Source organism: Rodentibacter pneumotropicus DSM 21403 (assembly GCF_000379905.1).
GTDB classification, from domain to species: Bacteria; Pseudomonadota; Gammaproteobacteria; order Enterobacterales; family Pasteurellaceae; genus Rodentibacter; species Rodentibacter pneumotropicus.
Genome location: NZ_KB904046.1, coordinates 1 through 54,837, shown reverse-complemented (window position 1 = coordinate 54,837; position 54,837 = coordinate 1). Strand labels below are relative to the sequence as shown.

Below are 54,837 nucleotides of genomic sequence, written 5' to 3'. Positions count from 1 at the left end.
TTCAATCGCTCAATAAACTGCTTCGCTATAATAAAACACTACTTAAAGTAATATGACCTAAAGTAATATGAATTTCTAGTTTCAGCACCTATTAAGACTTCAAAATTAAAATATTTTTAATAAGTCAATCAACAAGTGCCCACACAGATTGTCTGATTCGTTGTTAAAGAGCAAAAAATAACGACGCACTGCTAATCTTAAAGGTTCACAACAGTGCGTCGTTGTGTGCCGTGCATTATAGGGATTTTTTTACACCACGCAAGTGATTTTTATAAAAAAATTTAAAAAAATGAGCTTTTGGTTAAATATCGCTCTAATTGGATAAATTTCAGTCTGCTCTTTAATGATTTTCTAAGATAGAAACTGTAAAATTCGAGCAGTGTTACAAAAGGAGAACTCAATGAACAACACTTTTATCGGCTTAGGCGTAGCGGGCAATTTTGCAGGGCATTTGGAACAAGCTGGGGAGGCGGCAGATTTTTTGCAAGTAAAAACAGTAGAGGCTATGCAACCGAAAGCGATTTTCCCCTTTTATGTGCCAAGTGAAAATTTGGGTGAATATCAATTTCTGTCCACTTATCCCCTTTCATATTCAGAGATCCGTTTCCCGAATGATGCAGATAATTTACAAATTGAACCGGAAATTGCATTAATATGTGATATTCAATATTCTCACGGAAAAGTGACCGCACTTTTGCCAACCCATTTCGCAGCCTATAACGACTGCTCCATTCGCCGCCCAAATGCTCGCAAAATTTGTGAGAAAAAGAATTGGGGCGAAAAATCCAAAGGTATTTCGACAAATTGGTTGGCATTAGATCATTTCAACGAAGGCGGTGTATTGAATGATTTCCACATCGCCTGTTTCCACAAGCGCAATGGTATGATGAATGAGTATGGCATTGATAGCCCTGCGGTGGGGTATAATTATTTTCATCAAAAATTATTAGATTGGATTATCGATCGGATGAATAATCAGCCTGATGAAGGTCCGATGAATAATATTTCCGCCTTACTTGAAGCTGCGAATTATCCGAAACAAGCGATCATCAGCATTGGTGCAACACGTTACACCGATTTTGGTGAGCATCATTTTCTACAAATTGGTGATACCAGTATTGTCGCGGTGTATAACGCCAAGCGCTACACCCACAGTCAAATCGCTGAAATGGCAGAAAAAGAGCAGTTCGAGCATGATATTTCTGCATTGGTGCAAAAAGTGATCTAGCATTAAGTGCGGTTAAAAACAGCGAAAATTTTGACCGCACTTATTTTCGACGAAGGGAAACTTCCCCTCCATTGAAGGTACGCAGTTCATTTCCACATTGCACTTGCAAATACCCTCTCTCATCAATGCCCCGCTCAATACCGGGGACGATACCCTGCTCAGTGATCACATTCACCGCTTGGTGTGAAAATGCATTGTGTTTCTGCCACGCCCGTTGAAATTCCTCATCAATCCCTTCTTTTTCAAAGCGTGTTAAGCGTATATAAAGATGTTGGATTAATTTAGGGAATAACGTCTGACGATCCACATTTGGATCGATTTCACACAATTGCGCGTAGGGTTGGTTAATGGCTGTTTTTTCCGGTAAGGACACATTAATTCCTACACCAATCACCAGGTTTAACCCATCGTTTTTTACATTCGCAATCTCAATTAAAATACCGCCCAGCTTTCGCCCATCAAATAAAATATCATTCGGCCATTTCACTTGCACGCCGAAGGCTTCTGCAATCGCCAAGCCAACCACCAAACTGAGCCCTTCAATGGATTTTCTCGGATCAAACGTCCAATAAAAACTAAATATCATTTGACCTGCAAAAGGTGACAACCACTGACGCCCCCGCCGTCCCCGACCACCGGTTTGATATTCCGCAAGGCAAAGATCGCCTTTTTGAAGACGGGCAATATTCTGCAAAATCCACTCATTTGTGGAAGTAATGACTGGATAATAATGCACACTATAAGGTGAAAGTGCGGTTGATATTTGGTGAAAATTTAATAAAGGTAATTGCGGTATGAGTTGATAATATGCGTTATTTTCTTCAATATTTAGCCCCAATGCCCGCAATTGCTGCACATCAAAAGCGATATTTTGTGAAAATTTCGCCAATTCTGACCGCACTTTAGGCATACAATCAGACAAACAGCTTAGCAATGCCAAATTCATACTTTTTCCCATCACGAAAACGTTTGCTGATCATAGCATAAAACCTAAAAATTTCATTTTCAAAATGGTACAAAATCTGTATAATCCCGCCGCAATATTTTTTAACATTCATTTTTAACGACGGAAATATTGCTATGCTTAGAATCAAAAAAGAAGCCCTCACTTTTGATGATGTTCTTCTTGTCCCGGCACATTCTACCGTGCTTCCAAACACCGCTAATCTTTCAACCCAACTCACTCAAACCATTCGCCTGAATATCCCTATGCTCTCTGCGGCAATGGACACGGTAACCGAAACCAAATTGGCAATTTCTCTTGCTCAAGAAGGCGGTATTGGTTTTATTCATAAAAATATGTCCATTGAACGCCAAGCAGATCGTGTGCGCAAGGTGAAAAAATTTGAAAGCGGTATCGTTTCAGAACCGGTCACAGTGTCCCCTACACTCACGCTTGCGGAACTGGCTGAACTCACCAAGAAAAACGGTTTTGCCGGTTATCCGGTGGTTGATGCAGAGAAAAATTTAGTCGGAATCATTACAGGGCGTGATACCCGTTTCATTTCAGATTTAAACAAAACAGTGGCGGATTTCATGACCCCTAAAGAGCGATTAGTCACTGTCAAAGAAGGGGCGACCCGTGAAGAAATTTTCCGCTTAATGCACGAAAATCGTGTGGAAAAAGTATTGGTGGTCAATGACAATTTCAAATTAAAAGGGATGATTACCCTAAAAGACTACCAAAAAGCCGAAAGTAAACCGAACGCCTGTAAAGATGAATTTGGGCGTTTGCGTGTGGGGGCGGCAGTGGGTGCTGGTCCAGGGAACGAAGAACGTATTGATGCTTTAGTCAAAGCCGGTGTCGATGTTTTACTTATTGACTCGTCGCATGGTCATTCCGAAGGTGTGCTACAACGTGTGCGTGAAACCCGCGCGAAATACCCTGACCTTCCTATCATAGCCGGTAATATTGCCACAGCTGAAGGTGCCATCGCATTGGCTGATGCAGGAGCAAGTGCCGTAAAAGTGGGGATCGGACCGGGTTCAATCTGTACTACACGTATCGTCACCGGTGTGGGCGTGCCACAAATCACCGCGATTGCTGATGCGGCGGAAGCCTTGAAAGATCGTGGCATTCCGGTTATTGCTGACGGCGGTATCCGTTTCTCTGGCGACATCGCCAAGGCACTCGCTGCCGGTGCAAATTGTGTCATGGTGGGTTCAATGTTTGCCGGTACGGAAGAAGCACCTGGTGAAATTGAGCTTTATCAAGGGCGTGCGTTTAAATCCTATCGCGGTATGGGCTCTTTGGGAGCAATGTCAAAAGGTTCATCAGATCGCTATTTCCAATCGGATAACGCCGCCGACAAACTCGTGCCGGAAGGTATTGAAGGACGTATCCCTTACAAAGGCTACTTAAAAGAAATCATCCACCAACAAATGGGCGGTTTGCGTTCCTGTATGGGTTTAACCGGTTGTGCCACCATTGACGAACTCCGCACCAAAGCGGAATTTGTACGAATCAGCGGTGCAGGTATTAAAGAAAGCCATGTTCACGATGTGACGATTACTAAAGAAGCCCCGAATTATCGGATGGGGTAATGAAAGAAAAGTGCTGTCGATTTTGACTTTTTCCACCTCAAAATAAAATTGTGCCCACAATGTGTGTGTGGACACAATTAGAAACAAGGGGAAAGTATACTTATCTGTGTACCGTCTTTTATATATCATCATGACACTGGTAAAACAATGAAAAAACCTCTAAAAAACATCATTTTCACAAGTGCCTCTGCTTTATTTAGTTTTTCAACTAATGCAGCTAATATATATTCTCCAGATGGCTACCAAGTGGTAATTGCAGGTCCAATTACTCAGGGTGACTTTGATAAAGTTCGCTATGTCAGTAGAAACTTTAATTATGGACAAGGCTTGTTTTTACTCAATAGTCAAGGCGGAGCAGCCTATGAAGGTATGTCTATCGGTGAGTACATTAATAAAAAAGGATTTGCAACGGCCGTTCTCCCTTATAGTGAATGCTATTCATCTTGTGCGATCATTTGGGCTGCTGGTGCCGAAAAATATGCACAATTACCAGGTTCTGTGATAGGATTTCACGCAATATATAATGGTTACACGGGTCAACAAACAGGGTTTGCAAACGCAAAGTTAGGTGCTGTTTTAGGTCGATGGGGATATTCTGATAATGCCATAGAATTTATGACAATTGCCTCACCTAGCCAATTTAGCTATTTAAATAGTAATACTGCGTATCAATATAACATTCAATATATTGATTTAAAATCTTTAAATCAGACCAGAGTTAGAGACATTCAAAATACGGATACTCAATATATTCAATCAGCTTACGATGTGGTAAAAGGATTCTACGATGCGTTATCTATTGCTGATGGTGATTTGGCTGTTGCCTATGTTATTCCAGCAAAACGTGGTAAAGGTCCATTTAACCAAACTAATATATATCGCTTTTACTCCTCACTAAAAGAACCCTTAAAAGTGCAAAAGATTACCCCTATAAATACTGAACAATATCAGGTAAATTACACATTTAGAGCGACAAAAACACAATGTAAAGCAACAGCATTAGTCACGTTAGAAAATCAAAATGGGTATTATCTAATAAAATCAATTAAAGCAAACTGTTAAATGTATTAACTTCAATTATATCCACATTATGGAAACAATTTCCTAACAACATAAAGGAACAACATGACAAACATTCACCACCATAAAATTCTCATCCTCGACTTCGGTTCACAATACACCCAACTGATTGCCCGCCGTGTGCGTGAAATTGGGGTTTACTGCGAACTTTGGGCGTGGGATGTCACGGAAGAACAAATCCGTGAGTTTAATCCAACCGGGATTATTCTTTCCGGCGGACCTGAAAGCACCACGGAAGCAAACAGTCCGCGTGCGCCGGAATATGTATTTAATGCAGGTGTGCCTGTGCTTGGCATTTGCTACGGTATGCAAACTATGGCAATGCAACTGGGCGGTTTAACGGAAACCTCCAATCACCGTGAATTTGGTTATGCCTCCGTTTCATTGGAAAATTCGACCGCACTTTTTGCGAACCTCAACGATGGCGATAATAAATTAGATGTTTGGATGAGTCATGGCGATAAAGTCACTCGTTTACCGGAAAACTTCCAAATCACCGGTACAACACCAACCTGCCCGATTGCAGCAATGTCTGATGAAAACCGCCACTTCTACGGCGTTCAATTCCACCCTGAAGTCACCCACACGAAAAGCGGTTTAGAATTATTGAAAAACTTTGTGGTGAATATCTGTGGTTGTGAAACCAAATGGACGGCAGAAAATATCATTGAAGATGCTGTAGCCCGTATTAAAGCACAAGTGGGCGATGATGAGGTGATTTTAGGTTTATCAGGTGGGGTAGATTCCTCTGTTGTCGCCTTATTATTACACCGCGCTATCGGCAAAAACTTACACTGCGTATTTGTAGATAACGGCTTGTTACGCTTAAATGAAGGCGATCAAGTAATGGAAATGTTCGGTAATAAATTTGGCTTAAATATCACCCGAGTGAATGCAGAAAATCGTTTCCTAAGCGAATTGGCAGGAGTGGATGAACCGGAAGCGAAGCGTAAAATCATCGGTAAAGTATTCGTCGATGTGTTTGATGATGAATCGAAAAAATTGCCAAATGTAAAATGGTTGGCACAAGGCACTATCTATCCTGATGTAATCGAATCTGCCGCCAGCAAAACAGGCAAAGCCCATGTAATCAAATCACACCATAATGTGGGTGGCTTGCCGGATTATATGAAACTCGGCTTGGTTGAGCCATTGCGTGAACTCTTCAAAGACGAAGTACGTAAAATCGGCTTGGCGCTAGGTTTACCGGCAGAAATGCTCAACCGCCATCCATTCCCGGGTCCGGGGTTAGGGGTGCGTGTGTTAGGCGAAGTGAAAAAAGAATACTGTGACCTACTCCGCCGTGCCGATGCGATCTTCATCGAAGAATTACATAAAGCAGATTGGTATTACAAAGTCAGCCAAGCCTTCACCGTATTCCTCCCAGTAAAATCCGTGGGTGTCATGGGTGACGGACGTAAATACGATTGGGTTGTTTCTCTCCGTGCGGTTGAAACGATTGACTTTATGACTGCACATTGGGCACATTTGCCATACGAGTTATTGGGCAAAATCTCTAACCGAATCATCAATGAAGTGAATGGTATCTCCCGCGTCGTATATGACGTAAGTGGAAAACCACCTGCAACGATTGAGTGGGAATAAAAATCCCGCTTTTCATAGCCTTTCAATCCATTTCAAAAATAGCTCAAAGCCCTGTAATATCAGGGCTTTTCTATTTCATAGTGTTTCATAATAGTTTATTTTTTGTCGAATAAAATGAAATTTGTCACCACAATAAATTAAACCGACATATTTTTAACCTAAAAAAACATTTCAATAAAATATGGATAAATAGGTAGTACAGCTTACTTATAATTCTGCTTTTGATATTGTAGCAAAACGGGAAATAAGTTTACGTAGAAAGGGATTCAAACTTAGGTTAATCTGACAGGCTCGAAATTTTAAACAAGATCTATCAGATTAATTTCAGATGTGTCTGATTATTTTAGTTCAGAAATAGATACTTACATAGCTACAAAGAAAGCTCAATCTTTTAAATAAAGATTGAGCTTTACAATATTTTATTAGTTATAAGAACTAATTACCATTGATACCCCATGCTTGCTGCTGCACCAGCATCACCGCGAGAATTGGTATTCACAGAGAATTTAATTCCCACTTTGCCGTTATCCGATAAGCGTGAGTAGCCTACAGAAATTGCACCTTCACCTTTATAGGTACCAACACCTGCAGACACCATTGATTTGCCCGGTAATGTTGCATGGTATAAACCACCTGTTGCAATCGCACCTGCAATACCTGCACGGAGGTTTTTATCCAGTCTGTTCATATCATTACGGATGTCCACTGTTTCACCTTTTAACTGGTTAACATTCACGGCATCCGTACCTTTCACACCAGGTGCAACGTCAGTTATACGTTTGCTACCAGCATCAATACCTTCTTGAGTAATGCTTGGACCATTTTTCACAGAAACACCACGATTGTTTACAACGGTATTACCAGCTCTTACAGAGCCATCGTTACCAAGATCAATATCTTTTGCAAGCTGAACTTCTAAAGTACCTTTACCATCGGCCTTAACATTGATGTTACCTTTTGCGGATTTGAAGTTTTCAGATTGTAATTTAGAAACCCCTTCACCTTTCACTGTAACTTTACTGTTAAGTTTGTTGTTATTCACTACTTCATTATTACCAGTGAACTTCAAGCCGTCATCAGTAGTAGCGATCTCGTGAGTTTTATTTGGATTATCTTTTTCCACATAAACCAAACGAGTTTCACCATCTTTCCCATCAACGCCAACTTTACCATCCTGACCTTTGATAGATACGCCATTTTTGCCGTCTTTACCATTTAAGCCAATTGAGCCGTCTTTTCCGTTGATAACTACTGCCGAACCATCTTTACCGTTGACACCGATGGAACCATCGGCACCATCTTTGCCATTTGCACCTTTTTCACCCACCGTGACTTTATTTGCCGTTAAGTCTTTCGCTAAGGCGACAACAACTTTGCCGTTTTCTTCATAAGTTTTGATGTTCACTGCATCGTATTCAGTATCAGCTTTCTGACCTTTACCGACTATTTCAAGTGTTTCACCAAGATTTTTATGAATACTCTGTCCGCTTTGACCTTTGAAGTTCAAGCCTTCTCTAGCCAGTTCTTGCTTAACGTTGTGTAATTGCGAACCGTTTACAGCATCCTTAGATGTTGAACTAATTTCACCATCAGCAACATTTACAACTTTGTTACCACCGTTATCTAGCCCTTTATTGGTTAATATCACATTGGTTTTACCATTGTCAGATGCTCTGATTGTGATACCACTATCATTCATCGTTGTGTTGCCTGTGGTTACAGAAGTGAAATCAACATTATCTTTGGTTTTCACAGTATATGTCGTGCTACCATCGGCATTTTTAGTTGGTACCACTTCGATATTTTTACCTGCATCAACTTTTGTCGTTGCTTGTGCAATACCATCTTTTAACTGCTTCACATTAACTGCATCAGTATCGTCTTCACCCGCTTTCACGTTAGTGATCTTGTTACCGTCAACACTTAAATTACCGCCAGAGATCGTTGTTCCACCTGCTTTGAACTCAATTTTTTGACCATCTTTATTCGAGATAGAATCAACATTTTTCAAGTCTTTAGCCAATTGAACCTCTAAGGTACCCTTGCCATCAGCTTTAACATTAATATTGCCCACTGCTGATTCAAAGTTATCAGATGCATTTTTATCAATACCTTCACCTTTGATGGTCACAACAGAATTTAATTTATTGTTATTAACGACTTCGTTATTACCGGTAAATCTTAAACCATCGTTAAGTGTTGCCACTTCTTCAGTTTCACCATTTGATTTTTTATAAACGATACGGGTTTTAGTTTTGCCATCTTTACCGTCGTTACCAGCAAGACCAGCTTGACCTTGAACAACAGTGATTGCACCTTTCGAACCATCTTTACCGTTAATACCAATAGTTCCGTCTTTCCCATTCAAGGATATACCATCTTTACCATCGGCCCCTTTTAAGCCAATAGAGCTATCTTTACCATTGATAGAAACTCCATCCTGACCATTTTCACCTTTAACAGTAATAACACCTGATTCTTGATCATTACCAATAGTGACATCTTTATTTAAGCCGACTTGTAACTTAGCTTTGCCATTTTCATTAACAACTTTAGTGATTACACTGCCATCACCTTTTACGGTTACTGTTTCACCAAGTTTTGCTTTAGCGTCATTACCATTTTCATCCGTTAAACCAAATCCGCCGCCTTTTGATGGATCAGTAATATTGTTAATGGATTCTTTTAAATCACCAACATTAACAGCATTGTTTAATGTATCACCTTTAGCATCTGTTAAAGATACTTTATTACCATTAGCATCTTTCAAACCACTATCAATATTAACAATCTGGTTTCCGCCATTGTTCAACCCCTTGTCTGTCACGCTAACAGTTTTATTTGCAGGAGCATCTTTTGGTGTAATGGTTAAACCTCTGCCATTGATAACAGATTTACTACCTGTCATTTCATCAATGAAGTGCGCACTTGTTAAATCTTGTAGCTCTTTAGCCATTTTAAGAATTAACTTACCACCTTCATTATCAACACGTAAGTTTTTATCTGTAACATTAGCATTCGCATTTAATTTCCCTAAGATCTCTAACTCTTCATTGAGTTTTTTAGCAATAGAGTCACCTTTGTCACCTTTGAATTTTAAACCATCGTTAAGTGTTGCCACTTCTTCGGTAATGGTTTTACTCGGATCTTGCGGATCTTTGGTTTCATAAACAATACGTGTTTTGCTTTCACCATCTTTTCCGTCAACACCCGCTTTTCCATCCGCACTTTTAATAGTTAGACCATTTGCACCATCTTTACCATTTAAGCCGATTGAGCCGTCTTTACCGTTGATAACTACTGATGAACCATCTTTGCCATTCACGCCGATAGTACCGTCAATGCCATCTTTACCGTTCTCGCCTTTTTGACCCACAGTCACTTTATCTGCTGTTAAATCTTTAGCTAAACCAATAACGATCTTGCCGTCTTTAGTCATGGTTTTGATATTTGTTGCATCATATTGGTCATCTGCTTGTGCGCCTTTACCCACAATCTCAAGTTTTTCACCTAAATTTTTGTGAATATCATCACCGGACTGCGCTCCAAAATCTAAGCCTTTAACAGTAAGGTTTTTCTGAATGTTATATAACTGAGAACCATTCACTGCATCAGTAGATGTTTCAGTTACATCGCCAGCTTTAATATTGGTAATCTTATTGTCATCAACACTTACATCACCACCAGAGATGGTTGTACCACCACTTTTATTTAACACAACACTTGATTGGCCATTTGTAATAGTCTCAATATCGTTAAGGTCTTTTGATAGTTGAACACTTAACTTACCATCTTTGCTGTTCACTCCGATGTTGTCTTTTGTTAGCTTAGCTTTATCCGCGCCACCAACGATTTCTAATTGTTCATTTAGCTTTTTAGCTATAACTGTAGTGTCATCACCTTTGAATTTTAAGCCATCGTTAAGCGTTGCCACTTCTTCGGTAATAGTTTTACTCGGGTCTTTTGGATCTTTGGTTTCATAAATAATACGTGTTTTACTTTCGCCATCTTTTCCATCAACACCCGCTTTTCCATCAGTACCTTTAATAGTTAAACCATTTGCCCCATCTTTACCATTTAAGCCGATTGAGCCGTCTTTACCATTGATAACTACTGATGAACCATCTTTGCCATTCACGCCGATAGTACCGTCAATGCCATCTTTACCGTTAGCACCTTTCTCGCCAACTGTGACTTTATTTGCTGTTAAATCTTTCGCTAAAGCGACAACAACTTTTCCATTTTCAGTGATGGTTTTAATGTTAGTTGCATCATACTCGGTATCTGCTTTTTCGCCTTTACCCACAATCTCAAGTTTTTCACCTAAGTTTTTATGGATAACCGAATCGTTACCTGTTGATTGAGTGCCAAAATCTAAGCCTTTAGTGTTGATTGCATTGGTTGCATTATAAAGTTGTGAACCATTTACAGCCTCTTTAGATGTTGCACTTACATCACCATCTTTAAGGTTCGTAATTTTATTACCATCAACACTTACATCTCCGCCCTTAATGGTTACAGCCGATTTGGTAGGATCATTATTATCTTTACCAGTAAAGACAATTGATGAGTTATTTCCACCAATCGAATTAATACCGCTAAGATTTTTAGCTAGACGAACGGTTAAGTTATTAGAGCCATCGGAAATAACCCCTATGTTATTCTCTTCCGAAAGTTCGTTTCTATCCGTAATCCCACCTACAATGTTTACTTGTTCATTTAAGTGTTTTTTGATGACATTTGTACTCGCAATTGCATCGCCATAGTATTTCATACCATCATCATGCGTTGCCACTTCATGTTCTTTGCCATCTTTATCTTTGTAAACAATACGGGTAATTCCATCTTTACCATCAACGCCAGCTTTGCCTTCTTTTACAGAAATATCAGCTGATACGCCATCACTGCCATCAGCACCTTTAGGGCCAGTTAAGCCAATGTGACCAACTCCATCTTTACCAGAGATAGAAATTGCATCTTTGCCATCTTTACCGCTGATTCCGACTTTACCATCTTCACCATTTTGTCCATTAGGACCCGTGATTGTCACACCATCCTTACCATCAGCACCATTTTTGCCGTTTACAACAATCTTATCTAAATTAGTTAGGTCTTTATTCAGCGCAAAGCTATAGGTTTGATTTTCATCAGTACCACTTTGAGTGACAGTTAAATTTTTACCTGCATCCAGATTAACTACTGCGCCAGGTTTTACAGTTTTCGCTACGGAACTACCGTTTACATTGCCGGTTGCATTTGCATTCCATCCGCTGTTGTTTACGATATCAATAACTTGATGAACTGTTGCTATGCCATTTTCACCGTCTTTACCATTCTTACCATCCATTGGGGTGGTTGGAGTTGCACCTAACTTAACCTCATATTTAACAATACCATCTTTATCTACAGATACAGCGGTATAGTTACCATCTGTAAAATTCAATCCTTTTGATAAAGTAACAGTTTGGTCATTTGTGCCATTTGCTTTATAGGTTAATGGCGCATCACCAAGATTTTGCTCTGCAACAGAAACCGTATAGGTTTTCTGACCTGTTGTTTGGTCTTCACTTGGTGTTACCGTAACATTCTTGCTACCGGATTGAACAATCGAACCTAAACCGGTAATCACTTTCTTACCGTCATTAGTAATATTTTTTAAATCTGATTTTGCAATATTTGTGATTTTAGCTTCACCCGCAACATCCTTACCATCACCATCAACATAGTTCATGGTTACTGTGCCTGTGTCATCTACTTTGTATTCACCTGGTTTGATATGGCGTTCTGCTGCTTTCACCGAATCCAACTGGCTTAAGTTAACTGCATCTGTAGGATTCGTACCATTGGCTACATTTTTAATTTGGTTTCCACCATTATTCAGCCCTGAGTTTGTTAAAGATACTGTTTTAGTTGTATCAGTCGGGTTAGTAATAGTAATACCGCTATTGTTTACAGTAGTATTGGCTACTTTTATAGAACCTCTATCAGTTAAGTTAATATCTTTGTTAAGCTTAACTTCTAACTTATTGCTACCATCTGCGACAACATTAATATTGCCTGCAGCAGATTCAAAGGTTTTAGCTGTGGTTTCATTAACACCTTCACCTTGTACTTTTACTAAAGTATTCAGTTTCTGTTTATTTTCAACAGACTCATTATTACCGGTGAATCTTAGTCCATCTTCTAATGTTGCAACAGTGTGATTAGTACCTTTATCATCTTTATAAATAATACGAGTCATACCATCTTTACCGTTCGCCCCATCAGTCCCATCAACACCAACAGCGCCCTTATCGCCTTTGATAGTTAAACCATTACGACCGTTTGTACCATTCAAGCCGATTGAACCGTCTTTACCATTAATAACCACAGCCGAACCGTCTTTACCATTGATGCCGATCTTACCATCGACACCATCTTTACCTGGTGTACCCGGTTCACCTTTTTCACCAATCGCAATATCATTTGATAAAGAATAAGTATAAGTTTGGTTATTAGGATCCGTCACATCTTGTTTAACTGTTAAGTTTTTGCCGGCATCGAAATTTACGACCGCACTTGGGGCTACTTTAGTTGCTACTGATGTACCATCCAGCTCACCTGTTGATTTTGTTGCGTTAGCTAACCAACCACTGTTGTTAATTGCCTCAACTACAGTTTTCACTGTTGCAACAGTGTTTTTACCATTTACGCCATCAATACCTGCTTTACCATCTGCTCCGGTTGTAATATTACCTACGTTTACATCGTATTGAATTTTACCATTTGCCCCTACTGTTGCGGTTGTGTAGTTACCATCTGTGAAATCTAAGCCTTGTGATACTTTAACTTTTTGTGAATTCGCACCGTTAGCTTTGTATGATAGCTCTGCGTCACCTAAGTTTTGAGCTACTGCACTAACAGTATAAGTTTTTTGGCCTGTTGTAGCATCAGTTGTATTGGTTACCACTACGTTAGTGCCGGCTTCAACAACTGTACCTAATCCGGTAATGACTTTCTTACCTTCATTAGTAATATTGGTTAGGCTTTTACCCGCGGCATTATCAATTTTGTCTTTTGTATCTTTCGTTAAATCAATAGTAACATTCGTACCTGCAGCGGTTGTTGATATGTATTTAGCACTATCTCCACCTACCACATTAAATTGCAAACCACCCGTTTTAGATAGCTTTTGTTCCTCAGTTGTACCTGAATTACTGCCTAATTTGATATTGTTATCACCAATTTTGTTTACTACATTAGATACCGTTTTTAACTGATCTTCCGTAGCAGCACGACCAGATACCGGAGTTGGGTTGGTTACATTCCAATCGGTATTGGTTAAGCCTGTAATGTGACCGTCTTTACCATTTAGGCTGATTGAATTATTACCGCTAATATTTACACTACCATCCGGTCTGAACTCAACTTTACCTGAGCTATTACCGTTAGTAATTGAAGTAATATTCGCTAAAGCACCCTCAACATCTACCTTAAATGTTTTAACATCATTCACATCACGGTACGATACTTTAGTATTTTTACCATCCTCCATATTAATTGTAGCTTTCGCTAAGTTTTTGATCTTAGTTTCACCACTATTATTAATATTGGAAAGATCTTGTTTGGCAATACCCGTGATTTTTGCAGTTTCATTTGTGACTACTTTTCCGTTACCATCGGTATAAGTCATTGTTACAGAACCATCATTCTGAACAGCATATTCACCTTTTGTAATATGTTTTTCATCACCTAAATTAGCAATATTCTTGTCACCATATTTAATACGATTACCATCGAGCTTAATAGTCGTGTTATTTGTTTGATCACCAAGTTTAATTTCTTTGGTATTAACGCTATTTAAACCTTTAAGATCTTTTGCTAATTTAATTGCCAAACTGCCTTGGACCGAACTTGAGCCTGCTGTTCCAACAACACCAATATTATTATCGGATAAATTATTTTCTGCTGCACCACCGGTTACATTTAATGTCTCTCCTAATTTACGATTTACAGTTACACCTGTATTATCTCCTCGGAAATTTAAACCTTTAGCAATTTCACTTGTATTTTTAGAAATATTTTGAGTGTTATTAGCAATATTATTGGCATTATTTGTAATATTTTGGTTCGTAGCAAAAAGTTGCGAACCATTTACCGCATCCTTACTATTTGCATTAATCGTGCCATTTGAAACATTGGTAATTTTTTTACTACCAGCATCAATACCATCTTTAGCGATTTTAGGTCCATCTTTAATTGTTAAACCTTTATCATCTAAAGTTGTGTTACCGCTTGTTACTTTTGTGAAAGTAACATTTTCTTTAGTAGCAACTGTTAAACTAGCATTATTTTGAGTAATATTAATGTTATTACCTGCAATGACTTTAACAGTATCACCCATTGCAATTTTTTGTTCTTTATTGCCGCTTACTTCACCTGAACCGGTCTTATCAGTTGTAATTTTCCAACCTTGTTCAATTCGTGATGCAACAGCATACAACTGAGAACCATTAATTGCGTCAGTCGAATTGGCCTCAATATGCCCTGCTGCTACATTTTTAATTTGACGCTCTTTACCTTTTCCACCAACGCTTACAAAGCGACCAGCATCCTGAACAGAGCCACTGAAGTTGTAAGTATGTCCACCAATCGTTTTACTTGCTACCGTCTCCGTTGCATGTGATCCCGTAGTTGTAGAATTATCACCAAGAATGACCGAACCGCTCGTACCCGCACTAATATTTGCACCAATAGCAATAGTATTAGCTCCGGTTACATTAGTATTACGTCCGATTGCAATTGAATCTTTCGCACTTGCTCCTGTACCGGTCATTTCACCCAATGCAATCGATCCTGTACCTTTAGCGCCTAAATTATCATAATTACTATTTGTTTCTTTCTGTTTATTTTTATCAGCATTAACACTTACGTAGTTAGTTTGTGCGAGTTCTACCGCTTTTTTTACATTATTCAGTTTCTGATTTTTAATATCAAACTCAGGCGCTTTATAAGTGTAGCGACCGGTAGCACTATCAATGCTATAACCAATATAACCGTCTCCAGCAATAGATTTTGCTAAATTATCATTAACTTCAGATAATTGTTTAACATTTACTGCATCAGTGTCTTCACGACCCGCTGCCAAGTTAACTAAACGACGCTCTGAACCTTTATTTGCGATAGCAACAACACCGTACTCGATATCAAAATTATCATTTGTATATTTTGCATTTTTGTTTTTAATGTCTTCTTGATTAACAACAGTACCGTTACCCAAAGACAACGAGTTCTTGGCATTAGATATTGCACTCTCACCAATACTCATCGCACCTTTTTTAGTCGCTTTTGAATCCTTACCGATAGTTATTACATTTTCATGTAACGCTTGGGCATTACTACCAAAAGCAATCGCATTAGCCTCGCTTGCATTAGCATTACTACCAAATGCGACAGCATCATTCTTACGTGCTTTAGCTTCTATACCGAATGCAATAGAATTGGTTTTAGCACCTAATGAATTGTAACCAAAAGCAATAGATGAATTACCTGTTGCTCTTGAACTTGTACCAAATGCGATCGCTTTTTCTGCACTCGAAGAACCGGGTTTAGTTACTTTTTCACCTAAGTAACTATCATGTTCTGAATAAAATTCACCGGTGCTGGCCAATGAGCCAAATGCAAAGGAATCATTACCATTTGTCTTCGCTCCTGAACCTATTGCCACAGAACGATCACCATTTGATTGAGTATTACTTAAACCATCATACTGGGTTCTGTTCACATCCCCACCTCCAGGTAAACCATCAAGAGTCTTAGGTGCTACGTTACCAATCGCAATAGATTGATTACCATTTGACGTCGCGGACGCCCCAAATGCAAAACTTGCATTCCCTTTTGCATAGGCGACAGAACCGATTGCTGCAGAATAGTCACCAATCGCAGCAGATTGACGCATCACTGCAAGAGAGTTAAAACCTTTTGCTCGAGCAGCAGTACCAATTGCCGTTGAACCTACATCCTCTGCATTTGAGAATGCACCAACAGCAGTAGCTAACCCGGCTTTTGCTTGAGAATAATCACCGATTGCAATACCACTTGAGACACCATCTTTTCTAACAGCATCACTCTTATTACCAATTGCGATACCAAATGCATATTCTCCCTCATTTGAATAACGACCGGACAAGTCGCCTTTTTTATCGGCATCGTGGTAAGACTTATTACCAGGGTTTTTATAATCGTATACCCTTGTATCAGAAGCCTTATCGGCAGGTTTAGCATTTGCACTAGGATTAGCTTGTCCCGATCTTGCTACGCCAGGAATCTCAACATACGCATTAGCTACAGTAGGTGTAACCACAAATGGCAGTGTAACTACAATTGTTTTGATTAAATTGGTACTCAATGAGTCAGGCTTAGTTGAAGTAGAAGAAGAGGAAATTGCCTTGACTTTAGAAAGTTCTGAGACCGCAACCCATGTTTGAGCCGCATGATTCCAAATGACTTTAAAAATCTTATTCATATATTTGTTTGTCCTTTAAATTCAGGGTTATCTTCAGGAATGGAACCATCTGTAAAATTTCCCTATACAGCGTAAATAATCGTGGTTTATCGCTCTCTCAGACATTGGTAACTATTGGACTTGAATAAGTTTGTCCATATGTTTATCTTAGTATATGTTTGGCTACCAATAGTATAGTAGAGCGAGTCCTTCAGACTAAAATATAAACCTCTAAAATTATTGTTCATCACTAACAGAAATTTTACCTGTCACGATGTTCATTTCTTAATTTGTTGGCTTTTAGTCGTAAGTTAAATGCTCAACTACGAGCAAATTTTCAGCCTAAAGCGTATAAACCGAGTAAAAATAGCTTTACCTTTGCTAAAAAATCATGCACAAAATGCCACACCGAATACCCTTTGATATAACGGCGCAGCAAACTCATCTCCAAAACAGTAAAGTTATATACGTTTACCCATTTCTAGATCGATTTTGTCGATATTTTTAGCCTGAGGTTTAGCCCACAAAATTTAGTTATCTTTTCACCACAATATTCCCATGGCTCTCCTCCCCCCTAAAAACATCGTTATCGTTTTAAATGGCTCGGCAATATCCACCGGATTTGGCTTCAAAATTACTATTTGTGATTGATAAAACTCCCAATGCAAGAGCAATAGCTATTTTTCATTAAATCTCCTAATGTAAGGTTATGAATCAACGAAAAATCATTGGTTGAGTTAAATTATAATATTACAACCTCAAGACAATCAACTATTTTTAAAAAATAATAAAAAATATCAATCATTGAGTAACTTGAAATCATATTGTCACAAAAAATGGAAATAATACTGATTTCATACAATGAGAGATAACATGGCAAGATTTACCGCAGCGGAAACAGATATCGCTATCGGCAAAAGGATTCAACTTCGCCGTAAGGAACTGGGCATCAGCGCTGAAGTATTAGCTGAAAAAATCGGCGTATCACAACAACAATTTTCCCGTTATGAACGAGGAGCAACCAAAATGAATGTGAATCATTTGGTGGATATAGCTATTATTTTAGATACCCCCATTGATTGGTTTTTCAGTGATAGCAAAACCTTCAACCTAGACAACAAACAGCTCTACGTTCCCATACATAATGATGCCTTACGTTTTCGTCTTGACTACCATTGGCAACAAATGAATAGTGAACAAAAACGAGCTTTGATCAACTGGCTTGATGCTATTTCCAGAGAACAATAAAACAAACGCTAAAAGTGCGCAGTACAATGATTTTCTACTCCCTGAATTTTGAAAGGATAGCAAAGCGAGTATTAAAGACCGTACGGCAGAAGAATAAATAGGAATTATAAAAAAAGTGCGGTTGATAACCCGCACTTTTTCTGAAAAAACACTAAAATAACTCTATCAACCACTTTCATCTAATTTCACACAACCCTGCTACGAATATTTCCATCAGCGACTTTTGTCGTGATCTCATCCCCGGGTTTAACGTCATTCATACTTGTGATTGCTTTTCCTTGCACTGTTGTTGCAATGGAATAACCGCGAGCCAAAACTTTCAACGGGCTCAATCCATCTAGTTTTCCACATAATGTCGCAAGCCTGTTTTGTCGCTCTGTTAATTGACGGTTTGCACTAAAATGTAATCGCCCTTGTAATTGCACTAATTGTTGTTGATGACGCTGGATACAGTAAGGTAAGGGATTTTGAGCCAAACGAAGGGAAAGTGCGGTCAATTTTTGCTGTATTTTTTCCAGCTGACGCAGCATCGCAAATTGTAAACGCTGTGCAAGTTGTTCATTCTTCGTTTGCTGAATATGCAATTGATTCTGTGGATGCTGATTTTGCAACCGAAATATAAGCTGTTTTAATCCTTGGCTTTTTTCGCTAAATAAGCGATCGAAAGCCATATCTAAACGCTGTTGCTGATGGCGGAGTTGTAGTAGTAGTTCCTCTTGGTTTCTGCTGACTAATTCTGCCGCTGCAGAAGGCGTAGGCGCTCGAAGATCAGCAACAAAATCCGCAATGGTGACATCCGTTTCATGGCCTACGGCACTAATAATCGGCAGCGTGGAGCAAAAAATTGCACGAGCAACAGATTCCTCGTTAAAACACCACAGGTCCTCTAACGAACCACCACCCCGCCCCACAATCAACACGTCCACTTCTTGCCGTGCATTTGCCAGTTCGATCATCTGTACAATCTCAGCCACAGCCTCTTTGCCTTGTACAGCCGTAGGATAAATCACCACTTTTAAACTTGGATCTCTACGTGCCAAAATATGCAAAATATCTTGCAATGCCGCACCGGTAGATGAAGTAATCACCCCCACGGCTTTACTAAAGTGCGGTAAATTTTTCTTGAGATTTTGGGCAAAGAGTCCCTCTGCTGCCAGCTTCATTTTCAGAGCTTCAAATTGCTGTTGCAACAGGCCTTCACCTGCCGGGTGCATAGAATCAATAATAATCTGATAATCACCACGCGGCTCGTATAAGCTCACATTAGCCCGCACCAATACCTGCATACCATTCTGCGGACGAAACGCCACACGCAAATTTTTCATCCGAAACATAGCACAACGCACCTGCGCATTTTCATCTTTTAAGGTGAGATACCAATGCCCCGATACCGGTTGGGTAAAATTAGAAATTTCCCCCATCAGCCAAATCTGGGAAAAATGGCTTTCCAACATTTGGCGTGTCGCATTGTTGAGTTGAGATACGGAATAAATATTCTCAGACATATTCATCTAACAACACCCAGCCATCGTCCAGCCAGTTACAAATTGAATCTAACAATAATTCCATCGCTGTTTCCGGATCTTCTGTTTCATTCGTTAAATCCATTAAAAATGCCCAATCTAAGGATTCACCATCTGCTAAGCGCTTCAAGACTTCCGTTTCAATCAAATTTAATTCGTCTAACCATTCACCATTAGCATAAATGCGAAGGGGATTTTCCGTATAAAGCAACTTGCAATTGTTATCCTGACAAAGTAACGCTCCCTCTTCTAAATCGGCACGCACCTCCTCCGGATCACTCATTTCTTCAGACACCAAGAGTTCATAACGGCGTGAGCTCACCGCTGTTGCCACCGCTTGTTTGAATAATTTATCAAAGGCTTCAGAATGGGCAAGTTTATCCAGTAGTTGTTGCTTCATCACCTGAATGTTTTCATCGGCAAGTTTTCCTGTACGCTGCGCTGATTGCGTCAAGCGAAGCGGTAAATCAAATTCGCTTAAATTCAAATCCGGATCTTGATGACAAAAACCTTTACTAATGCCATCAATTAAATGGGTCAAATTCGGATAACGCAAACCAAAAGAGAAGGTCAAACAATCCTCCTCCGCTACGCCATAATGCGCCATTCTTGCCGGTATATAAAGAATATCGCCCGGATTCATCACTTCATCAATCACCAAATCCCCCATATCGTCAAAAATACGAATAGGCTGATTCGGTTTAAATTCAGTGCTTGAATCACACCATTTTCCCAGTTGCCAACGGCGGCGACCATAGCCTTGCACCAGAAACACGTCATATTCGTCATAATGTTTGCCCACCGAGCCACCCTTTGGCGCATAAGACACCATAATGTCATCTCGTTGCCATTGGGGAATAAAGCCAAATTTGCTCCAAAGCTGCCCCAATTCCGGCGACCATTGTTCCAAATTTTGCACCAGCACCGACCATTTTTCCGGCAAATTTTTGAAATCTTTTTCCGTCAATGGGCTAAAAAACACCTTCCAATCATCACTTGAAAAGGTTTTCACCAAACGTGCCGTGGCATCTTCATTTTGCGCCAACTCAATAATATCTTGCGGTTCAAACTGTCCCACGATTTCAGGCAAACCGTTGCGGATAATCAGCGGCTTTTTCTGCCAATAATCCCGCAAGAAAATTTCAGGGGTAATATGCTCGGGTAAGCAAAAATCGGCTTGGGCAAGTGCGGTCATTTTTGGGCTCCTTTTTCTTTATTAGTTTGAGCGGCTTGTTCTGCTGCGCGTTTACGGCGGATTTCTTTCGGATCGGCCAATAACGGACGATAAATTTCAATCCGATCACCTTCTTTCAATATATCGGTTAATTTTGCCGGACGGCTAAAAATCCCGACTTTATTTTCACGCAAGTCAATGTCGGTAAATTGTTGCAAAATACCGGATTGTAAAATGGCAGTTTGCACCATCGTGCCTTCTTCTACCTGAAAAGTTTTTAAATAATAGCGTTCCGGCAAGGCATAGGCGATTTCAATATTAATCTGGCTCATCAATGATTTCTTCATCTAAAAATTTTTTGGGCTATTATAGCGGAAAAGACCGGTCACAAAAAACAACGTTTTTTGAATGTTGGCTTTGCCCCGATAGGGATGAACAAATGAGTAAGCGAGTTTGTGAATAATTTTAACGATAAAATAAGGGAATAAAATGAATTAGATATTTTTTGCCGTAGGTTCGGCATTTTTTGCAGGACTCACTGCTATTTTAGGCAAACTTGGCGTGGAAGGAATGAACAGCAATCTTGCTACTTTTATACGCACCATTGTAGTATTACTCGTCACCGCCGGTATTATTTCCGCCCGTAATGAACGGCAATTGCCACAACATATCGCCACAAAGCCTTTCACGTTCTTAGTGTTATCCGGTATCGCAACGGGGTTATCTTGGTTATGTTATTACCGTGCATTGCAACTCGCCCCCACCTCTTGGGTTGCATCTATCGATAAACTGAGTGTTGTCATCGCCATTATTTTAGGCGTTGTCATCTTAGGCGAACCCTTGAGTTTGAAACTCATCATAGGAGGCCTCTTGATTTTAGCGGGCGTCCTTGTACTGGCGTTATAGATTGAGAATTTACCTGCATTTCGCTACAATACACCACTATTTTTTAATCATTACACAATATGTCTGAAATAAAACTCATCGTCGGACTTGGCAATACCGGGGATAAATATGCCGAGACACGCCATAATGCTGGAGAATGGTTGGTAGAACGTTTAGCACATCGTTTCAATACCACACTTAATCCTGAAAACAAATTCTTCGGTAAAACTGCCCGCACTTTAGTCAATGGAAAAGAAGTCCGCTTGCTTGTACCCACTACCTTTATGAATTTGAGCGGTAAAGCAGTGGCTGCCTTGAGAGGATTTTATCGTATTCAACCGGAAGAAATACTGGTGATTCACGATGAACTGGATTTACCGCCCGGAGCCGCAAAACTTAAATTGGGCGGCGGACACGGTGGACATAACGGCTTGAAAGACATTGTGGCAAAACTGGGAAATAACAACAATTTCTACCGTTTACGCTTAGGCATCGGTCATCCGGGGCATCGGGATTTGGTTGCCGGTTATGTGCTTAACAAACCCTCACCGACCGATCGTCAAGCCCTTGAAAAAGCCCTTGATGAAGCCACAGATTGCGTGGAGATGATTTTTAAAGACGGCATGGTGAAAGCCACCAACCGTTTAAATAGTTTTAAAATTTAAAAGTGCGGTCATTTTCGCAACTTTTTTGATTCAATATAAGGAAAAATTATGGGATTCAAATGTGGTATCGTAGGTTTACCAAACGTCGGTAAATCGACCCTTTTTAACGCGCTCACCAAGGCCGGCATTGAGGCGGCAAATTATCCGTTCTGTACTATCGAACCTAACACCGGTGTTGTACCGATGCCGGATCCCCGCCTTGATGCCCTTGCGGAAATCGTTAAACCGGAACGTGTGCTTCCAACAACGATGGAATTTGTGGATATCGCAGGTTTAGTGGCGGGTGCCAGTAAAGGCGAAGGATTAGGCAATAAATTCTTAGCCAATATTCGTGAAACCGATGCTATCGGTCATGTTGTTCGCTGTTTTGAAAATGACGATATTGTTCACGTGGCGGGAAAAATCGATCCGTTAAATGATATTGAAACCATCAATACCGAGCTTGCTCTTGCCGATTTGGATAGTTGCGAGCGTGCCATTCAACGTTTACAAAAACGTGCCAAAGGTGGCGATAAAGAAGCGAAATTTGAACTTTCTGTCATGGAAAAAATCCTTCCTGTTCTTTCTGAAGCGGGAATGATTCGTTCTGTTCCCCTTGATAAAGAAGAACTCCATGCGATTAAAAGCTATAACTTCCTCACCCTAAAACCAACCATGTATATCGCCAACGTCAATGAAGACGGTTTTGAAAACAATCCGTATCTTGACAAAGTTCGTGAGTTTGCCGAAAAAGAAGGCTCGGTGGTTGTGCCTGTTTGTGCTGCCATTGAAGCAGAAATTGCGGAATTGGAAGATGAAGAAAAAACGGAATTTTTACAAGATTTGGGGATTGAAGAACCGGGCTTGAACCGAGTGATTCGTGCCGGATACGCCTTGTTAAATCTTCAAACTTACTTCACCGCAGGCGTAAAAGAAGTGCGAGCTTGGACGGTTTCCGTAGGCGCGACCGCACCAAAAGCCGCTGCCGTTATTCACACGGATTTCGAAAAAGGCTTTATCCGTGCCGAAGTTATCGCCTATGAAGATTTTATCCAATTCAAAGGGGAAAATGGCGCAAAAGAAGCGGGAAAATGGCGTTTAGAAGGGAAAGATTATATTGTGCAAGACGGCGATGTGATGCACTTCCGTTTCAATGTATAAACCTAATTCAATACGACCGCACGTTAAAGTGCGGTCTTTTTTATAAATTTTGAGGAATATTATGTCTATAAAATACCGCCCGGAAATTGATGGTTTACGTGCAATTGCTGTTATTTCCGTCATTATTTTCCACTTAAACGAAACTTGGCTTCCCGGTGGTTTTCTTGGAGTGGATATTTTCTTTGTCATTTCAGGTTTCTTAATTACCAGTATTATTCTAAGAGAAGCAGAAGAAAATCGCTTTACTTTCAAAAATTTTTACACTCGAAGAATTAAACGAATCTATCCAGCCTTTATCACTGTCATGGCATTGGTTTCTTTCGTTGCATCAGCTATTTTTATTTATAAAGATTTCAATCAATTAAGAAAAACCATTGAATTAGCGACTGTTTTTTCATCTAATTTCCATCTTGGATTGACACAAGGCTATTTTGATTTAAGCGCTAATGAAAATCCGGTATTACATATTTGGTCATTAGCAGTTGAAGAACAGTATTATTTAATCTTCCCACTATTACTCATTTTTCCCTATAAAAAGCTTAGAAATATAAAAGCTTTACTTTATATTACATTACTGCTATTTTTTATACTCACTTTAACATCATTTGTTCCACTTAATTTCTATAAGAATGCTTTATATCAACCGAACATTTACTATTTATCAACCCTACGTTTCCCAGAATTGTTAATTGGTTCAATTTTAGCCATTTATAATAAATTAACAAATCAGCAAAGCAACAAATCAGTAAGCAATATTATTGCTATTTCAAGTTCGATTTTATTATTTTCTTGTTTATTTTTAATACATAAAAATATGAACTTTATCCCAGGCATTACATTGCTTCTTCCTTGTTTATTATCTGCACTTATTATTTATAGCACGACACAGCAGAATATTATAAAAGCTTGCTTATCAAGTAAATCCTTTGTCTTTATTGGAAAAATATCTTATTCACTATATTTGTATCATTGGATATTTATTGCGTTTACCTATTACATTACAGGAGAACAAACATTAAACAATGCTCAAATCTTAGGGATTATAGTGCTTACCGTTATTTTTTCTATTGTAAGCTATTACATTATTGAGCAACCAATTAGAAAATCTAAACTCACATTTAAAAAAGCATTTTTCTATTTATATCTCACCCCATCTATTTTATTAATCGGATACAATATTTATGCAAAAGGGAAATTAAAGAATGAAAAAGAGCATATTGGACAAGATATTTCAAATGTTGATTTAGAAATAGATATACCGGCTAAAATATTAACAATTGGTGATTCCCATGCGGGACATCTTGACTATTTTCTTAAATATGTCGGAAAACAAGAAGGGTGGAAATCAGATATTTTAAATTTGGGACCAGAATGTCAGGTAATGGTCAATGAGGTTTCTCAAGTTATACCAGAATGTCAATCCCTGTGGGATAAGATAGCAAAATATGATGTCATATTTATTTCTGAATTCTATGATCTAAGAATGGTGGGGCAGCCCGTGCCACGGTTTGAAGCTCAATCTTATATTGTTCCTAATTTTCAACAGCGCTTTAAAAGTATGGTGAAAAAACTTTCGGAATCAAAACCAGTTTATGTGTTTGCAAACAACAGTTCTATTACTCGCCCTCCTATTCGCGGTTACTTATTGGAAAAATATGGTCTTGAAAAATATTTACAGCCTATTCATAGAATGGGCAATATTGACGCAAGTAATAAAATTATTCGTGATTTAGTTAAAGATATTCCGAATGTTTATTGGGTGGATGCCCAGCAATATTTGCCAAAAGATAGTGTTATGGCGGAAGGTAAATATCTCTATGGTGATCAAGATCACTTAACAAATTTTGGTGCCTACTACATGGGACGAGAGTTTAATAAACACCAAAGAATTTTCACGAGAGAGCAAGTAAAAAATTTATACAAATAGTCTGGAGCTATGAATCCTATTTATTCAGGAATAACACTATGTCAAACATCATCATTTTAGACGGTGGTATGGGGCGTGAGTTGGCGCGCCGTAAAGCGCCTTTTCAGCAGCCTGAATGGTCGGCACTTGCCCTCTATCAACAACCTAGTGCGGTTCAATCCGTGCATGAGGATTTTATAAAAAGCGGCGCACAAGTGATTACCACCAACAGTTACGCCGTTGTGCCCTTTCATATTGGAGAACAACGTTTTCAGGCTGATGGAAAAATGTTGGCGGATCTTGCCGGGCTTTTAGCCCAAAGTGCGGTTGAAAATTCGGGTGTTTCTCATGTAAAAATTGCCGGCTCGATTCCTCCATTATTCGGCTCTTACCGTTTCGATTTGTACCAGCCTCATCGGGTGCAAGAGGTGGCTCAACCGCTCATTGATGGGCTTTCGCCTTATGTGAATTTTTGGCTATGCGAAACCCAAAGTTCGGCGACCGAACCTCAAGCCATTAAACCTTTGCTACCAAAAGATGATCGCCCACTCTGGGTTTCTTTCACTTTACAAGACGATGAACCTACTGATGTTCCTCGCTTACGCTCCGGAGAAACCGTGCAAAGTGCGGTTGAAAAAATGATTGAATTAGGCGTAGAAGCCATTTTATTTAACTGCTGCCAACCGGAAGTGATTCAACAAGCGTTACTCGTCACACAGGATACGTTGAAAACCCATAATGCAACAAACATTCGTATCGGCGCTTATGCCAATGCCTTCCCACCACAACCTAAAGATGCCACAGCAAATGACGGGCTTGATGAAATCCGACAGGATCTCAATCCACAACAATATCTCCTCTGGACGGAAAAATGGGTTGAAAACGGTGCGACCATTATTGGCGGTTGCTGTGGCATTGGTCCCGAGCATATCCAGGCATTAGCGGAAAAATTTGGCTAGGCTTTTATCAATGAACCTCAACCATAAAATAAGATAAATTCAACAAATTATGCAAACGATCAACCAAATCAAAACGGCGATTGTCAATGATCCTCAAAATCAAGATTTCACCGCTCGCCATATCGAACCGCTTTTTGCTGCCCCTCGCATGGCACGTATTAACATTGTCGGTCAGGCTCCCGGTTTAAAAGCGGAACAAACCCGTCTTTATTGGAACGACAAAAGCGGGGATCGCTTACGTGAATGGCTGGGGGTTGATCGTGATATGTTCTACCATTCAGGGCTGTTTGCTGTGATCCCCATGGATTTTTATTATCCAGGAAAAGGCAAATCAGGCGATTTACCGCCACGCAAAGGCTTTGCGGAAAAATGGCATCCTCCAATTTTAGCCACGTTGCCAAATATCAAACTTACGATGTTGATCGGGCAATACGCACAAAAATATTATTTACCACAAAATACATTAAATGTGACGGAAACGGTGAAAAACTACCGTGAATTTCTACCGCACTTTTTTCCCTTAGTTCACCCTTCACCACGCAATCAACTTTGGCTACAAAAAAATCCTTGGTTTGAACAAGAGGTGATCCCAACATTACAACAATATGTGAAAACTATTTTATCCGTTTAATTTTTTATCATTTTTTAGGAAAGCATTATGTCAAATAAAAAAATCGGCTTACTCTCTCTGACAGCATTAGTATTGAGTTCAATGATTGGCTCGGGTATTTTCAGCCTGCCACAAAATATGGCGGAAGTAGCTGGGGCGGAAGCGCTCATTATTGGCTGGGCGATCACCGGTATCGGGATTATTTTCCTCGGACTCTCCTTCCTTTTCATTTCCCGGCTTCGCCCTGACTTAGACGGTGGCATTTACACCTATGCACGAGAAGGCTTTGGAGAACTCATAGGATTTATGTCTGCTTGGGGTTATTGGCTCTGCGCCACTATCGGTATTGTGGGTTATTTAGTGGTCGCCTTTGAAGGCATCGGTACTTTTACCGATAGCCAAAGTGCGGTCATTTTTGGACAAGGAAATACCATCGCTTCATTTATTGGATCTTCTATTGTTGTTTGGCTGGTGCATATTTTAATCGCCAAAGGAGTAAAAGAAGCGGCAACCGTGAACCTTATTGCCACCTTTATGAAAGTTTTTCCTCTGATCCTATTTATCTTACTCTCTCTTTGGTATTTCAACCCTGAAACATTTAGCCATGATGCGAAAGCAATCGTATTAAATAAAGGTATATCCGACCAAGTAAAAAACACCATGTTAATTACTCTTTGGGTCTTTACCGGTGTGGAAGGTGCTGCGGTATTATCCGCCCACGCGAAAAAACGTTCCGATGTCGGGCTTGCCACCGTATTAGGCATTTTGATTGCCCTTGCTCTTTATATCGCGATCACCGTGCTTTCATTAGGGATTTTACCCCGTGAAACCATTGCGATGATGCCGAATCCCTCCATGGCTAGACTACTCGAACATATGATTGGCGGCACAGGTAAAATCATTATTACCGCCTGTTTAATTGTGTCCGTTCTGGCTTCTTACATCAGCTGGACAATGTTCTCTGCCGAAGTACCTTATCGTGGTGCAAAAAATGGTGCTTTCCCCAAAATTTTAGACAAACTCAACAAAAACAATACGCCAATTAATTCACTTTGGTTTACCGGATTTATCGTACAACTTTGTTTGTTATTGGTTTTGCTGACCGGAAAAAGCTATAACACCTTATTATTAATTTCCACCTCAATGATTTTAGTGCCTTATTTTTTAATTGGTGCGTATTTATTGAAACTCTCTATTCAGCAAAATGCCCCTTGGTATGTTAAACTCACCGGCTTTATGGCATCTCTCTATGGCTTATGGATTTTATACGCCTCAGGACTGAATTATTTGCTGCTTTCCGTTCTGCTTTATGTACCGGGAATCGGGTTATTTTTATATTCTCGCTATCAACACCAAGGCGGAAAATTCAATCTAAACATATGGGAAAAATTAGTACTCATCATCATTGCATATCTCTTTATTCAAGCAGTTCATAGTGCTTTCACCCCTTTCTCGCTCTTGAGTGGGATTAGGTAATTCATCAAGTGCGGTCAAAAATCAGCATAATTTTAACCGCACTTTCATTCCAAAAAAGCAAACGTTTTCCTTTATAGCACTTTAGCGTATAATTCGCGCTTTCTTTTACATAAGGACCCAAAAATATGAATAATCAACTCCTCTACTCCGTTGAAGATAAACCGCCTTTCGGGTTGAGTTTATTGCTTGCCGCACAACATTTATTAGCGGCACTTGGGGGAATTATCGCCGTACCATTGGTGATCGGTAATGTTTTAAAATTACCCACCGCAGATACTATCACATTGGTGAATGCGGCATTGCTAATTTCCGGTGTGGTAACGGTGATTCAGTGTCGTGGGCTAGGTCCAATAGGTATTCGTTTACCCAGTGTGATGGGAACCAGTTTTACCTTTGTCGCCGCTGCACTGGCGATTGGTTTCAGTGATTACGGTGTCGCCGGGATTTTAGGTGCGTCTTTAGTCGGATCTTTCGTGATGATTATCGGCAGCTTTTTTATGCCCTATATTCGTAAACTTTTTCCACCCGTTGTGACCGGCACTGTCGTGATGATGATCGGCTTAAGTTTAATTCCTGTTGCAGTGGATTGGTTTGCCGGCGGTCAACGTGGCGATGCTCAGTATGCCACACCGGAAAATTTGATGATGGCAAGTTTTGTATTGGTTATTGTTGTCGCCTTGGTTCAATGGGGAAAAGGCATTTTCTCTGCCGCCGCTATTGTAATTGGGATGATGACCGGTTACGTTCTCTGTCTCATTTTAGGTTGGGTTAATTTTGACGGTGTGGCAAACGCCCAAACCTTCGCAGTTCCTCAACCGCTTCACTTTGGACTTGCGTTCCCCATTTCAGGTATTATCGGGATGTCCATTGCTTATTTGGTCACAATCGTTGAATCTAGCGGTAATTTCCTAGCACTGGGTAATGCCACCAATACTGAAATTACCGGTAAACATTTACGAGGCGGTGTACTGGCTGACGGTTTAGGTTCAGCATTAGCGGCGATTATGTCCACCACGCCCTTTTCTTCTTTCTCACAAAATATCGGTGTGATCTCTTTAACCGGAGTTGCCAGCCGTCATGTGGTCGCATTAACCGGCGTGCTATTGGCATTAGCAGGATTATTCCCTGTATTTGGCGCATTAATCGTCTCAATTCCATTACCTGTACTCGGCGGTGCGGGTTTAATGATGTTTGCCATGATTATTGCCGCTGGGATTCAGATGTTAGATAAAGTGGAACGCAGCAAACGCAACGGATTAATTATTGCTATTTCGATCGGTTGCGGCCTAGCCGTCACCACTCGTCCGGAACTACTTGATAAGCTCCCGCACTTTTTCAAAGAAGTACTAGGCTCAGGCATTACTGTGGGATCATTATTGGCATTGATATTAAATTTAATCTTGCCAGAAGATAAAGAAATCACAAAGGAATAATGAGAGAAAAAACACGCAATGATGCGTGTTTTTTGCTTTATACCACAGGTTTTCGGCGATAAAAAATCAAGCCCGGTAAAGCGAGCCCAAAAACCAATGCGCCTAAAATAAAGGCGGTGTTAATAAATGAGCTGATCATTTGCTCCAAAAGTTCATGAGAATAGCCATAGTGGTGAATTTGTACCATCGAAATCATCGCCCTATAAGCATACACGCCCGGAATCATGGGAATAATCGCTGCTACCGTAAAGGCCTTTGGATGCGCTAAGTAACGGTGCGATAAATGCACGCCAATAAAGCCAATAACACAAGAGGCAAAAAAGGTTGCAAATACAATAGGCACATCAATGTATAAAAGTAATGTGCGTGTTACGTGCCCTAATGCCCCTAAAACAGCACAGTATTTTAATGCCTTAGGCGGCACATTAAATGCTAAAGCAAAACCAACCGCCGGAATGGCGGCAAAAACCATATCATCAAGTAAACTAAATAGGAACATCATCATTAATGCCCCCATATAGTGATATGTAACACACTCAGTGCTAACACAATACCAAGACAAGCACCAAAAGTCAGAACAGTCGCAATTGTCCAACGACCTAAGCCCATATTGACATAGCCTTTTAAAATATCTGCCAATGAATTAATTAAGGGAAATCCAGGCACAAGTAACAACACACTGGACGCTAAGGCAATCTGAGGATCGTTTCCCCATTGATATTTCAAACTGACACCGGAAATGAGCGAAGCTACAAATGCCGTAATTGCGAAAACAATAATCGGATTATAATGATGTTTGGATAATTCTTGCCGAACAAACATCGCCACCGCAGAAGCCAAAAAAGTAATCAGACAGATCAGCCAATCGCCTCCCGATAAATGCGCAAAAGAAGCACAAGATAGTCCAATCATAAACACCACTAAACCACGATGATATTTTAAAGGATTTAAGTTATCCAGTTTCTTTTGTGCCAGCTCCAAATTATATAATTTATGCTCTACCGCAATCACGATACGCTGTACCTCAGTCACCATTTGCATATTGATGCCTTTATCGGTATTTTTTCGTACCGTGGTAATACAATGTTGGTTTGAAAGTGTTGTAATCACTACGGCATTTGCCGTAAGGGCACACTCTACACTTTCTACCCCAAGAGCAATCCCTAAACGTTGTGCCATTTGCACCACCACCGTACTTTCTGCCCCATGTTGTAACAACAATAATGCCGTTTGCACACAAGCACGCGTCACGCCCCGTTGATACGCTTGTTCCATCATCATACCTATACCTAAAATTAATTAGGCAAATTATAGATAGCTTGATAAAAAACGGTGCAAAAATAAACCGCACTTATGATCCAAATCAAAAGTGCGGTCAGTTTTTTGTTAGTTTTATTTAATTTTAGAGTTTAACAACTTTAGCCTGCTTAATCATATTATCTGCCACTTCTAAAATTGTTATTTGCAAGCCTTCTATTTCACAAACGGCTCCCTCATCGGGGATTTCTTCAAGATGTTCTAGAATCAATCCGTTGAAAGTGCGGGCATCTTCAGTATCCAATCCCCAGCCGAACAGTTTATTTAGATCCCGTAGGTTGGCCGAGCCATCAATAATGATTGAACCGTCAGATTGTGGAGCCACTTCCTCGTGAATACTCGGAGCGGTGGAAGTCGTAAAATCACCCACGATTTCTTCCAAAATATCTTCCAATGTCACTAATCCTTTAATATCGCCATATTCATCTACTACAAGCCCAATACGCTCTTTATTGGCACGGAAATTAGACAGCTGTGTTTTTAACGGTGTTCCTTCCGGAATGAAATATACTTCGTCCGCCGCACGAATAAGGGTCTCTTTAGTAAACTCATTTTTCTCAAGTAACAATCGAAAAGCCTCACGTACACGCAATATACCAAGTACATTTTTATCAAGGCTACCTTTATACAGCACTACTCGATTATGTGCGGCATGATTAAGCTGACGCATAATCGCTTTCCAGTCATCATCAATATCAATACCGCCAATTTCATTGCGTGGTACCATAATATCGTCCACAGTGACAGTTTCCATATCCAAAATAGAAAGCAGCATTTGTGGATGTTGTTCACCCGGTGTCGCTTCTCCTGCTTCACTCACGATACTACGTAATTCTTCACTACTAATCACCTGTTTTTGCATTTCCGGTTTTAATCCCATCATTTTCATTAACAGGGTAGTAAATAAATTCATAAACCATACTACCGGATAAAAAATCTTAATCAGTACATTCAAAACATGGCTGGATAAAAAAGCGACTTTTTCAGGATGAAGCGCAGCCACCGTTTTAGGGAAAATTTCAGAAAAGACAAGCATCACAAACGTCAGTAATCCCGTTGCAATTGCTACACCGGCATCACCATAAAGACGCATTCCAATCATCGTCGCGATTGCCGATGCACTAATGTTCACTAAATTATTGAAGATAAGAATAAAGCTCAGTAATGTGTCGGGCTTTTCTAACAATTTCTCTGCTTTTTGTGCGCCTTTATTACCTTGTTCGGCAAGATAACGCATTCGATATTTATTCAGAGAAAGTAAGCCGGTTTCGGAGCTTGAAAAGTAAGCGGATAAAACTAAACAGATAATGAGAGTAATAAATAACGTACTAAGGGGAATACTGTCCAAGGGAAAATCCTTTTGTTAGTTAAACGGGAGTTGAATAAAAATCCAACGATAAAGGCGAACCTCTGCTCGCCCTTATTGACTAAATTAACCGACTACCGAAGTAGGCAATTGTGAGCAAAATAATACCTGAAATAGCATAAAAAATCATCCTTTTTCCACGCCAGCCTAGACGCCAGTGTCCGAAAAGCGCTACACCAAAAACAACCCAAGCCAAGAATGAGAAAACGCCTTTATGGATATTTTCTGCGGTTAATGCATTTATAGAATGATAGATACCTGAAATTAATGTCAGAGTCAGTAATAATTCCCCTGCGGCAAACACTCGATAAAAATGCCGTTCAACCGTAATCAAAGAAGGTATTACCGGTGAAAATGCCGTTTTTTTCGCTTTCAAAGTACGATCGATCCAAGCGACTTGAATGGCGTATAACGTTGCAATAAAGCATACAGCATAAGTAAAAATGGATAATCCGATATGAAATAACATCGCCGGCTCCTGATCCAACAACTGAATCATATGGCTCGGAATAAATGTCGCCAAAACCAAGTTAAAAATAGAGAAGGAAAACACAATCGGTAATAAAAACCACATAGAATTGACCACCAACATAGCCAATATTGCCAAAATCGCAATATTTACGCTCATTAGTGAGCTGATTTCAACTAAACTAAATTTACGCTCTAAGGCTAATTCCTGTAATGCAGGATAAAGGCTTATTAAATGGAATACGACGGCTAAAAGTGCGGTCAAAAAGAATAATGTTTTTTTCGGACGGCGTTTTTCGTTATCCGAAGAATTAAGCAATGGTGCAATCATTAATGCGCTAATTAAATAAAACAAAATCGAAAAAACGGCAAACCACATAATCGTTGTCTCTTGTTAGGAATTGTTATTATTCTAACGTTCTGATTCCGAATTCGCTATAAATTTATTTGAAATGATGAAAAACGCCTGAATTTAGGTATAATCACGGCAATTTTTGATAAAAAACAGGATTAAGAATGTTCGAGAATTTATCTGATCGCCTTTCGAAAACCCTACGCAATATTACGGGGAAAGGTCGTTTAACGGAAGATAATATTAAAGAAACCCTACGTGAAGTGCGTATGGCATTGCTGGAGGCAGATGTGGCATTACCGGTAGTGCGTGAATTTATCGCCAAAGTAAAAGAAAGCGCACTGGGTGAGGAAGTAAATAAAAGTTTAACGCCAGGGCAAGAATTTTTAAAAATTGTTCAACGTGAACTTGAAAAAGCCATGGGCGAAGCGAATGAAAGTTTAAATCTCGCCACCCAGCCTCCTGCGGCAATTTTAATGGCAGGTTTACAAGGTGCAGGAAAAACCACCAGCGTGGGGAAACTGGCAAAATTCTTGCGCGAACGCCATAAAAAGAAAGTATTGGTCGTCTCTGCCGATGTGTACCGCCCTGCGGCAATCAAGCAATTAGAAACTTTGGCACAATCCGTGGGTGTGGATTTCTTCCCTTCCGATGTCAAACAAAATCCGGTAGAGATTGTCAAAGCCGCCCTGACCGAAGCCAAACTTAAATTCTACGATATCCTCATCGTGGATACAGCCGGTCGCTTGCATGTAGATGGCAAAATGATGGATGAAATAAAACTAATCCACAGTACATTAAATCCTATCGAAACCCTCTTTACCGTTGATGCGATGACAGGGCAAGATGCGGCAAATACCGCCAAAGCTTTTAATGAAACGCTGCCACTCACTGGGGTGATTCTCACCAAAGTGGATGGAGATGCTCGTGGTGGAGCGGCATTGTCTATCCGCCAAATTACAGGCAAACCGATTAAATTCCTCGGTGTAGGGGAGAAAACCGATGCTCTTGAGCCGTTCCATCCGGATCGTGTCGCCTCTCGCATTTTAGGTATGGGAGATGTACTTTCCCTTATCGAAGATCTCGAACGTTCGGTAGATCGCGAAAAAGCGGAAAAAATGGCACAAAAATTTAAAAAAGGCGATGCTTTTACCCTTGATGATTTCCGTGAACAATTGATTGAAATGAAAAAAATGGGGGGAATGATGTCTATGTTGGAAAAGCTCCCCGGTGCTAAGAATTTGCCTGATCACGTCAAAAACCAAGTGGACGATAAAATGTTCATCAAAATGGAAGCGATCATTAATTCCATGACCTTAAAAGAGCGTGCCAACCCTGACATTATCAAAGGCTCCCGTCGTCGTCGTATTGCATTAGGTTCCGGTACACAAGTGCAGGATGTGAACAAGTTGCTCAAACAATTTGATGAAATGCAACGTATGATGAAAAAAATGCGTAAAGGCGGAATGTCAAAAATGATGCGGGGTATGCAAGGTTTAATGGGGGGCGGTTTAGGCGGTCTTGGAGGTTTAGGGGGAATGTTTAGACGCTAGACTCAAAAATAAAGTGCAGTTAAAAAATGCGATGTTTTTTAACCGCACTTTTTCATTTCTTCTTGATCTCGATCAAGCCAATACCCGCTTTTTAGTATGGGGTTTCCTTCTCTTCAACTTTATACTGCTCTCTCATTCAACTTTTCTTATAAAATTTCAACATGAGTGATAATCCATTTAAAGCCCGCTGGTCCATGCAAGGTAATACCCTCTGTTTAGGGCATTGGGACATTTCTTATCTTAATTTACCCGTTGTATTGCCTCGTGAGCGCCGTGATCAAGATATGGGGACGGAAAATATTTATAATTTTATGGATCCCGAAGACGAACTTTATCGCGAGGGATTGGGAGAAGATGAGTGGATTATTGAGAACATCGAATGGCTTTCTGATGTTTTTATTGAACACAATATTCCATTGGAAGAAAGCACAATACGGGCTTTTTATCAAGCGGTAAACAAAGAAGATTGGCGTTGTGGCAGCTGTGGTGGTTGTATTTAGAGCAAGTTATTTTGCCCTTTCACCTCATCTGTTTTTCCTCTTGGTGATCATCAAACTTTGCGGTTTTGCCGGTTGGGTAGAAAATGGCGAAACCATTACGATGATCAGCTTTCTTGCCTCCACTAGCCCTTCTGTCGCCACTATCACGCAAATGGCATTGATTTTCGGCAACAACGCCTAAAAAGCCAGTGCAATTTATGGTGTTACAACCTTCCTTTGCACGTTCACTATGCCACTCGTCATAGCCCTTTATCAAATGTGCTGAGGTTAAAAAGTGCGGTCACAAAATCCGAAGGATTTTGAACGTTGGCTTTCCCAACGGCTCCGAAGGAGCGAATAAATCACCTCAGTGATTTATGAGTAATTATTTCAGTGTTTTTGAAAGGGGCTGTTCTTTCTTCAAACGATAAAGTTGATAAAGGTTTACGCAAACAAGAAAAGCATTCAGCACCGCAACAGGATAAGCATCAATAATAACGCCGTAAATTACAAAAAGTACATCACCAATACTGTTTACAATACGCAGATGGACGATTGATTTAAACAAAAATGAGGTTGCCACAAAAAACGTAGCCATGTAGCCTAACAATTCTATTGAGTTTAATTCCATTATACCGCTCCAGTCTTTCGCCAAAATGAATGTACGCAGTATGATAAAAGATTTAGAGAGAGAGGAAAATAGGCGAAATAAAGGCAACCGATTGCATAATAAAGAATTTTTATTTTCGCTCTCAAAAGATTAAATAAAGATGGTTTGAACCAAAATCATATAAAAAATCGTGCCTGCTGCAATGGAAAGAAACATATTCTTTTTCCAAAAGTGCAGCACCAAAACCAAAGCACCGGCAAGGAAATCAGGTATGCCATGATACCCGCTCAATACATCAATATTTTTATAACAATAGATGACAAGCATTCCGAACATCGCCGCCGGTAATCCCTTGCCGAGATAGCGGATATATTCAGGAATTCGGCGGTTTGCCGGAAAAATCCAGAAAGGTAAAAGGCGGGTAAACTGTACTGCTAGTACACAAATGCCAATCGTGATAATCTGTTCCGTCAAAATCATTTTAACGACTCCAATTTACATTCTATTTTAGGGCGACGTAACGTCAGAATTAACCAAATACCGATTAAGGTTGGGATTAAAAAATGCTGTTTTCCCACGATGAGTAAAGAAACCAAAGCCATACCTAAACCAAGCAAAGAACTTTCGTGGGACTTTTCTTTCATCCAATTTTCCGCAAAGATCACTAAGAAAAGTGCGGTCATAGCAAACTCAACACCCTTTAAATCAACGGGTAAAATCCCGCCAAATAAATTTCCTATCGCCGCACCCAACACCCAGTAAATGTGCAAATACAGGCTCACAAAGAACATATACCAGCCTTTATCCAAGTGCGGTGGAATTTTTGCCATATAATTCAATGAGAAGGATTCGTCCACCAAACTACTGATTAAATACCAACGCTTTTTACCAAGATGCACACCATATTTTTCCAACATAGAAATGCCATAAAAAATTTGACGACCGCTCACCATCAGTGCCACTAATAAAACGCTTAACGGCGAAAAAGGCAATACCAACGCACTGGCAGCAATAAATTCTACCGAACCTGCGTAAATTAATAACGCCATCAATGTAGGATACCAAACACCAAAACCCAGTGCTTTCATGTAAATGCCATAGGCTACACTAAGAAATAAAAATCCGGCAATCATCGGCGCGCTATAAAGTAATGCTGCTTTAGCGGCAGCACGGATAGGATGTGCTTTAGAAAAATCCATTACTCCCTCGCTAATTCTAAAACAGATAATCCCGGTAAAGTGGAAAAACTCTGAGATTTAACGGTTTGATAAAAATCCTCCATATAAGCAAGACTTTCATCTTCTTTTCGAATGGCAGCGTATAAGTTGCTATACAAGCCATCTTGTGTAATTTTGCGTGCCACCACATAACCTTTTTCAAGGTATGGCAACGCTGCCCAATAAGGGACGGTGGCAATACCACGGCGACTTGCCACTAATTGAATCATTGCGATCGTCAGTTCCGTGGTACGGCGTGTCGGGTTAATGCCCTGCGGTTTTAATACTTTACGCAAGAGATCTAACATCTCATCCGGTACGGGATAAGTGACCCATGTTTCATCGGCAAAATCTTCCGCTTGCCAAATTTCTTTTGCTGCCAATGGATGCTCTTTCGAGCAAATCCCAACCATTTCATAAGAAAATAGCGGCTTAAAAATCACATCATCATTTGTTTCAATCTCAGAGACAATCGCCCAATCTGCTCTATGGGAAAGTAATAAACCCACAGGATCCGTGTGAAAACCGGATACGATATCCAATTCCACCAGTCCCCAATGCTGACGAAATTCATCCATTGCAGGCATTAGCCAGTCAAAACAAGTATGGCATTCAACCGCTATGCGTAACTGCCCCGCATCACCATGTTTTATACGGGTTAAATCACGTTCAGCATCAATGATCTTCGGCATAACTTCACTAGCAAGACGAATTAAGCGTTCTCCTGCTGCAGTAAAACGTAGCGGGCTACTTTTGCGCTCAAATAAGGGTAAATCAAAGTGATCTTCAATCAGTTTAATTTGATGAGAAAGCGCGGATTGAGTGAGATAAACCCGCTTAGCGGCCAAAGAAACACTACCGGTCTCTTTTAATGCAAGTAAGGTTTTAAGATGTCGAAATTCAAGAAATGTAGGTTTCATGAGAACTATTCATAGAATACTGAAAAATGAATGGATAACATATAATACCGAAAAACAGAGAAAATTAAAGTTTAAGGAATAAGAACCTTTTTTCTTAGTGATATTTTCATTACTTACTATATTAAATACAGTTACTCTAAGCATATATACAAAAATAGAGGCATCAGTTGAGCCTCTATTTTCTATGAGCTTTTTACGCTGAAACTCAAGCTGGATGAGACATTAATGCATTAATCACACCGACTACAAGATTACATTTAGGAATAACTGAATTTATCTCCAAATATTCCGTTTTCGCATGCATATTACCACCGATTGGTCCCAAACCATCAATCGTCGGACACCCTGTCGAAGCCGCAATATTACCATCACTTAATCCGCCTGCATCAACCCATTTTATAGGTATAGCCAGTTTTTCTCCCACTTCATTAAATACTTTTTTAATTAGAGGAAGATATTTTTCATCAATCATTGGGGATTCTTTATTAATTAATGTTTTTGTTGAAGTGACTCCTTCCACCAACGGATTTTCAAGCACGCGTCGCAAATGCTGTTCAAAAAATTCGATAGACGAAGATTTTTTATAGCGCATTTCGATCATTAACGCCGCATAATCCGCAATCACATTATGTCCGCTTCCTCCGTGAGTTATCACACAATTAAACGTATGTCCGGCATCAAAATCATTCAATTTATAAAATTCAGTAATGAAATGTGCCGCTTCAACCAATGCGGAACGCCCCCGCTCAGGGCAATTTCCCGCATGAGCCGCCACACCGTGAAATTCAATTTGGTAAGTGACCATTCCTTTTCGGGTAGAGACCATTGAACCGTCTTCACGTGCTGGTTCCATCACAAAACAATAACGTGCTTTGCGTGCATATTCACTAATACTTTCTTTTGCATAGAGTGAGCCGTTTTCTTCGTGAGAATTTAAATAAATCCCGATTGTGTATTTTGATAAATCCAATTCCTGAGCGATATAAAAAGACAATAATGCACCGGATTTATCATCAATCACACCTAATGCATTAATACGCCCATCTTTCCTTGTAAAAGGCACACCCTTCCCTGTTCCTAATGGAAATACAGTGTCCATATGCGCAACAAAAAGAATATCGAATGTCTCAGCGTCCAAACGGTTACTGATAAATACCCCCTGAGCAACCTTATCTGAAGTCATGGAAATTCGTTTATGTTGTAATCCCTGTGTTTCTGCTTTTTTTATGAACCACTCCGCCACCTGATTAACTCCATTAATATCGTTCGTTGGGCTTTCAATATCAGTGAGTTCTTTAAGTTCATCTAAAAATATATCTAACTGCTCATTATTCATGGTTTATTCCTCCATTGCTAAATTAATACCCGTATTAAGAACATCGCTAAATAAGCATTAATAATACAAATACCAAAAAGCACCAGATAATGCTTTCCGGGTACACCTAATACTCCTAAAACACGCCCCATATATTGAACCGTAGAACCGACTAACGCCATTCCCGGAATAAGAATCGCAATATGTTGTGCATTAAGCGTACCTTCCTGAACTAAGGCAACCAATACACCTGCTGCACCACCCCAACTTAAAAAGGCGGCAAGGAAAACCGCAATGGATTCACCCGGTAAACCCAATGGAGTCATCACAAAACCGACATATTCTCCTAATAGTTTCAACAAGCCGGAGGCATTTAAAATATAAATAATCACAAAAGCCATTAACACATTAGGAATCGTACTATGTATCGCGATATTCCAGCCTTTTCTTGCCCCTTCAACAAAAATATCGGTAATTAACTTTGATTCCGTATTCGTTTGCTTACTCATAGTGCTACCTCATTTTCTTTCACAAATTTTTTCACATAAAGTCGCATTAAATTTGCCCCAAAAACTTTAAATAAGAAAATCACCCCTAATGCCATCGCAATAGACACAGGTGCAACTGCACCGGCTTTATCGGTGATTAGTAGAAGGGGGGCAAAAGAAGCAAGAAAGTTTGTTAGAAATGCGCCTGCACTAAATTGAAAGGCAGAGAAAATTAACAATTCATGGTGGGTGATTTGACCTTCGTCATATAAGCACTTGGCGGTAGAACTTCCGGCATCTGTACTTTGTGTACTGGCAATAAGCGAAATAGAGCAATTCCCCGGAATTCCCATTAACGGCTTAAGCACAGGACTTAGCCATTTAGAAGCGGCGAGTAATGCACCATAATGTTCAAAAATCGCTACAAATCCCAACGCCAACATCACACTGGGAATTAACGTCAAAGCAAATAAGAAACCGCCTTTTGCGCTAGTACCACCTGATGTTTTAAGCCATTCAGGAAATTGACCGGTTAACCTACTAAAATCAAAAATACCGCCCAAAAAATCTTTGGCAAATCCGCCAAAAAAGATAATGGCACACACTAATGAAAGTGTGCCAATAATGAGGGTATTCGTATTAATTTCTTTTTTCATACACACTCCTTCCTTATTACAAGAAATAAAATACCAATAAGAGTGTACAATAAAAGAAATAGCCGAAATGTGATAAGTATCACAAGAACAAAAGTGCGGTTAAAATTTCTTTCGTTTTTAACCGCACTTTTTTATTTTTCCAGTTGAACAGGTAAGAATAAACTCAATGGACGCTGTTTGATAATCTGTGCGACTTCACGCCAAATCGCCCACCAACTGGTTATTTCTGCATTTAAAGAACGTAGAGCCAGCCAAAGGGTTAAAGAAAAACTCACCACTAAGTTTACTAAACCAATTAATAAGACAAAAACGATACATTGTAATAAAAATGTGAAATCGAAATGCCCACTCACCGCAATATAACCTACATTGGCGGAAGAAAATGCGACGTGACGAATATCCAATGGCAAACCGGTTAAATATCCCACCACACCTGTTAAACCAAGTAATAGACCAAAGCAAAGATTTCCTATGATAGAACCATAATTTTCGTGCATATAATCCGCCAATTTCTCACGATGTTTTAGTGGCATCAGTTTCTTCAGTAGCGGGTGTTGACGTAAACGCATTCGTATATTCAAATAATTGCTACGATTATCAAAATATCCCGAGATAATACCTGAACAAAATAACCAAATACCTGCGATTGCAGCAAACCATAATGTACCTGCAAAAGGATCAATACTATGTAGGTGGTATTCAATCTGTTTCTGACTCATCAAGGGTTCGCCTGTTTGGTAGTGGTAGCCAAAAGCAATAAGCATCGCCAAACTCATCGCAACAATCACATTACCGAGTACGGCGATACTTTGGGAACGAAATACATCCACCAATAACTGTGCTAATTTTACATTTAAGCTTTTACCTTGCGAATTCTTCTCAACAGCTTCGGCAAAACGGGCGGCTGTCATGGCAGGCTGTTTCGTTGCTACGGTGAAATGCAACATAAAAATCAAAGTAAACCCTAAACCATAATTAAGCCCTTCTGCAATACCTTTCCAGACTTTATCATCAATAATACCGCCTAAATAGGTTTTAAATAACGCCATCAATGCGATCAATACCCCACCGCCGGCAGCAGAATAAAGCATAGCAAAATATTCTTTTTTATCCCGTGTAATATAATGCTCGCCATGATCACCTGCATTCTGGGTAATACTCCGAGCAATCAGTTTTGAGCTCTGTTTCCATAAACGGGAAACGCTGTGTTGCTCTGCCGCAGCACGGGCAAAACAAGCGGCCAATAATAAAATACGTCGTGGCAAATAACGATTTGATACAAAAATTGCCATCAATTTTTCTAATCGTTCAAGGGTTTGTGAAAGCCGTTCTAACAAATAAGCAACATGAAGAGATGAACCTACTACAGCCCCTCGTTTTTGCAAACGTTCAATTAATCGCTGACATTGTCCAAACATAACTTGTAAATGGCTATCATCAAAAAATTCATTTCGACGACGAGCCAGCAACCAATCAACGACTTCTCGATGTAATGCGACAAAAGGTGAATCAGCATTTAACAATGAAGGTTCCATACGCATTAATTCCGGTTCCATATCTTCAGCTGCGATCCAAATAGAAAGCATCTCAATGGCAAATAACCCTTCATTTTGAAAATGCACACGTAAGCGTTCACGATCTTTTTCTATCGTTTTACGTGTCAATACACCAAATATTGCCCGCCATTCTCTCAATGGAACGGCATCAATCCAACGTGCATCGTCCTTATCATTAAATAGCAAATAGAAAACATCACGTAAATCATTCACATCTTTGAAAGGAGGGTTAAAACGTTCATAAAGGCGATTTTTCATCTCACGCCCAAACCCTTCACGTGATAAAATTCCGCTACTAATAAAAATCGGATATAAACGCAAACTGCATAACCAGCTGCATAGCAATGCTGCCACAGAACAAGCAAGTTCATGATCCTGTTTTAAAATACGTTTAATCAAACGCAGATGAGAAACGATCTGTTCCTCAGGGCTTTCACGTAAAAACCGACAAAATCCTTCCATCAAACCGAAGGCATTATTATCGGCAACTTGTTTTCGAATAAATTGCGGCAATTTTTCCGGCTTTACAATGATTGATTTCAAATTATTTCCCTCTTTCTTTAGAAGCGCGCACTATTATACAGATTGAAAAAAATTGGAAAAGTGCGGCTAGCTTTGAAGATAAATTTCTGACACACTCATTAAATTAGCATTATTACGCCATTTCCATTTCCATTTCCATTTCCATTTCCATTTCCATTTCCATTTCCATTTCCATTTCCATTTCCATTAGTTTCCTCCACTATCGCTTTTTTGGCATTCCTAAAAATCTTCGTTAAAATAACCGCACTTTTATTCAATGAGGAAAGCAAAATGTCAGAAGCTATTAATCGTTTAATTCATCTGCTTAAACTTGAAAAAATTGACGATTTAATTTTTCGTGGGGAAAGCCAAGATCTAGGACTTCGTCAGGTTTTTGGCGGGCAAGTGGTGGCACAGGCATTGTCTGCTGCAATGCAAGTTGCACCGATAGATCGGCTTTTGCACTCATGCCATGCTTATTTTCTTGCACCGGGGGATAGTCAATATCCGATCATTTATGATGTAGAAACCTTACGTGAAGGGAGAAATTTTTCTGCCCTTCGGATAAAAGCAATTCAGCATAACGAACCTATTTGTCATATCACCGCCTCCTTTCAAGTGTATGAAGAAGGTTTTGATCACCAAAATACTCTGCCAAATGTCGGGCTACCTGAAAATTTTATTGATGAAAACGCAATGATGCAAAAAATGGCGTCCGTCTTGCCTGAACCATTAAAAGAAAAATTTATGGCTGAACGCCCTTTTGAGATACGGACAAAATATCTCAATAATCCTTTCAATGGAATGAAACTACCGGCTGAACAATATTCATGGTTTAAGACTCATGGTAAAGCACCTATTGATTTAAAAATACAGCAATGTTTGCTTGCCTATTTTTCTGATTTTCACTGTATTTTGACCGCACTTCACCCACATGGAAAAGGCTTTTTACAACAGGGTATGAAAGTTGCCACTATTGATCACAGTATTTGGTTTCATCGCCCATTTGACTTGAATAGTTGGCATCTCCATGCAATCGAAAGTAATAACGCTTTTGGTGGACGTGGGCTTGCACGAGGGCAAATTTTTTCACAAGAGGGAAAATTAATTGCAACCACACAACAAGAAGGCTTAATTCGTTATCAAAAATAACCGCACTTGAGGCAATAATGAAAAGAGAATTTTGGCATAAGGTCACTGAAGCCTTACAAGAAACTAATCCAAGCATAAAATGTACACTTGTTAATCAACTCTATGATGAGACTTTACCGACGATCTCACTCACGGAAATCGATGATTTTCCACAAATCGGCGTTAAACAAAATATTGCAGGATTTCCTGCAAAACCTATTTTAGTCGCACCAAAAGACGTCCCCAAACGTTCTTTTGCCACAAAAGAAGGCTATGCTGCCACCTTGCACGCTATTGCACATATTGAATTTAATGCAATTAATTTGGGCTTAGATGCCGCATGGCGATTTGGACGAAATGCGCAGGGAGAGTTGGGAGAAGGACTGGCTTTTGTGAAAGATTGGTTGCGTGTCGCACGTGAAGAAAGCACACATTTTAGTTTGATCAATGAGCATTTGAAAACCTTGGGTTATCAATACGGGGACTTTGAAGCCCATGCCGGTTTATGGGAAATGGCACAATCGACAGCCCATGATATTTGGGAAAGAATGGCGCTCGTTCCAAGAGTATTAGAAGCCCGTGGGTTGGATGCAACCCCAGTATTACAAGAAAAAATAGCCCAACGTAAAGATTTTGCCGCTGTTGATATTTTAGATATTATTTTGCGGGATGAAATCGGTCACGTTTATATCGGTAATCATTGGTATCACGCGCTTTCTGCAAAACGTGGATTAGATGCAATGAAATGTTTCACTGAATTGCTACATAAATATCGTATTGTGATCTTTAAAGGCGCGATCAATACCGATGCACGTATTCAAGCAGGTTTCACTCAATGTGAATTAGACTGGATTTATGAGGTGGAACAAACATTGAAATCTTATATTAAAAAGTAAAAAGAGCGGTCAAATTTGACTGCTCTTTTCCTTCTACACTTGTCAAGAAAAATCATTACAGCTCTTCGCTTTGTTCTGAAAAACGTTCAATTCGGGCCCCTAAACAACGAAGTTTTTCTTCAATATGTTCGTAGCCACGATCAATATGGTAAATACGATCAACGACGGTTTCACCTGTTGCAATACAGCCAGCTAAAACTAAGCTAATTGATGCACGTAAATCCGTCGCCATTACTTCGGCTCCGGAAAGCTGAGCAACGCCGTGACACACCGCTGTATTACCTTCAATTTCAGCCTTACCTCCCATACGAATTAATTCCGGTATATGCATAAAGCGGTTTTCAAAAATCGTCTCGGTAATAATACTCGTCCCCTGAGCCACCATATTTAATAAGGTGAATTGCGCTTGCATATCCGTTGGGAATCCCGGATGGGGAGCGGTACGAATATTCACTGCTTTTGGACGATTGCCGAACATATCCAATGTGATCGTATTTTCAGTCACATCAACCTGTGCGCCGGCTTCACGTAATTTATCAATCACCGCATCCAAAGTATCCGCTTTTGCATTTTTACAGACAACGCGCCCACCCGAAATTGCCCCCGCCACTAGGAATGTACCAGTTTCAATTCGATCCGGCACAATACTGTGTTCACAACCGGTTAAACGATCCACGCCTTCAATTGTAATATAATCCGAGCCGGCACCATTGATTTTTGCCCCCATCTTATTGAGGAAATCTGCGGTATCCACAATTTCCGGTTCACGTGCGGCATTTTCAATCACAGTCTTTCCTTTCGCAAGCGTTGCAGCCATCATAATTGACAAAGTAGCGCCTACGCTGACTTTTTCCATGACAATGCGCGTACCTATTAAACGCTCCATAACCTGTGCTTTTACATAACCTTCCTCAAGCACAATATCCGCACCCATTTTTTCAAGACCGCCAATATGTAAATCTACAGGGCGTGCACCTATCGAACAACCTCCCGGTAGGGAAACCTGACCTTGCTGGAAACGTGCTACCAACGGTGCCAATGCCCAAATCGAAGCCCGCATTGTTTTCACTAAATCATAAGGTGCAATAAAATGATCAATTTTTGATGCGTCAAGTAATACAGCTCCACTTTTATTACGTTCTGCCTTTACTCCGAGTTTACGTAAAATTTTAAGTGTGGTTTCAATATCTTTGAGTTCAGGTACATTCGTTAATTTTACCGGTTCTGTTGCTAAAATTGAGGCAAAAAGAATCGGAAGTGCCGCATTTTTAGCACCGGAAATGGTGACGGTACCACTTAAACGGGATTGTCCGCCATAAACACGAAATTTTTCCATGATATAAATCCTAATTTAACTGGATTGATGTAAAAGACGATCTATTTTCCACTTTTCAGTAGTGTAGGTCTTGATAGTTAAGGCATGAATTTCACCTGTTGTGAAATAAGTCATTAATGGTGCATAAATAGTTTGTTGTTGTTTGACCTTTGACAAGGCTGCAATTTCATCACTCACGACAATCACACCAAAATGGGCATTTTCACCCTGAGCATATACTTCATCAACATTTAAAGATTCTTTTAAAATTCGTTCAATTTCTTGCAGTTCCATTCAGATTCCCATTGTAATGATGGTCAGTAAAAGCCGCGATCCAATCAGATAGATTGACTAAATCCGCAAGCGTTAATAATTGTTGAGGAGGATTAACTAAACGCACCGTTTTGTTGGGCAACTTTTTGCTGTCATACAGAAAATCGCAAAGTAATGCAAAACCTGCCGAATCAATTTTTGTGATCTCCGTTAAATCCCATTCAATGACTGATTGATTTAATTTAGCCTCAGACAAAAAAGAAGCACGTTGCTGCCATAAGGCTAACAACGTGTTACGAGATAGCTCCCCAGAAAATCGGAGGGCTATCTTATCATTATTTTGAATCAAATCCCAATTTAATCTTGTCATGAGACTATTTACTTAATGTGACAGATTGAGCGGCCGATTTTTGAATTTGAGCCGTTAATGCTTCAATACCTTGCTGACGTAAAATACCGCTCCATTCATTTTGTTTGGTCACGACCATACTCACGCCTTCAGCAACCATATCATAGGCTTGCCATTCACCTGTCTTACTGTTTTTACGCCATTTAAAATCCAGTTTAATCGGTGCCGCACCACCATTTTGAATAATATTAACGCGAATACTCACTAAATTTTTGCCTGCAATATCTTTAGCCGGTTCAATTTGAATATTTTGATTACTATATGCCGTAAGCACTTGAGCATAAGCCTGCTCAATAAAATCGCTAAACGCTTTGAAGAATTTCTCACGTTGTTCCGGTGTAGTGGATTTAAAATGCGATCCCAACACTAAAGAACCGGCATAATTCACTTGCACATAAGGTAATAAATCATTACGCACAATAGTACGCAAATAATTTGGATTCTGTTTAATTTTGGCTTGGCTGTTTTTAATGTCTGAAAATAATTTATCAGAGGCTTGTTGCATTAAAACATAAGGGCTGGTTTCTGCCATTGCCGTGCGAGCCATACAAAGTGCGGTCATTGCAAAAGCTAAAACTGCAAACCATTTTTTCAACTGAGTGATTTTCATCATAAATCTCCTAACTAAATATTGTAATTATTTCACTGTCGGTTCCGCGTTTTCCGCATTTCCTTCAGATTTTTTATCGCCATAGAGGAATTGACCAATCAGATCTTCCAATACCATAGCTGATTTTGTATCTTGAATCTGACTACCGTTTTTTAACATTGCGGTTTCGCCGTCATCAAACCCCATTGTTAATGCGATGTATTGCTCGCCCAATAATCCCGATGTTTTGATCGATAATGAACTATTCTCCGGAATTTCATTATATTCTTCGTTAATCGCAATATTTACTTTTGGTAAATAAGTTTTCTCATCCAAGTCAATACCGGTAACCCGCCCTATTACCACACCTCCAACTTTTAACGGGGCACGGACTTTTAGTCCACCGATATTATCAAAAGTTGCAGTAACGGTATAAGATTTATTCTCACCGAAACCCTGTACATTTGCTACACGTAAACCTAAGAATACCAATGCCCCGATACCGAGCAATAAAAATAATCCTACCCAAAATTCATATTTAATTGTTTGTCGCATAAAACATCCTTTTAGCCTGCCCCAAACATGATGGCAGTTAAGATAAAATCTAACCCTAGAACCACTAATGACGCATGAACTACGGTTCGAGTTGTGGCTTGACTGATGCCTTCTGAAGTTGGTATGCAATCATAACCATTAAATAATGCAATCCACACTACTGCAATAGCGAAGAATACACTCTTAATAAATCCATTGAGAATATCGTAACTCCAACTTACTGAAGTTTGCATTACTGACCAAAAACTACCGGAATCAACACCTTTCCAATCCACACCGACTAGTGAGCCCCCCCATATTCCAATGGCGATAAAAATAATGGAGAGTATCGGCATCGCCATGACTCCCGCCCAAAAACGCGGTGCAATAACACGGCGAAGTGGATCAACCGCCATCATTTCAAGGCTAGAAAGCTGCTCGGTTGCTTTCATTAAGCCAATTTCCGCAGTTAATGCCGAGCCCGCTCGTCCGGCAAATAAAAGTGCGGTCACTACCGGCCCTAGTTCTCGTAAAAGCGATAATGCCACAAGCTGACCAAGACTGGTTTCAGCAGAAAAATCTACCAATACCACATAGCCCTGCAACCCTAAGACCATACCGATAAATAAGCCGGATAGCATCACGATTAACAACGATTGCACACCTAAAACGTGCAGTTGTTTAATCAATAACGGAAAATGTTGGCGAATTTGTGGTTTTCCCACCAATGCACCAAACAACATAAAACCGGCTCGCCCTAATGCACGGAAAAAATGAATGACACGGCGTCCAAGGGAAGAAATCATCGTAATCATTGAAATAACTCCCCAATATAATTTTCTGCCGGATAATGGAATTTCACCGGTCCATCCGCTTCGCCCTTTAAAAATTGCAACACTTGTGGATCTTGGCTTGCCAGTAATTGTTCCGCCGTCCCTTCCGCAATCACCCTTTTATCGGCAATAATATAAGCATAATCAGCGATACTTAATACTTCCTGAACATCATGTGAAACCACAATTGAAGTTAAATTCAAGGCTTCATTTAAACGTTTAATTAAACTTACAATAACCCCCATACTGATGGGATCTTGTCCTGTGAAGGGTTCATCAAACATAATTAAATCAGGATCTAACGCAATGGCTCGAGCAAGCGCAGCCCGACGTGCCATACCGCCGGAAAGCTCGGAGGGCATTAATTGTGCTGCACCGCGTAAACCGACCGCTTCCAATTTCATTAATACAATCTGACGAATTAAACTTTCCGGTAAACGGGTATGCTCCCGAATCGGGAACGCCACATTATCGAAAGTAGAAATATCGGTAAAAAGCGCACCGGATTGAAATAACATTCCCATACGCTTGCGTACTTCATAAAGCTCACGATTAGAAAAACGACAAATATCTTTATCATCAAACCAAATTTCCCCTCGTTCCGGATGCAACTGTCCGCCAATTAATTTTAGCAGCGTCGTTTTTCCGATACCGGATGGTCCCATAATTGCCGTAATTTTTCCCTTGCGGACCTTTAAATTTAAGTTATCGTAAATCACACGCTCACCCCGTTTAAAGGTGAGGTTTTTGACTTCGATCAGATTTTTCTCCATTCAAATCTCATTTTAGTGAGGTGATTTCTCAAACCACCGATAATTTAATCTCGTGATGAATTAGTTCATCAATAAAGTGCGGTCGTTTTGACTATCGTTTTTGTGAAAGGTTCATACGGCGACGAATAAACGCCGTCGCCCCATGTAATAATAAAAACAAGAGTGATAGCCCATAAAGCGGCAGATTACCCAATACAGAATAAGGCGTTTTTCCTTCAGTCGGTGCAATATTATAGGTCAAAGTTGTTTCGACAAACTGAGGTGCTTGCGCCAAAATTTTACCCGTTGCACTAATAAATACCGAAATACCAGTATTCGTCGCACGAATTAAAGGCTTACCTAATTCCAATGCCCGCATTCTCGCCATCTGTAAATGCTGCCAAGGTCCGATAGAATCACCAAACCACGCATCATTGGAAATGGTCAGTAAATAATCGGTATCCTTTTTCAAATTTTTTCGTACCTGTTCGCCAAAGATGATTTCATAACAAATTGCCGGTGAAAAAGCACGTTTTTTTGCCATAAAAGAAGGTTGCACTGCCTCCCCATTTTGAAAAGCGGACATCGGTAAATTAAACACAGAATTTAACGGACGCAATACATTTTCCAACGGGACATATTCGCCAAATGGAACAAGGTGATGTTTATTGTAACGATTTAAAGTATCCAATTTATAAGGAAAGTCAGGATTACCTGCGGTCACGATAGAATTCAACAATTTGCCAGATTGTTCATCTTGATACACCGTCCCGATAATAATTTCCGTGTTCTTTTCCTGTGCGACACGATCAAGGGTTTCAAGAAAAGGAACGATCGAATTTTCTAAGGTAGGCAATGCCGATTCAGGCAAAATAATTAAATCGCTTTTCCCTAAATTTTCTGCGATTAATTTCTGGTAAATTTCTAAAGTTGAATAGAGATAAGCAGGATCCCATTTTAGATTTTGCTCAATATTACCTTGTAGAAGCGTAATTTGTAGGGCTTTATCTTCTGCGGATTTTACAAAAGTGATTTTTTGCGCATAAATTGCGAAACCACCGACAACGGCAAGGAATAAAACATTCGCCAGTAACAATTTGATATTTTTTTCTTTAAATAAAGCAAAAATGCTATTAAAAATGACCGCACTTACCCATAAGGTAAAGAAGGTTAATCCGCTCACCCCAAAGATCGGGGCAACTCCGGAGAATGGGCTGTCAATTTGTGTATAGCCGAATTGTAACCAAGGAAAACCCGTGAATACCCAACCACGAAGAAATTCCGTAAATGTCCAAATGACTGCAAAAATAACTGCGCTTTTTACCTGAAAACGATGTACGAGATAGGCAAATAACATAGGATAAAGAGCAAGATAAGCAGAAAGTAAGCCGACAAGTAAATAGCTTACGCCAAGAGAAGCGCCGCCGAATTGATGAATGCTAACATTCAACCAACTGACACCAAAACAGAAAAATCCCATTGACCACAAAAATGCGCCCAAAAGTGCGGTAGATTTTTTCTGAGTTTTAGCGATATAAATTAAACCTAGCAATGAAACATAGGCCAAGCCCCAGTAGTCGAAAGGAGAAAAAGCAAAAACACCGAGTAAACCGGAAAAAAAAGCAATAAAATAAATAAATAAATTTTTCATCTGATTTTCAATATGACAAAAGATTTCCCCCAACAAAAATGAGGGGAAAAGTTTAATCGGAAAAGGCTATTCGTTTTCTATATTTTTCACTTCCGACAAACGTTCGTCCGGCACAGTAACACGTAACTGAATCAGACGGCGGCTGTCGGCAGAAGTGACTTTAAATTGCAAGTTTTCCAGTGTAATTTCTTCACCTCGTTTCGGCAAATAACCAAAAGCCTGCATGACTAAACCGCCAATTGTATCCACTTCTTCATCATCAAAATTCGTATTGAATTGTTCATTGAAATCATCAATATCCGTCAGCGCACGGACTGCATAAGTATGACGGGAAAGCTGGCGAATATCGGCAATATCTTCTTCATCAAATTCATCTTCGATATCACCGACAATTTGTTCTAAAATATCCTCAATGGTTATTAATCCCGACACGGCACCAAATTCATCCACCACAATAGCCATATGGAAACGTTCCGAACGGAAATCTTTTAACATTCTATCCAAACGTTTACTTTCCGGTACAATTACCGCTGGACGTAAAAGCTTTGACATATCAAATTCTTCCGCATCTTCACGCAAGAATTTCAGCAAATCTTTTGCATGTAGAATCCCTGCGATATTATCCCGATCATCCGAATCGGCAATGACAGGAAAACGTGAGTGGGCTGATTCAATAATAATATTTAAGCAAGAATTTAAATCCTGCTCACTTTCTATGAAAATAATTTGTGAGCGTGGAATCATAATATCACGCACCCGAAGTTCGGCAATTTCCATCACCCCCTCGATCATTTCACGGGTGTTTTGATCAATTAAATCGTTTTGTTCGGAGTCACGAATCACTTCCACCAACTCCTCACGATTTTTTAATTCACCTTGAAAAAATCGGCCAAATAAAGATTGGAAAAAAGATTTTTTAGTATTTTCCGATTGAATTAAATTTTGCTGTTCGTCACTCATATTATTTTATTTTGACTAGACTAAATTTGCTGCAGAAAAGTATCATATTTTGACTGAGTTCGCAAAGTGAAAGCGTAGAAAAGCAAAGTGCGGTAAAAAATACCGATATTATGTAGCAATTGCACAAAGATTTAACCGATTAAAAGTCTTACAATCCCCATTGAAATTTTAACTCAATGGGGATTTTTATTATGTCAGAAGCCTACCTTGTTTCGCAAATGGTAAAGTTAATTGAGAAATGTTATAAGGAAAATGCGATTATTTCTTATAAAGCTCAAGGAGCTTGCCGAACGAGAAAAAATTTTAAATGCACAGATTAGCAGCTTTACGGCATCTTTGGGTTATATCGATCCTGATTTTGATATGAAGATGATTAAAAAAGACTATGACACAGCGAAACTACTTCGTCAGAAGCCATTTAATAAGAATTTATCCTATCTGATTTCTCAAGTATTTAAGCAAAATAATTATTGGCGAAATTTATATTCGATTACGCTTGACGCAATAAAAATAGACAGGGAGCTGTTATCGACTTCTCGTATAGAGGTCACAATGCCGCATCAATGTGCTATTGGAAACGCACTGCGCAAGCTATATAAACAAGGGATTATTGAGCGGCAAGAAAAGTATTTACACTACAAGATTAAGAAAAGAGGAATATTTGATACGTCTGAATGGCGGTTAAAACAGATAGAGAACGAAGGATAGTAAAAATAGCGGTGGAATACCGCTATTTTGTTCTCCATTGCCAAAGCACCTCTCTACGGCTGATTTGTGTTCGGGTGAGCCAATCCCTTTGGTAAAATTCGTTGAGCTGTTTACGAACAGAATCAAGATGTTTTTCGGTAGGTGTCGCTTGATTTTGTTCAATCTCAAAAATTCGTTGGGTGAGGTCGGCGATGGTAAAGCCTTTGCTTGGCTCATTGCGTAGGATTTGAACAAGGTATTTGCGGATTTTGCCTTTGAATAACTTAAATTTACGGCGATAAACAAAGTTTTGCGTGTTGTAAAGCGTAATATCGTTTTCCTGCTGCATTAAATCAATGGCACACTTGAGTGTCGCAATGTTGGCATCAAGCAAGGCTAAGTGGTGTAAAACCTGCTTGCGCTCAAACTCAAATTCTTTAATCTTCTTTTCTAAATTGTATGCCATCAGCTTTTTCCTACTGCCAAATCACTTCTTGATGAATGATTTTGCGTTGCCAATAACCGCACCATTCATTGTTATCGTTGGTCGTTTTCAAACACCGACTCAAGACATCAATGAACTGTTCTTTGTTTGAGGCACGTCTATTATCCTCACGATATGCAATTTCATTCGCATAGTTTAGTAAGTATTCATTGCTGATTTTATGGATTTGTCCGTAATACATACGTTTAAAGCGGCTGAATAAACTTTCCGCCTGATTATTTGTCACACCGAAATCACTGCGATATTCTTCCTTATGATTTACTGTTCTCAAGTCATAGTAAGGTAATAGAACATCGTAAGCCGTGCTTTCATCGGTATTGATTCGTGTATTAGGCTTAATGAATTTGTCAGCAAAACTTTTTACGACCGATTGCGATTCAGTATGAGCCACGAAAACGTGCGAACGTTTTGCACCACAATGCAACACATTTGATGCTTTTTCTTCTCGTGAGTAATGTTCACGAGCAACCATCACACAACGTTTATTAGGATTTTGATTTTCCTTTAAACGATAGTCAATGCGGTCAGATTTCTTATTCGCTTTGCGCGGCGCAGAATTCACATAAGTACCGTCCATATCGACTATGCCTGGAAGTGGTTTCATATCACGGCTTTCCAATAGCGCTTTACGGAATTTATGAGAAAGTACAAATGCCGTTCTCGGATTAATTCCCGTATTTCTTGCAAGTTGAAGTGAAGAAATACCTTTTACGGCATTTATCCATTCGACAATGGCATAGAGATAGATTTGAAATGACAATTTGCGATTTGCAAAGATAGTTCCAGATGTCACACTAAAAGTATGATGACAATGTTTACATCTCCATTGTTTACGCGTTCCAATCCAATAAGCCTTGTGCTGTACACCACATTTCGGACAAACAACCACTTCTTTACTTCCCCAACGCAATTCGCAAAGCAAGCTAAAGGCTTCTTCATCGGAAAGTTGAGCCACTTCACGAGAAGAAATTGTACGAGCCTTGCTGGAGAGGAGAAAATGTTGTGCCATAGTATTGAGATCACACCTTGATTAAACTAAAATGTGAAACATTATTCATATTGATTGTGCATAATATATCACAATCATTCACTTTTTTCAATAGGAATGTGAAACAATGTGCATATCAGAACGTTTAAAACAGGTTTTAGATGCTAAAAATATGAGCGTTACAGAGTTTTCTAATGTTACTGGTATTTCGTATCGTTCCGCTATGAATTACTTAAATGAAGGGCGTGATCCGAATGTAGATGCCTTAGTGAAAATTCATAATGGGCTTGAAATCAGTATAACTTGGTTGCTTACAGGAAATGGAGCAATGTTTCAAGCAGCAACACAAGAAAGTAAAATTTCGGCACAAGAAGAAAAATTGATTGCTGACTATCGCACTATGCCTGAAAACTTAAAAGATGCTTTCTCAATTTCTTTCAAAGAAATTTCCAATAAACAATAAATATTTAACTTGACATTAACTCAATAAGGAACAAAAAATGTCCCTACAAGCCTACAAGCCTACAAGCCTACAA

General features: G+C 39.7%; 47 protein-coding genes and 1 pseudogene. 20 read left to right on the top strand and 28 right to left on the bottom strand.

The window, feature by feature from the left end:
* Positions 1-400 precede the first annotated feature (400 nt).
* Positions 401-1,228, top strand: a complete 828-nt coding sequence (locus tag A3GE_RS0104500) for a DUF5718 family protein (protein ID WP_018356084.1) — start codon at positions 401-403, stop codon at positions 1,226-1,228.
* A gap of 40 nt (positions 1,229-1,268) precedes the next feature.
* Here the strand turns inward: A3GE_RS0104500 and birA are convergent, their stop codons facing one another.
* Positions 1,269-2,174, bottom strand: coding sequence for a bifunctional biotin--[acetyl-CoA-carboxylase] ligase/biotin operon repressor BirA (gene birA / locus A3GE_RS0104495; RefSeq protein WP_018356083.1), 906 nt, complete (start codon positions 2,172-2,174; stop codon positions 1,269-1,271).
* Between the two features lie 134 nt (positions 2,175-2,308).
* Here birA and guaB point away from each other — a divergent pair, with 134 nt between their 5' ends.
* The 3 genes from guaB to guaA all read left to right on the top strand — a co-directional run bounded on the left by guaB (position 2,309) and on the right by guaA (position 6,457).
* Positions 2,309-3,772 carry an IMP dehydrogenase gene (guaB, locus tag A3GE_RS0104490; RefSeq protein WP_018356082.1) on the top strand — a complete coding sequence of 488 codons (1,464 nt, stop codon included), beginning with the start codon at positions 2,309-2,311 and terminating at the stop codon, positions 3,770-3,772.
* Between the two features lie 147 nt (positions 3,773-3,919).
* A complete protein-coding gene (locus tag A3GE_RS11560) occupies positions 3,920-4,834 on the top strand; it encodes a hypothetical protein (RefSeq protein WP_018356081.1) in 915 nt (304 codons plus the stop codon).
* A gap of 63 nt (positions 4,835-4,897) precedes the next feature.
* Positions 4,898-6,457 (top strand): glutamine-hydrolyzing GMP synthase, encoded by a 1,560-nt coding sequence (guaA, locus tag A3GE_RS0104480; RefSeq protein ID WP_018356080.1) that lies wholly within the window; start codon positions 4,898-4,900, stop codon positions 6,455-6,457.
* 439 nt (positions 6,458-6,896) lie between these two features.
* On the opposite strand, the gene A3GE_RS11080 is transcribed toward guaA, so the two are convergent.
* The gene (locus A3GE_RS11080) at positions 6,897-16,961 is read right to left on the bottom strand and encodes a YadA-like family protein (protein WP_018356079.1); all 10,065 of its coding nucleotides are present in this window, start codon (positions 16,959-16,961) and stop codon (positions 6,897-6,899) included.
* Between the two features lie 852 nt (positions 16,962-17,813).
* On the opposite strand from A3GE_RS11080, the gene A3GE_RS0104470 reads away from it, so the two are divergent.
* Positions 17,814-18,188, top strand: a complete 375-nt coding sequence (locus A3GE_RS0104470; RefSeq protein WP_018356078.1) for a helix-turn-helix domain-containing protein — start codon at positions 17,814-17,816, stop codon at positions 18,186-18,188.
* A 185-nt stretch (positions 18,189-18,373) separates the two neighbouring features.
* On the opposite strand, the gene xseA is transcribed toward A3GE_RS0104470, so the two are convergent.
* Genes xseA through A3GE_RS0104455 form a run of 3 tightly spaced genes read right to left on the bottom strand, consistent with a single transcriptional unit; the run spans position 18,374 to position 21,217 of the window.
* The gene (gene xseA, locus A3GE_RS0104465; protein WP_026215393.1) at positions 18,374-19,693 is read right to left on the bottom strand and encodes an exodeoxyribonuclease VII large subunit; all 1,320 of its coding nucleotides are present in this window, start codon (positions 19,691-19,693) and stop codon (positions 18,374-18,376) included.
* Positions 19,686-20,906, bottom strand: a complete 1,221-nt coding sequence (locus A3GE_RS0104460) for a ribosomal protein uL16 3-hydroxylase (RefSeq protein WP_018356076.1) — start codon at positions 20,904-20,906, stop codon at positions 19,686-19,688. Before A3GE_RS0104460 ends, xseA begins: the two co-directional genes overlap by 8 nt.
* On the bottom strand, positions 20,903-21,217 hold the full coding sequence (locus A3GE_RS0104455) for an RnfH family protein (RefSeq protein ID WP_018356075.1): 315 nt from the start codon (positions 21,215-21,217) through the stop codon (positions 20,903-20,905). Before A3GE_RS0104455 ends, A3GE_RS0104460 begins: the two co-directional genes overlap by 4 nt.
* 166 nt (positions 21,218-21,383) lie before the next feature.
* On the opposite strand from A3GE_RS0104455, the gene A3GE_RS11445 reads away from it, so the two are divergent.
* The 8 genes from A3GE_RS11445 (at position 21,384) to A3GE_RS0104410 (ending at position 29,959) form a co-directional block, all read left to right on the top strand.
* A complete protein-coding gene (locus A3GE_RS11445; RefSeq protein WP_200873125.1) occupies positions 21,384-21,791 on the top strand; it encodes an EamA family transporter in 408 nt (135 codons plus the stop codon).
* A gap of 59 nt (positions 21,792-21,850) precedes the next feature.
* A complete protein-coding gene (pth, locus tag A3GE_RS0104445; RefSeq protein ID WP_018356073.1) occupies positions 21,851-22,435 on the top strand; it encodes an aminoacyl-tRNA hydrolase in 585 nt (194 codons plus the stop codon).
* A gap of 48 nt (positions 22,436-22,483) precedes the next feature.
* Positions 22,484-23,575: a redox-regulated ATPase YchF gene (ychF, locus tag A3GE_RS0104440; protein WP_018356072.1), complete on the top strand. Its 1,092-nt coding sequence runs from the start codon at positions 22,484-22,486 to the stop codon at positions 23,573-23,575.
* A 58-nt stretch (positions 23,576-23,633) separates the two neighbouring features.
* Positions 23,634-25,502, top strand: coding sequence for an acyltransferase family protein (locus A3GE_RS0104435; RefSeq protein ID WP_026215392.1), 1,869 nt, complete (start codon positions 23,634-23,636; stop codon positions 25,500-25,502).
* Positions 25,503-25,540: 38 nt separating this feature from the next.
* The gene (locus A3GE_RS0104430; protein WP_018356070.1) at positions 25,541-26,440 is read left to right on the top strand and encodes a homocysteine S-methyltransferase family protein; all 900 of its coding nucleotides are present in this window, start codon (positions 25,541-25,543) and stop codon (positions 26,438-26,440) included.
* Between the two features lie 49 nt (positions 26,441-26,489).
* Positions 26,490-27,071, top strand: coding sequence for a uracil-DNA glycosylase family protein (locus tag A3GE_RS0104425; protein WP_018356069.1), 582 nt, complete (start codon positions 26,490-26,492; stop codon positions 27,069-27,071).
* Positions 27,072-27,098: 27 nt separating this feature from the next.
* The gene (locus A3GE_RS0104420) at positions 27,099-28,526 is read left to right on the top strand and encodes a basic amino acid/polyamine antiporter (protein ID WP_018356068.1); all 1,428 of its coding nucleotides are present in this window, start codon (positions 27,099-27,101) and stop codon (positions 28,524-28,526) included.
* A 125-nt stretch (positions 28,527-28,651) separates the two neighbouring features.
* The gene (locus A3GE_RS0104410; protein ID WP_018356066.1) at positions 28,652-29,959 is read left to right on the top strand and encodes a nucleobase:cation symporter-2 family protein; all 1,308 of its coding nucleotides are present in this window, start codon (positions 28,652-28,654) and stop codon (positions 29,957-29,959) included.
* A 37-nt stretch (positions 29,960-29,996) separates the two neighbouring features.
* Here A3GE_RS0104410 and A3GE_RS0104405 read toward each other — a convergent pair whose 3' ends face one another.
* From A3GE_RS0104405 to A3GE_RS0104390, 4 genes are all read right to left on the bottom strand, one after another.
* Positions 29,997-30,461 carry a threonine/serine exporter family protein gene (locus A3GE_RS0104405; protein WP_026215391.1) on the bottom strand — a complete coding sequence of 155 codons (465 nt, stop codon included), beginning with the start codon at positions 30,459-30,461 and terminating at the stop codon, positions 29,997-29,999.
* A 2-nt stretch (positions 30,462-30,463) separates the two neighbouring features.
* Positions 30,464-31,234 (bottom strand): threonine/serine exporter family protein, encoded by a 771-nt coding sequence (locus A3GE_RS0104400; protein ID WP_026215390.1) that lies wholly within the window; start codon positions 31,232-31,234, stop codon positions 30,464-30,466.
* 127 nt (positions 31,235-31,361) lie between these two features.
* On the bottom strand, positions 31,362-32,624 hold the full coding sequence (locus A3GE_RS0104395; RefSeq protein ID WP_018356063.1) for an HlyC/CorC family transporter: 1,263 nt from the start codon (positions 32,622-32,624) through the stop codon (positions 31,362-31,364).
* Between the two features lie 79 nt (positions 32,625-32,703).
* Positions 32,704-33,489 (bottom strand): cytochrome C assembly family protein, encoded by a 786-nt coding sequence (locus A3GE_RS0104390; protein WP_018356062.1) that lies wholly within the window; start codon positions 33,487-33,489, stop codon positions 32,704-32,706.
* Positions 33,490-33,626: 137 nt separating this feature from the next.
* On the opposite strand from A3GE_RS0104390, the gene ffh reads away from it, so the two are divergent.
* From ffh to A3GE_RS11755, 3 genes and pseudogenes are all read left to right on the top strand, one after another.
* Positions 33,627-35,015, top strand: a complete 1,389-nt coding sequence (gene ffh, locus A3GE_RS0104385) for a signal recognition particle protein (RefSeq protein ID WP_018356061.1) — start codon at positions 33,627-33,629, stop codon at positions 35,013-35,015.
* A 161-nt stretch (positions 35,016-35,176) separates the two neighbouring features.
* The gene (locus tag A3GE_RS0104380; protein WP_026215389.1) at positions 35,177-35,515 is read left to right on the top strand and encodes a hypothetical protein; all 339 of its coding nucleotides are present in this window, start codon (positions 35,177-35,179) and stop codon (positions 35,513-35,515) included.
* Between the two features lie 34 nt (positions 35,516-35,549).
* Positions 35,550-35,780 (top strand): annotated as a pseudogene (locus A3GE_RS11755) (AEC family transporter); the annotation flags it as partial.
* Positions 35,781-35,879: 99 nt separating this feature from the next.
* On the opposite strand, the gene A3GE_RS0104370 reads toward A3GE_RS11755, so the two are convergent.
* From A3GE_RS0104370 to A3GE_RS0104335, 8 genes are all read right to left on the bottom strand, one after another.
* A complete protein-coding gene (locus A3GE_RS0104370) occupies positions 35,880-36,212 on the bottom strand; it encodes a YgjV family protein (RefSeq protein ID WP_256802434.1) in 333 nt (110 codons plus the stop codon).
* A gap of 42 nt (positions 36,213-36,254) precedes the next feature.
* Positions 36,255-36,584: a branched-chain amino acid transporter permease gene (locus tag A3GE_RS0104365; protein ID WP_018356057.1), complete on the bottom strand. Its 330-nt coding sequence runs from the start codon at positions 36,582-36,584 to the stop codon at positions 36,255-36,257.
* On the bottom strand, positions 36,581-37,303 hold the full coding sequence (azlC, locus tag A3GE_RS0104360; RefSeq protein WP_018356056.1) for an azaleucine resistance protein AzlC: 723 nt from the start codon (positions 37,301-37,303) through the stop codon (positions 36,581-36,583). The genes A3GE_RS0104365 and azlC overlap by 4 nt, the downstream gene beginning before the upstream one ends.
* Positions 37,303-38,241, bottom strand: coding sequence for a LysR family transcriptional regulator (locus A3GE_RS0104355; protein WP_018356055.1), 939 nt, complete (start codon positions 38,239-38,241; stop codon positions 37,303-37,305). The genes azlC and A3GE_RS0104355 overlap by 1 nt, the downstream gene beginning before the upstream one ends.
* Before the next feature lie 205 nt (positions 38,242-38,446).
* Positions 38,447-39,577 carry a M20/M25/M40 family metallo-hydrolase gene (locus tag A3GE_RS0104350; RefSeq protein WP_018356054.1) on the bottom strand — a complete coding sequence of 377 codons (1,131 nt, stop codon included), beginning with the start codon at positions 39,575-39,577 and terminating at the stop codon, positions 38,447-38,449.
* Between the two features lie 17 nt (positions 39,578-39,594).
* Positions 39,595-40,065 carry a YjiG family protein gene (locus tag A3GE_RS0104345; RefSeq protein ID WP_018356053.1) on the bottom strand — a complete coding sequence of 157 codons (471 nt, stop codon included), beginning with the start codon at positions 40,063-40,065 and terminating at the stop codon, positions 39,595-39,597.
* Positions 40,062-40,700, bottom strand: coding sequence for a nucleoside recognition domain-containing protein (locus A3GE_RS0104340; RefSeq protein ID WP_018356052.1), 639 nt, complete (start codon positions 40,698-40,700; stop codon positions 40,062-40,064). Before A3GE_RS0104340 ends, A3GE_RS0104345 begins: the two co-directional genes overlap by 4 nt.
* 131 nt (positions 40,701-40,831) lie before the next feature.
* Positions 40,832-42,787, bottom strand: a complete 1,956-nt coding sequence (locus tag A3GE_RS0104335; RefSeq protein ID WP_026215388.1) for a site-specific recombinase — start codon at positions 42,785-42,787, stop codon at positions 40,832-40,834.
* A 282-nt stretch (positions 42,788-43,069) separates the two neighbouring features.
* Between A3GE_RS0104335 and tesB the strand changes: the two genes are divergently transcribed.
* Both tesB and A3GE_RS0104320 read left to right on the top strand, forming a co-directional pair.
* Positions 43,070-43,930, top strand: a complete 861-nt coding sequence (gene tesB, locus A3GE_RS0104325) for an acyl-CoA thioesterase II (RefSeq protein ID WP_018356049.1) — start codon at positions 43,070-43,072, stop codon at positions 43,928-43,930.
* A 17-nt stretch (positions 43,931-43,947) separates the two neighbouring features.
* Positions 43,948-44,805 (top strand): ferritin-like domain-containing protein, encoded by an 858-nt coding sequence (locus A3GE_RS0104320; protein WP_018356048.1) that lies wholly within the window; start codon positions 43,948-43,950, stop codon positions 44,803-44,805.
* Positions 44,806-44,860: 55 nt separating this feature from the next.
* Here the strand turns inward: A3GE_RS0104320 and murA are convergent, their stop codons facing one another.
* The 9 genes from murA to corC form a co-directional block, all read right to left on the bottom strand.
* Positions 44,861-46,141, bottom strand: coding sequence for a UDP-N-acetylglucosamine 1-carboxyvinyltransferase (gene murA / locus A3GE_RS0104315; protein ID WP_018356047.1), 1,281 nt, complete (start codon positions 46,139-46,141; stop codon positions 44,861-44,863).
* 15 nt (positions 46,142-46,156) lie between these two features.
* Positions 46,157-46,414, bottom strand: a complete 258-nt coding sequence (locus A3GE_RS0104310) for a BolA family protein (RefSeq protein WP_018356046.1) — start codon at positions 46,412-46,414, stop codon at positions 46,157-46,159.
* Positions 46,395-46,763: an STAS domain-containing protein gene (locus A3GE_RS0104305; protein ID WP_018356045.1), complete on the bottom strand. Its 369-nt coding sequence runs from the start codon at positions 46,761-46,763 to the stop codon at positions 46,395-46,397. Before A3GE_RS0104305 ends, A3GE_RS0104310 begins: the two co-directional genes overlap by 20 nt.
* 4 nt (positions 46,764-46,767) lie before the next feature.
* Entirely contained in the window at positions 46,768-47,415 is a 648-nt protein-coding gene (mlaC, locus tag A3GE_RS0104300; protein WP_026215386.1) for a phospholipid-binding protein MlaC, read from the bottom strand.
* A 24-nt stretch (positions 47,416-47,439) separates the two neighbouring features.
* On the bottom strand, positions 47,440-47,946 hold the full coding sequence (gene mlaD / locus A3GE_RS0104295; RefSeq protein ID WP_018356043.1) for an outer membrane lipid asymmetry maintenance protein MlaD: 507 nt from the start codon (positions 47,944-47,946) through the stop codon (positions 47,440-47,442).
* A gap of 11 nt (positions 47,947-47,957) precedes the next feature.
* Positions 47,958-48,740 carry a lipid asymmetry maintenance ABC transporter permease subunit MlaE gene (gene mlaE / locus A3GE_RS0104290; protein ID WP_018356042.1) on the bottom strand — a complete coding sequence of 261 codons (783 nt, stop codon included), beginning with the start codon at positions 48,738-48,740 and terminating at the stop codon, positions 47,958-47,960.
* Positions 48,737-49,531: a phospholipid ABC transporter ATP-binding protein MlaF gene (gene mlaF, locus A3GE_RS0104285; RefSeq protein WP_018356041.1), complete on the bottom strand. Its 795-nt coding sequence runs from the start codon at positions 49,529-49,531 to the stop codon at positions 48,737-48,739. The genes mlaE and mlaF overlap by 4 nt, the downstream gene beginning before the upstream one ends.
* Positions 49,532-49,622: 91 nt before the next feature.
* Positions 49,623-51,161, bottom strand: a complete 1,539-nt coding sequence (lnt, locus tag A3GE_RS0104280) for an apolipoprotein N-acyltransferase (RefSeq protein ID WP_018356040.1) — start codon at positions 51,159-51,161, stop codon at positions 49,623-49,625.
* A gap of 66 nt (positions 51,162-51,227) precedes the next feature.
* Positions 51,228-52,121, bottom strand: coding sequence for a CNNM family magnesium/cobalt transport protein CorC (gene corC, locus A3GE_RS0104275; protein WP_018356039.1), 894 nt, complete (start codon positions 52,119-52,121; stop codon positions 51,228-51,230).
* 252 nt (positions 52,122-52,373) lie between these two features.
* Between corC and A3GE_RS11440 the strand changes: the two genes are divergently transcribed.
* On the top strand, positions 52,374-52,829 hold the full coding sequence (locus tag A3GE_RS11440) for a hypothetical protein (RefSeq protein ID WP_018356038.1): 456 nt from the start codon (positions 52,374-52,376) through the stop codon (positions 52,827-52,829).
* 22 nt (positions 52,830-52,851) lie between these two features.
* On the opposite strand, the gene A3GE_RS0104265 is transcribed toward A3GE_RS11440, so the two are convergent.
* Positions 52,852-53,274 carry a hypothetical protein gene (locus A3GE_RS0104265; RefSeq protein WP_018356037.1) on the bottom strand — a complete coding sequence of 141 codons (423 nt, stop codon included), beginning with the start codon at positions 53,272-53,274 and terminating at the stop codon, positions 52,852-52,854.
* Positions 53,275-53,284: 10 nt separating this feature from the next.
* The gene (locus tag A3GE_RS0104260; protein WP_018356036.1) at positions 53,285-54,322 is read right to left on the bottom strand and encodes an IS1595 family transposase; all 1,038 of its coding nucleotides are present in this window, start codon (positions 54,320-54,322) and stop codon (positions 53,285-53,287) included.
* A 106-nt stretch (positions 54,323-54,428) separates the two neighbouring features.
* On the opposite strand from A3GE_RS0104260, the gene A3GE_RS0104255 reads away from it, so the two are divergent.
* Positions 54,429-54,764 (top strand): helix-turn-helix domain-containing protein, encoded by a 336-nt coding sequence (locus A3GE_RS0104255; RefSeq protein ID WP_018356035.1) that lies wholly within the window; start codon positions 54,429-54,431, stop codon positions 54,762-54,764.
* Positions 54,765-54,837: the final 73 nt, after the last annotated feature.

Coding starts and splice junctions, on each gene's coding strand:
- A3GE_RS0104345 (WP_018356053.1), bottom strand. CDS start 40,065: ATGAGTAAGCAAACGAATACGGAATCAAAGTTAATTACCGATATTTTT.
- A3GE_RS0104410 (WP_018356066.1), top strand. CDS start 28,652: ATGAATAATCAACTCCTCTACTCCGTTGAAGATAAACCGCCTTTCGGG.
- A3GE_RS0104365 (WP_018356057.1), bottom strand. CDS start 36,584: ATGATTTTGACGGAACAGATTATCACGATTGGCATTTGTGTACTAGCA.
- ychF (WP_018356072.1), top strand. CDS start 22,484: ATGGGATTCAAATGTGGTATCGTAGGTTTACCAAACGTCGGTAAATCG.
- A3GE_RS0104405 (WP_026215391.1), bottom strand. CDS start 30,461: ATGATGTTCCTATTTAGTTTACTTGATGATATGGTTTTTGCCGCCATT.
- A3GE_RS11440 (WP_018356038.1), top strand. CDS start 52,374: ATGCGATTATTTCTTATAAAGCTCAAGGAGCTTGCCGAACGAGAAAAA.
- corC (WP_018356039.1), bottom strand. CDS start 52,121: ATGAGTGACGAACAGCAAAATTTAATTCAATCGGAAAATACTAAAAAA.
- guaB (WP_018356082.1), top strand. CDS start 2,309: ATGCTTAGAATCAAAAAAGAAGCCCTCACTTTTGATGATGTTCTTCTT.
- xseA (WP_026215393.1), bottom strand. CDS start 19,693: ATGTCTGAGAATATTTATTCCGTATCTCAACTCAACAATGCGACACGC.
- lnt (WP_018356040.1), bottom strand. CDS start 51,161: ATGAAAAATTTATTTATTTATTTTATTGCTTTTTTTTCCGGTTTACTC.
- A3GE_RS0104390 (WP_018356062.1), bottom strand. CDS start 33,489: ATGTGGTTTGCCGTTTTTTCGATTTTGTTTTATTTAATTAGCGCATTA.
- A3GE_RS0104265 (WP_018356037.1), bottom strand. CDS start 53,274: ATGGCATACAATTTAGAAAAGAAGATTAAAGAATTTGAGTTTGAGCGC.
- mlaD (WP_018356043.1), bottom strand. CDS start 47,946: ATGCGACAAACAATTAAATATGAATTTTGGGTAGGATTATTTTTATTG.
- tesB (WP_018356049.1), top strand. CDS start 43,070: ATGTCAGAAGCTATTAATCGTTTAATTCATCTGCTTAAACTTGAAAAA.
- A3GE_RS0104310 (WP_018356046.1), bottom strand. CDS start 46,414: ATGGAACTGCAAGAAATTGAACGAATTTTAAAAGAATCTTTAAATGTT.
- A3GE_RS0104400 (WP_026215390.1), bottom strand. CDS start 31,234: ATGGAACAAGCGTATCAACGGGGCGTGACGCGTGCTTGTGTGCAAACG.
- A3GE_RS11560 (WP_018356081.1), top strand. CDS start 3,920: ATGAAAAAACCTCTAAAAAACATCATTTTCACAAGTGCCTCTGCTTTA.
- A3GE_RS11080 (WP_018356079.1), bottom strand. CDS start 16,961: ATGAATAAGATTTTTAAAGTCATTTGGAATCATGCGGCTCAAACATGG.
- mlaC (WP_026215386.1), bottom strand. CDS start 47,415: ATGATGAAAATCACTCAGTTGAAAAAATGGTTTGCAGTTTTAGCTTTT.
- mlaE (WP_018356042.1), bottom strand. CDS start 48,740: ATGATTACGATGATTTCTTCCCTTGGACGCCGTGTCATTCATTTTTTC.
- azlC (WP_018356056.1), bottom strand. CDS start 37,303: ATGGATTTTTCTAAAGCACATCCTATCCGTGCTGCCGCTAAAGCAGCA.
- A3GE_RS0104380 (WP_026215389.1), top strand. CDS start 35,177: ATGAGTGATAATCCATTTAAAGCCCGCTGGTCCATGCAAGGTAATACC.
- A3GE_RS0104255 (WP_018356035.1), top strand. CDS start 54,429: ATGTGCATATCAGAACGTTTAAAACAGGTTTTAGATGCTAAAAATATG.
- A3GE_RS0104470 (WP_018356078.1), top strand. CDS start 17,814: ATGGCAAGATTTACCGCAGCGGAAACAGATATCGCTATCGGCAAAAGG.
- pth (WP_018356073.1), top strand. CDS start 21,851: ATGTCTGAAATAAAACTCATCGTCGGACTTGGCAATACCGGGGATAAA.
- A3GE_RS0104340 (WP_018356052.1), bottom strand. CDS start 40,700: ATGAAAAAAGAAATTAATACGAATACCCTCATTATTGGCACACTTTCA.
- murA (WP_018356047.1), bottom strand. CDS start 46,141: ATGGAAAAATTTCGTGTTTATGGCGGACAATCCCGTTTAAGTGGTACC.
- A3GE_RS0104305 (WP_018356045.1), bottom strand. CDS start 46,763: ATGACAAGATTAAATTGGGATTTGATTCAAAATAATGATAAGATAGCC.
- A3GE_RS0104455 (WP_018356075.1), bottom strand. CDS start 21,217: ATGAGCCAGATTAATATTGAAATCGCCTATGCCTTGCCGGAACGCTAT.
- A3GE_RS0104425 (WP_018356069.1), top strand. CDS start 26,490: ATGCAAACGATCAACCAAATCAAAACGGCGATTGTCAATGATCCTCAA.
- A3GE_RS0104500 (WP_018356084.1), top strand. CDS start 401: ATGAACAACACTTTTATCGGCTTAGGCGTAGCGGGCAATTTTGCAGGG.
- A3GE_RS0104460 (WP_018356076.1), bottom strand. CDS start 20,906: ATGACCGCACTTGCCCAAGCCGATTTTTGCTTACCCGAGCATATTACC.
- A3GE_RS0104420 (WP_018356068.1), top strand. CDS start 27,099: ATGTCAAATAAAAAAATCGGCTTACTCTCTCTGACAGCATTAGTATTG.
- A3GE_RS0104355 (WP_018356055.1), bottom strand. CDS start 38,241: ATGAAACCTACATTTCTTGAATTTCGACATCTTAAAACCTTACTTGCA.
- mlaF (WP_018356041.1), bottom strand. CDS start 49,531: ATGGAGAAAAATCTGATCGAAGTCAAAAACCTCACCTTTAAACGGGGT.
- A3GE_RS0104320 (WP_018356048.1), top strand. CDS start 43,948: ATGAAAAGAGAATTTTGGCATAAGGTCACTGAAGCCTTACAAGAAACT.
- A3GE_RS0104430 (WP_018356070.1), top strand. CDS start 25,541: ATGTCAAACATCATCATTTTAGACGGTGGTATGGGGCGTGAGTTGGCG.
- A3GE_RS0104350 (WP_018356054.1), bottom strand. CDS start 39,577: ATGAATAATGAGCAGTTAGATATATTTTTAGATGAACTTAAAGAACTC.
- birA (WP_018356083.1), bottom strand. CDS start 2,174: ATGAATTTGGCATTGCTAAGCTGTTTGTCTGATTGTATGCCTAAAGTG.
- A3GE_RS0104260 (WP_018356036.1), bottom strand. CDS start 54,322: ATGGCACAACATTTTCTCCTCTCCAGCAAGGCTCGTACAATTTCTTCT.
- ffh (WP_018356061.1), top strand. CDS start 33,627: ATGTTCGAGAATTTATCTGATCGCCTTTCGAAAACCCTACGCAATATT.
- guaA (WP_018356080.1), top strand. CDS start 4,898: ATGACAAACATTCACCACCATAAAATTCTCATCCTCGACTTCGGTTCA.